This window comes from Peribacillus sp. Aquil_B1 (genome assembly GCF_022603275.1).
GTDB lineage: Bacteria > Bacillota > Bacilli > Bacillales > DSM-1321 > Peribacillus.
In genome coordinates this window covers 1-57,128 of sequence record NZ_JAKXEE010000010.1, presented here as the reverse complement: position 1 = coordinate 57,128, position 57,128 = coordinate 1, and the positions used below count along the sequence as shown (strand labels likewise).

Annotated in this window: 60 protein-coding genes, 2 tRNA genes and 1 rRNA gene; 4 read left to right on the top strand and 59 right to left on the bottom strand. The window is 41.3% G+C overall.

What is annotated here, in order from left to right:
- Positions 1 to 189 (top strand): hypothetical protein (locus MPH60_RS27120; protein ID WP_241594801.1); only part of this gene is annotated, 189 nt, incomplete at its 5' end.
- Positions 190 to 456: 267 nt separating this feature from the next.
- Here the strand turns inward: MPH60_RS27120 and lysS are convergent.
- The 16 genes from lysS to spoIIE form a co-directional block, all read right to left on the bottom strand.
- Positions 457 to 1,956: a lysine--tRNA ligase gene (gene lysS / locus MPH60_RS27115; RefSeq protein ID WP_241594802.1), complete on the bottom strand. Its 1,500-nt coding sequence runs from the start codon at positions 1,954 to 1,956 to the stop codon at positions 457 to 459.
- A gap of 187 nt (positions 1,957 to 2,143) precedes the next feature.
- Positions 2,144 to 3,142 (bottom strand): tRNA dihydrouridine synthase DusB, encoded by a 999-nt coding sequence (gene dusB, locus MPH60_RS27110; RefSeq protein ID WP_241594803.1) that lies wholly within the window; start codon positions 3,140 to 3,142, stop codon positions 2,144 to 2,146.
- Between the two features lie 22 nt (positions 3,143 to 3,164).
- Positions 3,165 to 3,377, bottom strand: coding sequence for a helix-turn-helix domain-containing protein (locus MPH60_RS27105; protein ID WP_101225931.1), 213 nt, complete (start codon positions 3,375 to 3,377; stop codon positions 3,165 to 3,167).
- Positions 3,329 to 3,856: a 2-amino-4-hydroxy-6-hydroxymethyldihydropteridine diphosphokinase gene (gene folK / locus MPH60_RS27100; RefSeq protein ID WP_241594804.1), complete on the bottom strand. Its 528-nt coding sequence runs from the start codon at positions 3,854 to 3,856 to the stop codon at positions 3,329 to 3,331. The genes MPH60_RS27105 and folK overlap by 49 nt, the downstream gene beginning before the upstream one ends.
- Positions 3,857 to 3,858: 2 nt before the next feature.
- Positions 3,859 to 4,218 (bottom strand): dihydroneopterin aldolase, encoded by a 360-nt coding sequence (gene folB / locus MPH60_RS27095; protein ID WP_241594805.1) that lies wholly within the window; start codon positions 4,216 to 4,218, stop codon positions 3,859 to 3,861.
- A gap of 1 nt (position 4,219) precedes the next feature.
- Positions 4,220 to 5,056: a dihydropteroate synthase gene (gene folP / locus MPH60_RS27090; protein ID WP_241594806.1), complete on the bottom strand. Its 837-nt coding sequence runs from the start codon at positions 5,054 to 5,056 to the stop codon at positions 4,220 to 4,222.
- 161 nt (positions 5,057 to 5,217) lie between these two features.
- Positions 5,218 to 6,144 carry a cysteine synthase A gene (cysK, locus tag MPH60_RS27085; protein ID WP_241594807.1) on the bottom strand — a complete coding sequence of 309 codons (927 nt, stop codon included), beginning with the start codon at positions 6,142 to 6,144 and terminating at the stop codon, positions 5,218 to 5,220.
- 130 nt (positions 6,145 to 6,274) lie between these two features.
- Positions 6,275 to 7,171, bottom strand: coding sequence for a peptidyl-prolyl cis-trans isomerase (locus tag MPH60_RS27080; protein ID WP_241594808.1), 897 nt, complete (start codon positions 7,169 to 7,171; stop codon positions 6,275 to 6,277).
- Between the two features lie 18 nt (positions 7,172 to 7,189).
- Positions 7,190 to 8,071 (bottom strand): Hsp33 family molecular chaperone HslO, encoded by an 882-nt coding sequence (gene hslO / locus MPH60_RS27075; RefSeq protein WP_241594809.1) that lies wholly within the window; start codon positions 8,069 to 8,071, stop codon positions 7,190 to 7,192.
- A gap of 26 nt (positions 8,072 to 8,097) precedes the next feature.
- Positions 8,098 to 8,877 carry a type III pantothenate kinase gene (locus MPH60_RS27070; RefSeq protein WP_063235928.1) on the bottom strand — a complete coding sequence of 260 codons (780 nt, stop codon included), beginning with the start codon at positions 8,875 to 8,877 and terminating at the stop codon, positions 8,098 to 8,100.
- 158 nt (positions 8,878 to 9,035) lie between these two features.
- Entirely contained in the window at positions 9,036 to 11,096 is a 2,061-nt protein-coding gene (gene ftsH, locus MPH60_RS27065; protein ID WP_241594810.1) for an ATP-dependent zinc metalloprotease FtsH, read from the bottom strand.
- Positions 11,097 to 11,213: 117 nt separating this feature from the next.
- Positions 11,214 to 11,753: a hypoxanthine phosphoribosyltransferase gene (hpt, locus tag MPH60_RS27060; RefSeq protein ID WP_241594813.1), complete on the bottom strand. Its 540-nt coding sequence runs from the start codon at positions 11,751 to 11,753 to the stop codon at positions 11,214 to 11,216.
- 32 nt (positions 11,754 to 11,785) lie between these two features.
- Positions 11,786 to 13,180, bottom strand: a complete 1,395-nt coding sequence (gene tilS / locus MPH60_RS27055) for a tRNA lysidine(34) synthetase TilS (RefSeq protein ID WP_241594811.1) — start codon at positions 13,178 to 13,180, stop codon at positions 11,786 to 11,788.
- 93 nt (positions 13,181 to 13,273) lie between these two features.
- Positions 13,274 to 14,272: a protein kinase domain-containing protein gene (locus MPH60_RS27050; RefSeq protein WP_336275446.1), complete on the bottom strand. Its 999-nt coding sequence runs from the start codon at positions 14,270 to 14,272 to the stop codon at positions 13,274 to 13,276.
- On the bottom strand, positions 14,238 to 14,975 hold the full coding sequence (locus MPH60_RS27045; RefSeq protein ID WP_137018537.1) for a VWA domain-containing protein: 738 nt from the start codon (positions 14,973 to 14,975) through the stop codon (positions 14,238 to 14,240). Before MPH60_RS27045 ends, MPH60_RS27050 begins: the two co-directional genes overlap by 35 nt.
- A gap of 183 nt (positions 14,976 to 15,158) precedes the next feature.
- Entirely contained in the window at positions 15,159 to 17,633 is a 2,475-nt protein-coding gene (spoIIE, locus tag MPH60_RS27040) for a stage II sporulation protein E (protein WP_241615885.1), read from the bottom strand.
- Between the two features lie 327 nt (positions 17,634 to 17,960).
- Here spoIIE and MPH60_RS27035 point away from each other — a divergent pair.
- Positions 17,961 to 18,034, top strand: a tRNA-Met gene (locus tag MPH60_RS27035).
- A 21-nt stretch (positions 18,035 to 18,055) separates the two neighbouring features.
- A tRNA-Glu gene (locus tag MPH60_RS27030) sits at positions 18,056 to 18,127 on the top strand.
- 165 nt (positions 18,128 to 18,292) lie between these two features.
- Here the strand turns inward: MPH60_RS27030 and MPH60_RS27025 are convergent.
- The 31 genes from MPH60_RS27025 to metG form a co-directional block, all read right to left on the bottom strand.
- Positions 18,293 to 18,748, bottom strand: a complete 456-nt coding sequence (locus MPH60_RS27025) for a S1 domain-containing RNA-binding protein (RefSeq protein WP_101225920.1) — start codon at positions 18,746 to 18,748, stop codon at positions 18,293 to 18,295.
- Positions 18,749 to 18,828: 80 nt separating this feature from the next.
- Positions 18,829 to 19,215, bottom strand: coding sequence for an FtsB family cell division protein (locus tag MPH60_RS27020; protein ID WP_241594440.1), 387 nt, complete (start codon positions 19,213 to 19,215; stop codon positions 18,829 to 18,831).
- 13 nt (positions 19,216 to 19,228) lie between these two features.
- Entirely contained in the window at positions 19,229 to 19,861 is a 633-nt protein-coding gene (gene yabQ, locus MPH60_RS27015) for a spore cortex biosynthesis protein YabQ (protein ID WP_241594439.1), read from the bottom strand.
- Entirely contained in the window at positions 19,858 to 20,166 is a 309-nt protein-coding gene (yabP, locus tag MPH60_RS27010; RefSeq protein ID WP_241594438.1) for a sporulation protein YabP, read from the bottom strand. Before yabP ends, yabQ begins: the two co-directional genes overlap by 4 nt.
- 75 nt (positions 20,167 to 20,241) lie before the next feature.
- On the bottom strand, positions 20,242 to 20,505 hold the full coding sequence (locus tag MPH60_RS27005; RefSeq protein ID WP_034316386.1) for an RNA-binding S4 domain-containing protein: 264 nt from the start codon (positions 20,503 to 20,505) through the stop codon (positions 20,242 to 20,244).
- 23 nt (positions 20,506 to 20,528) lie between these two features.
- Complete coding sequence (mazG, locus tag MPH60_RS27000) at positions 20,529 to 22,001, bottom strand: nucleoside triphosphate pyrophosphohydrolase (RefSeq protein WP_241594437.1); 1,473 nt, start codon at positions 21,999 to 22,001, stop codon at positions 20,529 to 20,531.
- Complete coding sequence (locus MPH60_RS26995) at positions 21,994 to 23,616, bottom strand: putative polysaccharide biosynthesis protein (RefSeq protein ID WP_241594436.1); 1,623 nt, start codon at positions 23,614 to 23,616, stop codon at positions 21,994 to 21,996. Before MPH60_RS26995 ends, mazG begins: the two co-directional genes overlap by 8 nt.
- A 178-nt stretch (positions 23,617 to 23,794) precedes the next feature.
- The gene (spoVT, locus tag MPH60_RS26990; protein WP_063235918.1) at positions 23,795 to 24,331 is read right to left on the bottom strand and encodes a stage V sporulation protein T; all 537 of its coding nucleotides are present in this window, start codon (positions 24,329 to 24,331) and stop codon (positions 23,795 to 23,797) included.
- A gap of 188 nt (positions 24,332 to 24,519) precedes the next feature.
- Positions 24,520 to 28,056: a transcription-repair coupling factor gene (gene mfd / locus MPH60_RS26985; RefSeq protein WP_241594435.1), complete on the bottom strand. Its 3,537-nt coding sequence runs from the start codon at positions 28,054 to 28,056 to the stop codon at positions 24,520 to 24,522.
- A gap of 160 nt (positions 28,057 to 28,216) precedes the next feature.
- Positions 28,217 to 28,447 (bottom strand): anti-sigma-F factor Fin family protein, encoded by a 231-nt coding sequence (locus tag MPH60_RS26980; RefSeq protein WP_034316319.1) that lies wholly within the window; start codon positions 28,445 to 28,447, stop codon positions 28,217 to 28,219.
- 105 nt (positions 28,448 to 28,552) lie between these two features.
- Positions 28,553 to 29,113, bottom strand: a complete 561-nt coding sequence (pth, locus tag MPH60_RS26975; RefSeq protein WP_241594434.1) for an aminoacyl-tRNA hydrolase — start codon at positions 29,111 to 29,113, stop codon at positions 28,553 to 28,555.
- A 260-nt stretch (positions 29,114 to 29,373) separates the two neighbouring features.
- Complete coding sequence (locus MPH60_RS26970) at positions 29,374 to 30,012, bottom strand: 50S ribosomal protein L25/general stress protein Ctc (RefSeq protein ID WP_241594433.1); 639 nt, start codon at positions 30,010 to 30,012, stop codon at positions 29,374 to 29,376.
- Between the two features lie 170 nt (positions 30,013 to 30,182).
- Positions 30,183 to 30,935 (bottom strand): ATP-binding cassette domain-containing protein, encoded by a 753-nt coding sequence (locus MPH60_RS26965; protein WP_241594432.1) that lies wholly within the window; start codon positions 30,933 to 30,935, stop codon positions 30,183 to 30,185.
- 13 nt (positions 30,936 to 30,948) lie between these two features.
- Positions 30,949 to 31,728, bottom strand: a complete 780-nt coding sequence (gene ssuC / locus MPH60_RS26960; RefSeq protein ID WP_241594431.1) for an aliphatic sulfonate ABC transporter permease SsuC — start codon at positions 31,726 to 31,728, stop codon at positions 30,949 to 30,951.
- Entirely contained in the window at positions 31,697 to 32,869 is a 1,173-nt protein-coding gene (ssuD, locus tag MPH60_RS26955) for an FMNH2-dependent alkanesulfonate monooxygenase (RefSeq protein ID WP_241594430.1), read from the bottom strand. The genes ssuC and ssuD overlap by 32 nt, the downstream gene beginning before the upstream one ends.
- Before the next feature lie 12 nt (positions 32,870 to 32,881).
- Entirely contained in the window at positions 32,882 to 33,859 is a 978-nt protein-coding gene (locus tag MPH60_RS26950) for a sulfonate ABC transporter substrate-binding protein (RefSeq protein WP_241594429.1), read from the bottom strand.
- Positions 33,860 to 34,170: 311 nt separating this feature from the next.
- The gene (locus MPH60_RS26945; protein WP_057276495.1) at positions 34,171 to 35,124 is read right to left on the bottom strand and encodes a ribose-phosphate diphosphokinase; all 954 of its coding nucleotides are present in this window, start codon (positions 35,122 to 35,124) and stop codon (positions 34,171 to 34,173) included.
- Positions 35,125 to 35,139: 15 nt separating this feature from the next.
- On the bottom strand, positions 35,140 to 36,513 hold the full coding sequence (gene glmU / locus MPH60_RS26940) for a bifunctional UDP-N-acetylglucosamine diphosphorylase/glucosamine-1-phosphate N-acetyltransferase GlmU (RefSeq protein WP_241594428.1): 1,374 nt from the start codon (positions 36,511 to 36,513) through the stop codon (positions 35,140 to 35,142).
- A 143-nt stretch (positions 36,514 to 36,656) separates the two neighbouring features.
- Complete coding sequence (locus MPH60_RS27870; RefSeq protein WP_272492862.1) at positions 36,657 to 36,782, bottom strand: hypothetical protein; 126 nt, start codon at positions 36,780 to 36,782, stop codon at positions 36,657 to 36,659.
- Positions 36,783 to 37,147: 365 nt separating this feature from the next.
- A complete protein-coding gene (gene spoVG / locus MPH60_RS26935; RefSeq protein WP_034316332.1) occupies positions 37,148 to 37,444 on the bottom strand; it encodes a septation regulator SpoVG in 297 nt (98 codons plus the stop codon).
- Between the two features lie 192 nt (positions 37,445 to 37,636).
- On the bottom strand, positions 37,637 to 38,011 hold the full coding sequence (locus MPH60_RS26930) for a RidA family protein (RefSeq protein ID WP_053537019.1): 375 nt from the start codon (positions 38,009 to 38,011) through the stop codon (positions 37,637 to 37,639).
- A 13-nt stretch (positions 38,012 to 38,024) separates the two neighbouring features.
- On the bottom strand, positions 38,025 to 38,849 hold the full coding sequence (gene purR / locus MPH60_RS26925; protein ID WP_241594427.1) for a pur operon repressor: 825 nt from the start codon (positions 38,847 to 38,849) through the stop codon (positions 38,025 to 38,027).
- A gap of 61 nt (positions 38,850 to 38,910) precedes the next feature.
- Positions 38,911 to 39,780: a 4-(cytidine 5'-diphospho)-2-C-methyl-D-erythritol kinase gene (ispE, locus tag MPH60_RS26920; protein WP_101225906.1), complete on the bottom strand. Its 870-nt coding sequence runs from the start codon at positions 39,778 to 39,780 to the stop codon at positions 38,911 to 38,913.
- Positions 39,781 to 40,102: 322 nt separating this feature from the next.
- On the bottom strand, positions 40,103 to 40,279 hold the full coding sequence (locus tag MPH60_RS26915) for a small, acid-soluble spore protein, alpha/beta type (RefSeq protein WP_101225905.1): 177 nt from the start codon (positions 40,277 to 40,279) through the stop codon (positions 40,103 to 40,105).
- A 152-nt stretch (positions 40,280 to 40,431) separates the two neighbouring features.
- The gene (veg, locus tag MPH60_RS26910) at positions 40,432 to 40,683 is read right to left on the bottom strand and encodes a biofilm formation stimulator Veg (RefSeq protein ID WP_061440325.1); all 252 of its coding nucleotides are present in this window, start codon (positions 40,681 to 40,683) and stop codon (positions 40,432 to 40,434) included.
- Positions 40,684 to 40,996: 313 nt separating this feature from the next.
- A complete protein-coding gene (gene yabG, locus MPH60_RS26905) occupies positions 40,997 to 41,875 on the bottom strand; it encodes a sporulation peptidase YabG (RefSeq protein ID WP_241594426.1) in 879 nt (292 codons plus the stop codon).
- Between the two features lie 201 nt (positions 41,876 to 42,076).
- Complete coding sequence (gene rsmA / locus MPH60_RS26900) at positions 42,077 to 42,955, bottom strand: 16S rRNA (adenine(1518)-N(6)/adenine(1519)-N(6))-dimethyltransferase RsmA (protein ID WP_241594425.1); 879 nt, start codon at positions 42,953 to 42,955, stop codon at positions 42,077 to 42,079.
- Positions 42,948 to 43,511 (bottom strand): ribonuclease M5, encoded by a 564-nt coding sequence (gene rnmV, locus MPH60_RS26895; protein WP_241594424.1) that lies wholly within the window; start codon positions 43,509 to 43,511, stop codon positions 42,948 to 42,950. Before rnmV ends, rsmA begins: the two co-directional genes overlap by 8 nt.
- 252 nt (positions 43,512 to 43,763) lie before the next feature.
- The gene (locus MPH60_RS26890; RefSeq protein WP_241594423.1) at positions 43,764 to 44,918 is read right to left on the bottom strand and encodes a G5 and 3D domain-containing protein; all 1,155 of its coding nucleotides are present in this window, start codon (positions 44,916 to 44,918) and stop codon (positions 43,764 to 43,766) included.
- Between the two features lie 279 nt (positions 44,919 to 45,197).
- Positions 45,198 to 45,965 (bottom strand): TatD family hydrolase, encoded by a 768-nt coding sequence (locus tag MPH60_RS26885; protein ID WP_241594422.1) that lies wholly within the window; start codon positions 45,963 to 45,965, stop codon positions 45,198 to 45,200.
- 197 nt (positions 45,966 to 46,162) lie between these two features.
- The gene (metG, locus tag MPH60_RS26880) at positions 46,163 to 48,124 is read right to left on the bottom strand and encodes a methionine--tRNA ligase (RefSeq protein WP_241594421.1); all 1,962 of its coding nucleotides are present in this window, start codon (positions 48,122 to 48,124) and stop codon (positions 46,163 to 46,165) included.
- 611 nt (positions 48,125 to 48,735) lie between these two features.
- On the opposite strand from metG, the gene MPH60_RS26875 reads away from it, so the two are divergent.
- Complete coding sequence (locus MPH60_RS26875; protein WP_048689982.1) at positions 48,736 to 49,020, top strand: AbrB/MazE/SpoVT family DNA-binding domain-containing protein; 285 nt, start codon at positions 48,736 to 48,738, stop codon at positions 49,018 to 49,020.
- Between the two features lie 46 nt (positions 49,021 to 49,066).
- Here the strand turns inward: MPH60_RS26875 and rsmI are convergent, their stop codons facing one another.
- The 12 genes from rsmI to rrf all read right to left on the bottom strand — a co-directional run.
- Positions 49,067 to 49,951: a 16S rRNA (cytidine(1402)-2'-O)-methyltransferase gene (gene rsmI / locus MPH60_RS26870; protein ID WP_241594420.1), complete on the bottom strand. Its 885-nt coding sequence runs from the start codon at positions 49,949 to 49,951 to the stop codon at positions 49,067 to 49,069.
- 1 nt (position 49,952) lies between these two features.
- On the bottom strand, positions 49,953 to 50,213 hold the full coding sequence (locus MPH60_RS26865) for a GIY-YIG nuclease family protein (protein WP_241594419.1): 261 nt from the start codon (positions 50,211 to 50,213) through the stop codon (positions 49,953 to 49,955).
- Positions 50,200 to 50,943 carry a tRNA1(Val) (adenine(37)-N6)-methyltransferase gene (locus MPH60_RS26860; protein WP_241594418.1) on the bottom strand — a complete coding sequence of 248 codons (744 nt, stop codon included), beginning with the start codon at positions 50,941 to 50,943 and terminating at the stop codon, positions 50,200 to 50,202. The genes MPH60_RS26865 and MPH60_RS26860 overlap by 14 nt, the downstream gene beginning before the upstream one ends.
- Positions 50,944 to 51,121: 178 nt before the next feature.
- Complete coding sequence (gene yabA, locus MPH60_RS26855; RefSeq protein ID WP_245406453.1) at positions 51,122 to 51,460, bottom strand: DNA replication initiation control protein YabA; 339 nt, start codon at positions 51,458 to 51,460, stop codon at positions 51,122 to 51,124.
- A 50-nt stretch (positions 51,461 to 51,510) separates the two neighbouring features.
- Positions 51,511 to 52,341 (bottom strand): PSP1 domain-containing protein, encoded by an 831-nt coding sequence (locus tag MPH60_RS26850; protein ID WP_241594416.1) that lies wholly within the window; start codon positions 52,339 to 52,341, stop codon positions 51,511 to 51,513.
- A gap of 1 nt (position 52,342) precedes the next feature.
- Positions 52,343 to 53,347, bottom strand: a complete 1,005-nt coding sequence (holB, locus tag MPH60_RS26845; protein WP_387552066.1) for a DNA polymerase III subunit delta' — start codon at positions 53,345 to 53,347, stop codon at positions 52,343 to 52,345.
- An 8-nt stretch (positions 53,348 to 53,355) separates the two neighbouring features.
- On the bottom strand, positions 53,356 to 53,796 hold the full coding sequence (locus tag MPH60_RS26840; RefSeq protein ID WP_241594414.1) for a YaaR family protein: 441 nt from the start codon (positions 53,794 to 53,796) through the stop codon (positions 53,356 to 53,358).
- Positions 53,797 to 53,820: 24 nt separating this feature from the next.
- A complete protein-coding gene (locus MPH60_RS26835; protein WP_034316369.1) occupies positions 53,821 to 54,150 on the bottom strand; it encodes a cyclic-di-AMP receptor in 330 nt (109 codons plus the stop codon).
- A gap of 101 nt (positions 54,151 to 54,251) precedes the next feature.
- Complete coding sequence (tmk, locus tag MPH60_RS26830; protein ID WP_241594413.1) at positions 54,252 to 54,893, bottom strand: dTMP kinase; 642 nt, start codon at positions 54,891 to 54,893, stop codon at positions 54,252 to 54,254.
- A 39-nt stretch (positions 54,894 to 54,932) separates the two neighbouring features.
- Positions 54,933 to 56,387, bottom strand: coding sequence for an aminotransferase class I/II-fold pyridoxal phosphate-dependent enzyme (locus tag MPH60_RS26825; protein WP_241594412.1), 1,455 nt, complete (start codon positions 56,385 to 56,387; stop codon positions 54,933 to 54,935).
- Between the two features lie 224 nt (positions 56,388 to 56,611).
- Entirely contained in the window at positions 56,612 to 56,830 is a 219-nt protein-coding gene (locus tag MPH60_RS26820) for a sigma factor G inhibitor Gin (RefSeq protein ID WP_241594411.1), read from the bottom strand.
- Between the two features lie 209 nt (positions 56,831 to 57,039).
- Positions 57,040 to 57,128 (bottom strand): 5S ribosomal RNA (rrf, locus tag MPH60_RS26815); the annotation flags it as partial.

The following is a 57,128-nucleotide window of genomic DNA, read 5'->3' as shown; positions in this document are numbered from 1 at the left end:
GTTCGTCCTGAGCCAGGATCAAACTCTCCGAAGAAATGTTTGACTTGCTCATTTGCTTTTTTGATAGTGTGTGCTCACTTAAAATTTAACGTTGGCGCTTTGTTTTGTTCAGTTTTCAAAGAGCAATGTCTTTCGGAACAGCTTATTTATAATAACACTTTCATTACTGCAAGTCAACAACTTTTTTAAAACTTTTTAAAGTTTGTAATCTGTTTGCAACTCGTTCGTAACGACAGATATAAATATAACACCATTACGTTAACTGCGCAATACCTTTTATAAAGTTTTTTTGAGATAATGTTGTTTTTCTTTCAAACCCTAAAATTCACTCTATTGAAACACATGAAATTATAATTAAAAAACAAAAACCGAATTGGACTTACCGGGATCAAAAGCTACGCCCATGATCCCAGCCATCCGAATTCGGCCCTGCAATCAAAACTCATTTTGCTTATATTAGCGATGTCTCATTAAAGGGAATAACAGGACGTCACGTATAGAAGGAGAATTGGTCAATAGCATAACCAAACGGTCAACACCAATTCCCAGTCCGCCTGTCGGCGGCATTCCGTATTCTAACGCCTCCAAGAAATCTTCATCCATTTCATGAGCTTCATCATTACCTTGCTCTCGTTCTTTCAATTGAGCTTCAAAGCGTTGACGTTGATCAATAGGATCATTAAGTTCAGTGAAGGCATTTGCGTGCTCTCTACCTACAATGAATAACTCAAAACGATCTGTGAAACGGGAATCTTCCGGATTTTTCTTTGCTAAAGGAGATATTTCCACTGGATGCCCATAGATGAATGTAGGTTGAATTAACTTATCTTCGACCTTTTGCTCAAAGAATTCATTTACGATATGGCCGAACTCCATGGATTCCTTAACTTCAATTCCATTTTCTTTAGCAAGCTGCTGAGCTTCTTCTTTACTCATTTCAGTCCAGAAGTCCACACCAGTATATTCTTTTACAGCGTCAACCATGTGAAGTCGTTTCCATTCCGGTTTTAACTCTATCTCATATTCCCCATACTGGATGGTAGTCGTCCCAAGAACTTCTTGAGCTATATGGGCAATCAGATTTTCCGTTAAGCTCATGATATCTTGGTAATCCGCATAAGCTTCGTACAATTCGATCAATGTGAATTCAGGATTGTGCCTTGTGGACACTCCTTCATTTCTGAAAACCCGGCCAATTTCATAAACCTTCTCCAATCCGCCAACAATTAGGCGTTTTAGATGCAGTTCAATGGCAATCCTTAAATTCAAAGGCATATCCAAGGCATTATGGTGAGTAAGGAAAGGGCGTGCAGCAGCTCCACCAGCAACAGAGTGCAATAGCGGCGTTTCCACTTCAAGGTATCCTTGATCGTCCAAATACCGTCTCATGGCTTGTACAATACGACTGCGCATGATTAACGTATTTTTACTTTCCTCATTTGTAATTAAATCGACATAACGTTTACGATAACGCTCTTCAACGTCCTTCAAGCCATGAAATTTATCAGGTAACGGGCGAAGCGCTTTAGCAAGGAACACATATTCTTTAGCTTTAATGGAAAGTTCCCCGACTTTCGTTTTGAAGATAACGCCAGTTACCCCTACAAGATCACCAAGATCCGTTTGGTTGAAAATTTGGTAAGAATCTTCCCCGATGTTATCCAAACGGACATAGATTTGGATTTGGCCGCTAATATCCTGGATATGGGCAAATCCCGCTTTCCCTTTTCCGCGCTTCGTCATGACACGGCCAGCGATCGTAACTTCAATTTCTTTTTCTTCAAGATCTTCCTTTTCTAATTCACCATAAGCACTGATTATCTCCTGAGTGTTATGTGTGCGCTCGAATCTGCTCCCGAAAGGGTCTATTCCATTATCCATCATGGCCTGCATTTTATCGCGCCTTACCTGCAGTTGGTCATTCAATTCTTCATGACTCACGAAAATCATCTCCATCTTTATTAATAAATGCCTTATATAATTAATCAGAAATTCTTTTGCATACATATTTATTCTTACATAAAGTAAAGGAATTCAACAGCTTTTTATCTTAAAATATTGTCTATGTACATATAAAAACTGCCAGGATTACTGGCAGTTAAGATAAGCGTATTATAGGAAAATAGGAAGGTAATGTCAAACATCAGACCATTTGGATATTTTGTTGCTTCGCTTCAATATCATCAACAAGTCCATAAAGAAGCTTTACAACATCTTCCCTTGTTTCACAATAATTAATTCCTTTGCGGGCCTGACCATTCCCTTTAACACCCTTTAAATACCAAGAAGCATGTTTACGCATTTCACGAACAGCTACATTTTCATTTTTTAACGCAATCAGACGATCCATATGAAGCACGCAAACGTCCATTTTTTCACGAACTGAAGGTTCATCCATCAGTTGACCGGTTTCTAGATATTTTACAGTCCGGTAGATCATCCACGGGTTGCCTAGGGCTGCACGGCCGATCATGACTCCGTCAACACCCGTTTCCTTCAGCATTCTTTCCGCATCCTGTGGAGTTTCCACATCACCGTTACCGATAAGGGGAATATTAATCGACTTCTTCACTTCACGGATGATGTCCCAGTTAGCTTTTCCTTCATACATTTGAACACGTGTCCTGCCATGCATGGAGACAGCTTTACCGCCTGCACGTTCAACAGCCTGGGCATTCTGAATCGCAAAAACATGCTCATCATCCCAGCCAATGCGCATTTTAACCGTTACCGGCTTTTCAACGGCATCAACCACCGCTGAAACCATCTCATAAATTTTGTTTGGATCGAGAAGCCACTTCGCACCCGCATCACATTTAGTGATTTTAGGAACGGGGCAGCCCATGTTGATATCAATGATATCAGCATTTGTATTTTTATCTACAAATTGTGCAGCTTCGACCAAAGATTTCTTTTCACCGCCAAAGATTTGCAAGCTTAACGGCTTTTCTCTTTCATCTATATAAAGCATATTCAACGTTCTAGCGTTTTGTAAAACGATTCCCTTATCACTGACCATCTCCGCACAAACAAGACCAGCACCAAATTCCTTGACGGTCAAGCGGAATGCCGAGTTACAAACTCCCGCCATCGGTGCCAGCACTACCGGATTCTTCATTTCTATATCGCCTATTTTTAACACGTTGACCTCCTATAACAATCTTTCATTTATCGTCAGGTGGCTGAAGCTCCTCAATGGAAACATGAAGAATTTCCGCCACTTCCAGTAAAAATGCCTCTGAAGGGTTGCGGTTCCCTCGTTCGACTTCCCCCAGCAAGGAAACGGAAACACCTATTTCCCTCGCGAACCCTTCCTGGGTATAACCCTTTAACTTTCGAAAAGCGCGAATACGCCTTCCCCATTTTTCACCTTCCATAATCGAACTCCTTCTTTATCCGGAATCTGTTCAAGCAGGTCGCTCAAAGGTGCATACATTTGCGGAAGTGATATATCAGAGTCCACTTCCATTAAAGGCACGATAACAAAAGCCCTCTCGTGCATACGAGGGTGCGGGACTGAAAGAATCTCTGTCTCAATATTTTCTTGATTATATAACAAAATGTCAAGGTCTATAGTACGGGGACCCCACCTTATTTCCCTTTTTCTTCCTAAATCTTGTTCGATTTTCATACAAGCGTGAAGTAATTTTTCAGGTTCTAAATCGGTTTCCACTTTAAGAACAGCATTTAAAAAACAGTCCTGGTCTTCATATCCTATCGGGTCCGTTTCATATAAAGAAGAGCAGGCCAACAGCTTGATATGCGGATTTTCAGACAATAATTGGAAAGCTCTTTGGAATGTTTCAAGACGATTCCCTAAATTCGACCCTATTGAAAGGTAAGCAATATTTATCACAATCAACGTCCCCTTACAATCTCTATAGCAACCGACTCATAGTGACCTGCTATTGGGGGATCTGGTTTATAAACCTTCACGGTGCATGTCTCAATGGAAGAATATTTATTAAGTAGTTCAGAGGCGATTTTTTCAGCCACGGCTTCCACTAACTTAAAAGGTTCTCCCTCAACAACGCTTTTACACACTTCATATAACTCGCCATAGTTGATTGAGTCTTCAAGACTGTCACTCTTCCCAGCCTTGGCTAAATCAGTCTGGACGATTAAGTCCACTTTAAACCGCTGACCAAGCTTCGTTTCTTCCGGAAAAACTCCATGATAACCGTAAAACTCCATCTTGTTCACATATATCTTATCCATTTCATTCACCTTTTCCTAATAGAGCGTCCATCATCTTTGCAGCCCGTGACATTTCCTTCACATCATGTACTCGAACCATCTGACAGCCTTGTTGAATTCCATGGCAAATTGTAGCCGCAGTGCCTTCCACCCTCTCATTAGGCGGCAGGTCCAGAACATGGCCAATCATGGACTTTCTCGACGTCGCCAGCAGCACGGGATACCCTAATGATACCAGCTTATCAAGATTCCTCATCATTTCCAAATTAAACTTTAAATCTTTCGCAAATCCAATACCTGGATCGAGAATGATGTTTTCATCCTTGACGCCGGCATCCTTTACCAATATGATGCTTTCGAATAAATCTTGAAGCACATCCCTGACAAAATGACCATACTCCATATTATCCCGGTTATGCATCAAGATAATCGGCACCTTATATTCCGCAGCAACCTTTGACATCAAGGAATCGGCCTTACCTCCCCAAATATCATTTAATATATGGGCTCCTGCCTTTACCGCCTCTTCTGCAACTCTTGATTTATACGTATCGACCGATATCGGAATCTCGATATTACGCGATATGGCTTCAATAATTGGGGCGACTCTCTCTATTTCCTCTTCATCCGATATCCTCTCGTAGTTAGGACGGGTTGACTCACCACCTACATCCAATATATCCGCCCCATCGTTGACCATTCGTTCGGCATGCTTCAACGCAGCATCTATCCGATTATATTTTCCGCCATCCGAAAAGGAGTCCGGCGTAACATTCAAAATTCCCATGATTAAGGTTTTCTTGCTGTAATCCAACTCAAATGAACCGCATTTTATTTTTGATGCTCCTGCTAATGACATCCAACGTTCTCCTTCGCCTAAAGAAATCTATATATACGAGTTTACCCATTTACATAGGTATAGTGCAAGCTCCATGAAAATCAGGGATACTTCTGCATACTTTGCTACAAAAAGAAAAGCAAAGCCCCATAGGAACTTCGCTTCTCATTTAGTGTCTGGTCTTACTCAAAGTTATATAATGGTGTACTTAAGTAGCGTTCACCATTACTCGGTATGATGGCAAGGACCTTTTTGCCTTTTCCCAGTTTGTCAGCCACTTTAATGGCAGCTGCAATTGCGCCTCCAGAAGAGATTCCGCCAAGGATTCCTTCCTCTTTTGCTGCGCGGCGGGCATAATCAAACGATTCCTCTGTATTGACTTGAATGATTTCGTCATAGAGATCTGTATTCAAAATACTAGGTACGAAGCCTGCTCCGATTCCTTGGATTTTATGAGGTCCTGGAGTACCACCCGATAATACTGGAGAGTCCGCAGGTTCAACAGCGTAAATTTTAATGTCAGGGAATTTTTCACGCAGGACTTCACCGGCACCTGTTATGGTTCCCCCAGTACCGATTCCGGCAACGAATGCATCCAAGCCTTCATCTCCAAATGCTTCAACGATTTCAGGGCCTGTAGTGTTCCGATGTACTTCAGGGTTGGCTTCGTTTTCGAATTGCTGTGGAATGAAGTAACCTTTTTCTTTAGACAGCTCAGTCGCCTTTGCGATTGCACCCTTCATTCCTTCAGGCCCAGGAGTAAGAACTAATTCTGCCCCATATGCGCGAAGCAAGTTACGGCGTTCCAAGCTCATCGTCTCCGGCATAACCAAAATTGATTTATAGCCCTTTGCCGCGGCTACCATTGCCAAACCTATTCCCGTATTTCCGCTTGTAGGTTCAATGATCGTATCACCTGGCTTAAGAGTACCATTTTGTTCTGCCGCTTCGATCATTGCTAGGGCGATACGGTCTTTTACACTGCTGCCCGGGTTAAAATACTCAAGTTTCAAATAAATATCTGCACTGTTTTCATTTTGAAGCTTGTTTAACTTAACAATAGGTGTTTGTCCAATTAAATCGATTACAGAATTAGCTATACGTGCCATTTTCTCCACTCCCTTATCATTTCAATACCGAGTATGTTTATTGGTTTTATAATTTTAAAGTTACCAGTTTTAATAGTTCATTGTCAATGATTATATACTATATTCTAAATTTTCTCACACAACCATTGACCTACTTTTCATCCTTCAACCCATAAAACCATTCTACATCAAATTCGTCCCAGAAAACTTTCCCTGAGACCGGTGCCTGAATCTGTTCAAGAGCTATTTGGCGGTGAATCTTGTCTTTAACTTCTTCATATTCATACTGCTTGCCCTTTATTCTTTCATGCAGGTAGAGAACGGCCCAGCCATCCTCCGTTTGGATTGCATCACTCCACTTCTTCACCTTCAATTTCTCGGCAGCGGTTATGTATTCCTTGGAGACTTGCTCGTTATCCTGGGATATATAACCCATGTCGCCTCCTTGATTGGCAGTGAATTCATCAAGGGACTTCTCCATGGCCAAGACATCAAAGGAGACACCTTTCTCCAGTTCACGTATGACTTGGTCTGCCTGCTTTTTTGTAGAAGTGGTGATATGGGAAATGTGGAATGCTGTAGGAATTCTGTAGATATCCTTATTATTATCATAATGACTCCGCATTGCCGTTTCGGAAACCGAAACGTCCTTGGTGAGGAGCTTCTCGAGAAGGAGACTCGACTGAATTTCCTGCCTCAGTTGATCGTTACTTTTATTAAGGTTCTGACCGGCAGTCCCATACATCGTTTTCATCATTTTAAGTTCCCGATCAAGCTCTTCATCCGAAGTCTTCACTTTGTATTTTTCAGCTGCCTGTTTCACTACCTCTTTATCGACCATATCCTCAAGTACATCTTCCCCATATCTTTTTTCGAGCTCATTAATCCATGCTTCCCGGGAAATATCCTTGGATCCAACCTTAGCGGCGGTTTCTTCCCCGATGACGGATTTTGAAATGATTAGTGGTTTTATGACAAAGATAATGATAGTCAATAGGTTCAACAAGGCAAGGCCAGCAATAATCGCCCGAAGCTTTTGTTTTGGCAAACCCTTATCCCCCGTAAATTATTTTTTTGATTCTGCCTCTAATTCCTCGAGTTCTTCCTTCGAGAATTGGTAGGTCTGATTACAAAAATGACAATGCGCCTCCGCTTGTCCGTCTGTCTCAATGATATCCCGGATCTCAGCTTGCCCTAGGCTAATCAATGCGGTGGCAATTCTCTCCCTGGAACATTGACAGGAGAATTGGACATCCATTTTTTCTAGTATATTCACATTGCCCTCACCTAAAATTTCGGTTAGGATTTCTTCAGGGGTCATGCCACTTTGAATCATCTTGGAAACCGGAGTTATCGTGCTTAGACGATTTTCGATTTTGGAAATTGTATCTTCGGATGTACCCGGCATCAACTGAATGATAAATCCACCCGCTGCAAGGATTGAATTATCCGGATTCACGAGAACCCCAACCCCCACAGATGATGGCACCTGTTCGGAAGTAACAAAGTAATAAGTGAAATCTTCACCTAACTCTCCCGATACAAGCGGTACTTGCCCCGAAAAGTAATCACGAAGACCAATGTCTTTGACAACAGTCAGCAATCCATCGGTACCCACCGCTCTCCTTACATCCAGCTTTCCCTGCTCATTCAAATCAAAGTGGGTTTGCGGGTGAGTGACATATCCGCGGACTTCACCCTTTGCATTGCTGTCGACCAGGATGGAACCAATCGGTCCACCGCCCTCGATTTTAATCGTCAGCTTTTCTTCACCTTTTAACATTCCGCCCATCATAACGCCTGCCGTCATAGCACGTCCAAGGGCAGCAGAAGCAGTAGGCCATGTATAATGGCGTCGCTGCGCTTCTCCTACGGTGTCTGTTGTTGAAACAGCATATGCCCGTACCTGTCCTTCATAACCTAACGCCTTTATTAAATAATCCTTCATGTATTTTTCTCCTTTCAAGCTTTGTATTACTTCTTCACTTGCTCACGGTTACGTTTATAAATCAGCTGCAGCCCCTTCAAGGTCAAAAATGGCTCCACAACGTCAATTACAGTGGACTCATTAGCAATTAAGGTAGCCAGCCCGCCTGTCGCTATTACCGTTGGTTCTAGATTACTTTGCGCCTTAATTCGATTAACGATTCCTTCTACCTGTCCAACATATCCATACAAAATGCCAGCCTGCATGGCGGACACCGTATTTTTCCCAATAATCCCTTCCGGCCGGCTGATTTCTATTCTTGGAAGTTTGGCTGCTTTTGAATAAAGTGCTTCAGTAGAAATATTTATACCCGGAGCAATGGCTCCGCCCATGTATTGTTTATCCTCATTTATGTAGCAATATGTCGTTGCCGTACCAAAATCCACGATAATGAGAGGGCTTCCATATTCCTGAATGCCTGCTACAGCATTAACGATTCGGTCGGCTCCCACCTCACGGGGATTTTCGTATTTAATATTCAATCCGGTTTTTATTCCAGGTCCAACTATTAGCGGTTTAATTCCAAAGTATTTTTTGCACATGCGTTCAAGCGCAAACATAATCGGCGGAACTACCGAAGAAATAATGATTCCATCAAATTGATCAAACGAAAGACCTTCATGTTGCAACAAAGACTTTATGACCATTCCATACTCATCTTCTGTCTTGTGACGGTTAGTCTCTATTCGCCAATGATATTTTAAAATATCTTCATCGTATACGCCTAATACTGTATTCGTATTCCCAACATCCAATACAAAAATCATCGTTTCATCACTCCGGTAAATTATTCTCCAACATCATAACACACTGTTATTTCCCACGCTATTAGTCGCACTTTTCGAAAGGTACCCCAAAAACTTTATCATAAGAGTTAAGAAAAGGGTATTTCCGAGGCGGAAATACCCTTTTGAATTTAGTCAACTTAAGACTTTTTATTGTCATCTTCGTTCGGGAAGGAAAGCGGCTTATCTTGAGGTGCACCTTCTTTGATTGGAGGGGTATTCAATCCTTCCTCCGTTATTTCAAGGTCCTCAGGTCCTCTTTTATCCAATGGATCTAATAGGGCCTCTTTTTCTTCCTTCTTCTTATTGATGTTCACCTTGACATTCTCATCAGTGGTTAAATTCCCATTCAGTGCCGTATAATCACGTTCTGGCAATTTACCATTATGGAATAAACTTTTGATTTGTTCAGCATCAAGTGTTTCCACTTCAAGCAAGGTTTTTGCAACCAAATCAAGTTTTTCACGATTTTCAGTAAGTATCTTCTTACATCTTTCGTAAGCTTCCTTGATGATACGTTGAATTTCAAGATCGATTTCATATGCTATTGCATCCGAATAGTTTTGATCATTGTTGAAATCGCGTCCCAGGAAGACCTGACCTTGAGAATTACCGAATTGAAGCGGCCCAAGCTTACTCATGCCATATTCCATAACCATGCTCCGAGCTATGCCCGTTGCACGCTGGAAGTCGTTATGCGCACCGGTACTCACTTCGCCGAATGTAACTTCTTCAGCTACACGGCCACCCAATAGTCCTACGATTTTATCTTTAAGCTCAGGTTCCGTCATGAAGAAACGATCTTCTTTCGGCAGCATAACTGCATAACCGCCGGCTTGACCACGAGGGACAATCGTAACTTTATGAACGACTTCAGCATCATCCAGAACCAATCCAATAATGGTATGGCCTGCTTCATGCCAGGCAACGATATTTCTTTCCTTTTTGGAAATGACACGGTTTTTCTTGGCAGGTCCAGCGATAACACGATCCGAAGCTTCATCCAAATCGGACATGTCGATCTTCTTCTTATCTTGACGGGCAGCTACAAGAGCCGCTTCATTCAGTAAGTTTTCAAGATCGGCACCAGAAAATCCTGGAGTACGCTGAGCGATCGCTTTCAAATCGACTGTTTCTGCTAAAGGTTTATTGCGTGCATGCACTTTCAGCACTTCTTCACGGCCCTTGACATCAGGTCGGCCTACCGTTATTTGACGGTCAAAACGTCCTGGACGCAATAATGCCGGATCCAATACATCAGCACGGTTAGTCGCAGCAATGATTATGATTCCTTCATTACCACCGAAACCATCCATCTCCACCAAGAGTTGGTTCAATGTCTGTTCACGTTCATCGTGACCGCCACCTAGACCTGCGCCACGTTGACGTCCGACTGCATCAATCTCATCGATAAAGATGATACATGGTGCATTCTTCTTAGCATTTTCAAACAAATCACGAACACGGGATGCACCGACACCCACAAACATTTCAACAAAATCAGAACCACTGATTGAGAAGAAAGGAGTTCCGGCTTCACCAGCTACAGCTCGTGCAAGTAAAGTTTTACCTGTACCAGGAGGCCCAACTAAAAGTACCCCTTTAGGAATACGGGCACCAAGCTCGGCATATTTGCGAGGGTCTTTCAAGAATTCAACGACCTCGACAAGTTCCTGCTTTTCTTCGTCCGCTCCGGCAACATCATTGAAGCGTACTTTTTTCTTATCATCATTATACAATTTCGCCTTACTTTTCCCGAAGTTCATGACGCGGCCACCGCCGCCGCCTTGAGCTTGGTTAAGTAAAAAGAAGAAGAGGATAAAAATGATTACAAATGGAATGATGGAAGTGAAAAATGTCACCCAGCCACTTGTCTTTTCTGGAGGTTCGACATTGATGATGTCTTTATCCAGCTTGGTTACAGCGTCATTGATCCGGCTTTGCGAATACTCACTGAAAGGCACATACGTCACAAAGAATTTGTTTTCCTCATAACCTTTGAGCTTTCCCGTGATTTCAAATACACTGCTTTCGGGCTGCATCGTAAGTGATGTAACGTCCCCACTCTCCAAATGCTTATAGAATTCATCTTGGGTCAATTTTACGTTTGGTTCATTGTTATTATTAAAAATGCTTACAATCCCAATGATGACCAAAAAGATCAGTAAATAAAATATGGTATTACGGAAGATCCGATTCATCCCTTACCTCCTCCCACGGGTAAACAAACTATAGTAAATACTATCATACAAAATTAATGAATTACAATAATTTAACACCGCTGTTTTTATCTGGTCTTCTCTTTCAAACAGGTACAATTAATTCTGGTAAATTTCAGGCTTCAATATGCCAATATACGGGAGATTACGATACTTTTCCGCAAAATCAAGACCATATCCGACAACAAATGCATCCGGTACGATGAACCCGGCATAGTCCGGAGTGATATCCGCTTTCCTGCCTGTTGGTTTATCCAGTAAGGTAACGATTTTAATTGATTTTGCTTTTCGGTAACGGAAAAGTTCCGCAAGATAGCTAAGAGTCAAACCGCTGTCGATAATATCTTCGATGATTAAAATATCCCGGCCCTCAACTGATGTATCAAGATCCTTGATGATTTTCACTTCACCGGAAGATACAGTGGAGTTACCATAGCTTGAAACATCCATAAAGTCCATTTCAAGATGTGTATCAACGCGTTTCAGTAAATCTGACATAAATGGCATGGCGCCTTTCAGCACTCCGATGGCCAACGGGAACTTACCTTGGTAATCAGCTTCAAGCTGCGCACCCAATTCCCTGATTTTCTTTTGAAGTTCTTCCTCTGTTATTAAAACCTTTTCAATGTCGTTTTGCATGGTCATTGTAATTAATTGCCCCCCATGAAGAATTAAGCTTTTTTATATTCTAAGTAGATTAAAGATTTTTCATCAGAAATTATATCCGGCTCAACATTCGATTTTTTTAAACCAGGTAGCCAAATGACCGTTCCCGTTTGATCGATGATGACCGGCCACACATTTCTTTCTAGCATCGGGATCTTTTCATTAATAAAAATATCCTTTAACTTTTTAGTTCCACCTAATCCCTTGACGGCCATCCGCTCGCCTTCATTCCTGGTTCGGACTGTAAGAGGAAGCTGAACAGCTGATTCGGGAAGTATAAAAGAATGATTTCCTCTAAGTACCGGAATTTCTTCTTTTATATAGTGCGCTTTAATCTTATATCCATTCGGAAGAATAGTCTCACCGGGAATTTGTAATTTAAAGGAATATTTATGGCTTTTTTGCCGGAAAAACCTAAACGTGCAAGTTTGATATGATTTTTCCGCAATAAGGCCCTCCGGAAGATGCAATTCTGCAGATGGTTGAGGATTTAAAAACAAAACTAAAAGTTGGTCAATATGTAATGCCGAAAGCGATGAAGGTCTCTCCAAATAAAGATAGTTTAATATTAGTTGAATCGCCCTTCTTTGTAAAGGTTTAGGCATCGCTAGAACCTTATCAATCTGAATAACCGCTTGATCTTTATCCTGTGTGATCCAAACATCGGACATTTTGCTTGAAACCAGGTTCAAAAAAAACTCTTCATCTTCATAAAGCTCTTCACTGAATCGTTGAAAATGCTCATGAACCTTGACATTTTCTTTCTTTAAAAACGGAAGGACTTCATGTCTAAAACGATTTCTTGCATAGACACCTGTTTCATTGCTCGGATCAAACCTTGGTTCGATATCATGAAGGCCCGCATATTCGATTATTTGGCTTTTCGTGATTTCAAGAAAAGGCCTGATCAGATTTCCAGTATGGAAACGTCTCTTTATAGGAATACCTGCCCTTGCCTTACCTGTCGCCCCTCTCGTTAAACGCATGAGCATCGTTTCGATTTGATCATCTCCATGATGCCCCAGGACAAGAGTGGAGGCTTGATGCTTATCCATCATTTCTTCATAAAAAGCAAAACGCAGCTTTCTTGAGGTTATTTGTGAACTTTCCCCCGTCTGTTTCATCCGGGCAGGAACATCGATCCTTTTTCCCTCAAATGTAATGCCCCACCGTTCACATATGTGCTCGACATATTTAAAATCCTCATAGGATTCTTCACCACGAAACATATGGTCAACACTTGCAACGATCATCTCGTAATGAAAAAGAGATTGAATTTCCTTAAGGATATGGAGAAGCACCAATGAATCCGGTCCTCCGGAAACGCCTATTAGCAACTTCGAGTTTTCCTTAATCAATTCGTTTCTATAAATGGTGCTCAGAACTTTTTCCTTTAACATACAATCTTCCTTCTTTATGAACAGGCATTAGTTTTATACGATTCAATCATGAAATGGTTTCAATTATTCCATGGCATTCACCTAATAACTATATCATAACAACTGTTCATATATGTAAAGAACATAGAGCATCGATATGATGGCAACCAGCAAAAAAGTTTCAAAAAAACCGCCACTTTTCTTTTTTGAATGGTTTTGGGACCTTCTTGCTTGTCTCGTTGCAGGTTGAACTCTTTGTGACTGGCCGGTAGCTGCCTGAGTCGGATCCTTTTTCCTCGAGTGATTTTGCTTACTTAGCACCGTAACCAAATCCTCCCGCATTTGGAGAGCAGAATCATATTGCCCGTGAAGTGCTTTATCCAACATCTTTCTATATGGGTGCAATTCCTTTTTCTGCTTAATCAAGTCGTTAAGCTGTCTATACCCCTCCCCTTTCTTGTGGAAACGTCCAGGATAGGCCGAATTGATTATAATCATCGCCACAGCGAACAAGTCATATTGCGGATCGGCCTTTCTTGATCCAAGTCCCCAGTAACCCCTGTCAAAGAACTCGGTGAATTCTTTAACAGATCTCCCGATTAAGGTGGTTCCGCCAACATCCACGCACCGTACCTTATAGGCTGGTGAAGTCACGATCAAATTCTCAGGTTTTAAATCCCCGAACACCCAGCCATTGGTATGCAGGGCAGACAAGCTTGTTAAAAGCTGAAGCATTAAGACTCCAATCCACGATGACCCTTTTTTATCGATGAAACGCAAAAAATCGTGTCCGTGGATATATTCCATGACATAAAAAGGGAGCTGCTTTCCTGTTTTCATGAAATCATCCGCTTCCAAAAAGGAAGGTCCAAGGGTAGACCCCTGGACCTTTGAAAAGGATTTTAGGATATTCATCTCCGAAATAATGGACGTCCCATTATCACTGAGCTTTAAAGCATAATGACGATTTTTGCTTTCAACCAAATAGACGATCCCGTTCGCTCCACACCCCAATTCCTTAATTATTTTGTACTGGTTTTTATTCCATTTTCCAGTGACCAAACTGCCAGGCAGGAGTTTACATTGATTCCTCAAAGTATTGTTCATCATCATGTGATAACAATCCCCTCAATGAACGTTTTTTATTGAAATATGTTAAAGCTTCACGAATGGCTGGACCTGTCGGAGTGAGTCCCCCTGTACTAAGCTTAGGAAAAGTTGCCGTCAGGGCTTCAAGGTTCGGGGTCCAATCCAGCAACTTTTCAACATCATTTCTTTTCCCAGGAAATACGAATACGGAAAAACGGCTGTCACCCATTCTTGCATTCATGCTAAGGGAAAGATCTAATAAGGAATCTTTTACTGTAGGCAGTTTGTGCTTCATGCTTGCACTGGTATCAACAAGAATCAGTACTTCGAGCTTGCTCGTTTCCCCAAGCTCATCGACCACCTCCATCACTTCTCCCCGTTTATCCGGCGGAAGATCCTCCATCGTTTTTGAATCTCCAAGTATTTGTTGAAGTTCGCGATTGATAACTCCCTGTATAGTTTGAGTCATTGCCTTTTGGGTCACCATTTGGACAGTTTGGGACAACTGCTGGGCATAGACTATTTGACTTACGCCACCTCCTGAACCAGCAATCTTCTCGATTTCCTTAAGACCCTTTTCATCTATCACATCATTTTCCATGACACCTATGACATTGATGGTTATGCCTTGCTTCCTTGCTAATTCAGCCATGGCAGACGGCTCCTCACCATGATTTGAACATCCGTCGGTTATAAGCAAAATCTGTTTTAATGTTCCTGCTTTCATGTTTTGCTCTCCCTTCCTATCAATTTGTTACCATAATTGACTAAAAGGGGGGAATTTATACGCTAAGACATCGCATCAAGTCACATCATGGAGCGGAGTGATTGAAAAGTCTCTTTACCATTTATCCTTCTTCCTTTTCACCACCTCATTTTTGGTTTTATTTATTTTATATATATAAACGGCCTACTGGGCCTTTTTGCGTTTTGGAGAAACGGGAATGGATGCCCATTTCGGTGTGTTATGCTTGATTTTCGATGTTACCACTGTCATGTCATCATCTATGATCCCTTTTGTTCGGATGACCTCTTCCAATATTAAATCAGAGATTTCCTGCGGATCGTCTGTTTCCATTTCCTTGATTTTTCGTTTAAGCCAGAACTCGATATTTTCGACATGTGAGGGACCATCGAACACTCCATCGCTCATCATGATCAGTATGTCCCCTGCCTTCAGCTCTTCTGATACAACATCAACATCGAAATCCTGGATGATTCCCATAGGGAGGTTACTTGATTCAATTTTTATTATCCTATCCCCCCTTTTAATGAAACTCGGTATCGAACAGATTTTTAAAAACTTAGCCTTTGCGTCCTGAAGATCAATCATTGCCAAATCAAGAGTCGAAAATATTTCATCGGTAGTGCGTAGAGATAATACGGAGTTTACGGATTTAATGGCTATTTTTTCTTCAATTCCCGATTGTAAAAATTTTTGAAGCAGCTTCAATGTCTCTGTACTTTCAAAATGGGCCCTTTCCCCATTTCCCATTCCATCACTAATGGCTATTGCGAATTTGCCGCAGCCAATTTCCATGGTCGTATGACTGTCTCCTGATACAAGCCCTCCCCCCTTGGCAGCATGAGCCACACCCGTTTCGACCGTGAATTTTTTTGCTGACCTAAATATCACCTCACATTGCCCGTTTGGATACGTTGCACATTCTTCCGAATGAACGACTATCGTTTCCCCTAAAATGTCAGAAAGCATAGGTGCAATCAATTTTTCACATTCCCCTCTGCCCTGGCAGTATGGGACACTCATCTCTATATCGACATTCCCTTGTTCTAGACTATATATTTCTACATACCCTATGTGCAGGCCAAAATCCTGGATGGCTTCCAAAATGGATTCTTCATGTACATGATGATTCTTCCTTTCCCTTTGTATTTCTTTCGCAAAATCATCCATTACCGCCGAAACTCCCCGCAGTTGATCCGCAACTAGTTTCCGGCTTTCCTTCACCTGCCTTTTTAATTTTTGGTTGGCTTCAAAATAAGTAAGCTCCTGTGATATTGCCCCAATGACCTGAGGCCCGCGGCTACAATATTTCGCCCATTCCTTCGAAGTCTTTTGGGGGAGCTGACCATTATTTTCACTTAATTGAAGCATGATCTCCTGCATGCCGTCATAGGTTGTATTAAAGTTCTTGGACCAGCACTGTTCCTTTTTAAAACAAAGCTGGCACGTCTTTTCCGTTACATTACTTAAGAAGTAGTCGAATTCTTTCTCATCTTCCTCCAATCTCCCCCTTTCATCCACTTGGGAAAAGCTATTGGAGAGCGCCTCAAATACATGTGAGAATTGCTCCACCCTTTGAGCGGTGACATCTCTCACTTTTCGGGCATACTGCTGCTGTTCATCAGAATTCTCGACTGTTCCCGGTATATGTTTCGCTATTTTGTTGATTATGGAGGACGGTGTCAATATAAATAGGGCCACAGCTATAATTGATTCATAGAGGGTCACCATAATATTGCTGGTGCCCTCACCATATAAACCTATCAGTAACGTAGCAATCAAGAGGCCGCTAGCAACCCCTATCTTCCTTCCCTCCTTCAGCAAACCGCCCAGAAGCCCGGAAAAAGCGAGAAGGCTCATTTGATAGAGACTAGCAATACTTGCCAGGCTGAATATCAATCCAGTAACTACACCTACAGTGGAGCCTATGGCGGCCCCTCCCGCCAGCCCGAAGAGGAGGACCAAGTATCGCGAGAATATATGGTCGAGTGATAGATCGTATATCATCCAGCCTATGGTTCCGGTCATCACCGAAGCCAGCAAGATGATGATGCTGACGATTTCCTCCGTCTTTAATGATTGGGACTTTGTCCGAATGGTCAGCAGCGGGATGGACTGTATGAAGATTAAGGTTAAGATCATTGCGAGTCCCGCCTCTACTCCTATCATCATTAAGTCGTACAGCTGAATCGTTCGGAATACCAGATATTGCTCGGCCAGGTTGACCAGGAATAGTGAAGCAAAGACGTACATCGACATCGTCTTGAATTGTCCTTCCACGGCGGGCTTCTTGATCTTATGAAATAACAGGAGCAGGAACGCCGATGCAAAGATGACTAAACTATTAGAATAGTGAACGGTCAGCCCACCTGCAATCAATCCGAATAAAGCAAGTGGTGCCCTGTCACGTCTCATGAGAAACACGGCTGCGAAAAACGGAAGTCCAAATGGTGCCAGCTGCGAAAGAATTAATGCCCGTCCTAATAAAAAACCTATAATTGCTAAAGAGATACCTTTTTTTACGAATATATCTTCCGTCTTCATTTGCAGTTGTTGGATCCAATTGATGGCCCCTGCCTTCGCTTCTTTTAACTGAACATCACCAAGAGGTTCCATCATAGGTCTTTCTACTTTTTCCATTTCAACACCCCATTCGTATTAGTGATTTTTATTATATAGAGGGCTTGTTTATTTTTTTGTCAGAATTTTATAAGCGGATAAGAAAAACGTTCGACGAAATTCTTCTTGAACAATCATTTGTATACAGGTTTTTGTGCCTTTTTTTCCAATACAGAAACGGGTGTTCCTTTTTTTTTGAAGAAAAGCAAAGTTTTTAGGTTATTTTTGCGGAAAATAACACGAATAAATAATCAGGAAATGGAAACCGACAAACTTTATTTTTTTTGTTGACATTTATTCATCACGAATGTAAGATATAACTTGTGCTTCAGTAGCACTTACCATTATGGCGGCGTAGCTCAGCTGGCTAGAGCGTACGGTTCATACCCGTGAGGTCGGGGGTTCGATCCCCTCTGCCGCTATCTTTTTTTCTTGAAAATAATGGCCCGTTGGTCAAGCGGTTAAGACACCGCCCTTTCACGGCGGTAACACGGGTTCGAATCCCGTACGGGTCATCAAATACAAAAGCGCCTCTGTACACTTATCTTAAGTAAGTGTACAGAGGCGCTTTTTTTATGTTATTGATAATTAAAAGAAGACAAGCCGGCAAGCTTGCCTTTATCTACACTATGAATAATTTCACAGGAAAAGTTGCTAAACTATTATTTTCAGCAGCAGTTTTATCCGCGTCTTCCACCTCGACCTCCCCGTTTCGTTTCGGTGCTACGTTTAAGGGTCGTTAAGCGGTCTTCGCTATCTTTTAAGAATTTAGCCATTTTTTGCTCAAAGTTTTCCTTCGGTTGGAAACCGTTACCTTTCGAGCGGAAGTCTTTGGAACGGCTGTCATTCCCTCTTCCTTGGCGCGGACGTGGTGTGTATGCAGGTTTTTGCTCAGCTTCAGGACGGTCTATCGCTTTTTTTATGGACAAGCCAATCTTGCCATCTTTAACATTGATGACTTTCACTTCTACTGTATCGCCCACTTTTAAATGATCATTGATATCCTTGACATAGTTATCAGCCACTTCACTGATATGGACAAGACCGGTTGAACCTTGAGGTAGCTCTACAAATGCACCAAAATTAGTTATGCCTGTTACTTTACCTTGTAACTTGCTGCCTACTTCGATTGACATAAAAAAAATGTTCCTCCTTAGAAATGTTAAAAAATCTCTTCTCTCTATATTATAACGAAAGTAAAAAAACAGTGTCAATATTAGTCACTATCTTCCTTCCCTTTTGGAAGGGTAAATATGATTTCGCCTTTTTCAGATAAGAAATAATCCCGTCTGGCTATTTTCGCTATATAGTCGTCGTCATTAAGCTTTACGATTTCTTCTTTAAGAAGGGTCTCGTCTTTTTTCAATTCAGCTAACTTTCCCTTCAATTCTTCCTTCTGTTGTACCTTCTCATCCAGTGCAACATTTTGCGTTATGAGGGTGGAAACGGCAAAAATCAAAAAGACAGCGGCGAAAACTGAGTAAAGAGTTAATCTACGCATTAGACCACGCTTCTTTTTTTCTACGGTTTGTACTTTTTTCTCTTGTTGAGCGACGTAGGGATTTTCTATTTTTGCCACTTTCTTTTTACGCAGGCTACTCATTTTTTATCGCTCCTCATTTCTTTTTATTTCTCCATCTATTTAGCATTCTAAATATAGAATTCTTTATTTTCAATAAAATACCTTTTCCTTTATTATAAAACTTCCCGACGTTTTTCGTAACAAAAACCGGCAATAAATTCCATAAATAAGTCAGAATCCATTTTAATGGCCTCCAGAAAATATTCAAAATAAAGAGAAGTATTTTCCCCACCCATTTTAATATTGCTAAAACGAACTTACCTATCCCGAAGATGATGGCTATTACAGATACTATTACCCATTTTATCGGAACAAATATCAGCATGTGAACCGAATTCGTTATAAATCTCGCCAACTTTATCACAAGTATGATCAAAAACTCTAAAAAACGTTGATAGAAACCTTTGAAAAGTGCTTGATAAGCTGAAAAACCGCATAATAAGGCCAAAAATAAATAAAGGCGAAACTCTCCCTCATTCACTAAAAACAAAACATAAAAAATAAGGAGACCCTGAATGATCCAGAAAAGGAAGTCATGGATGAATACAATCCACCTTTTCCTTTCCGAACGTTTCAGGAACCGGCTATACGTATCCAGGGCAGCTCCAAAGCCACTGCCCATGCCTATCATCGCAAGCAACGTATAAAATTGAATCGTTAAGGTCATTTGAACAATTTGCCAAAGAAGCCTTTAGCTTTCTCCCCTGATTGCTCATCTAAATAAACAAGGTCGAAAATCTTTCCCTTTATGGAGACGATGCCTTTATCCACGTCTAAATTTTTCATTTGCAAGTTCTGGCCCCGGATAGATAAGAATCCCATTACAGTTTCGAGCAGAAACTCCTCATTATCAAAGCTTTCAACTTGTTTGACACCGGTAATATCAAGTAAACGGCGGCCTTTCATAGTTACATCATGCTCTTGGGTCGTTCCCTTTGTGTAACCAGCATTCGGATCAATATATTGGCTCATTTTATCATCCCTCACAGTACCACTGATTTGTACAAGTGTATGTCCGTAAGAGCGGAATTAGAACCAAGCCTGTCCTTACTCCTCCGCTAGCTTTTCTTCCTTTACGATAGTATACATATCTGCAGCCGCTTCTTTTTTCGTCGTTTCTTGAATCTTATCGACACGTACCGTAACGAGCTTTTGACCGAATCGTACAGTCAATTCATCGCCATCTTTCACATTCGAACTTGCTTTTGCCTGTTGTCCGTTAATCGTGATTCTCCCTTTATCCGCCACCTCTTTCGCAAGTGTACGGCGCTTGATCAATCTTGAAACTTTTAGGAATTTATCCAATCTCATCGACATTAAAATCTCTCCCTTAATTAAAGTCCTTTAGCTTTTGCTTCATCCCAATATGAATCCAGTTCTTCCAATGTATAATCCTCAAACTTCTTGCCTGCCTTTTGAATGCATTCTTCTATATATGTAAAACGCCGGTGGAATTTCTGGTTTGTTTTATAGACGGCTTCTTCCGCTTGTATGTCATAATAACGTGAAATGTTGACAAGCGCAAAAAAGAGGTCGCCCAGCTCTGATTTTATTCTTTCGACATCCCTGTTCGGGCTTAATATTTCCGCTTCCAATTCCTGCACTTCTTCCCTGACCTTTTTCCAGGCTTCGGAAACCTCATCCCAATCAAACCCGACCTTCGCCGCCCTTTTTTGGTACTCTTCGGCCCGAAGTAAGTTTGGCAGCGATTTCTCAATCCCATCCAGTATGGATTGCGGAGCTTTTGTTTCGCTCCCTTTTTCATTCTCTTTGATTTTCTGCCAGTTCTCTAATACATCTTCCTCGCCGTTCACTTCAACATCTCCGAATACATGGGGGTGGCGTCGAATCATTTTCGCCGTAATGCCTTCAATCACATCGTCTATCGTGAACATGCCCTCATCTTCACCGATTTGTGAATGAAGCATCACCTGAAGCAGGACATCCCCAAGTTCACCAACCATGCCCTCATCGTCCTCTTCATCGATGGAATCAATCAGCTCATAAGCCTCTTCTATTAGATATTTCTTCAAGCTTTCATGAGTTTGTTTCTTATCCCAAGGACATCCGTCAGGACCTCTAAGTTCTGCGATGACTTGACGCAGCTTAGAAAACTCCCTGTATTGTAAAGCTTCTTCTCTAACAGGCGGGACATAAACACTCGTCAAGTTACTTAACTCCATCTGACGGTCGAGTTCGAACAGAGCGCATTTTGTCACTTTTTCCTGACTGCTTCCTGCTGCTGTAACGATATATACCTCATAGTCATCCGGTAGCTTTTCCATTAAAGTCAGCTTCACATTGGACGCACTGAATGCGTCATACACCTGTCCGATTATCATATGCTGGGTAATGTGCAAATCATCTGGTGAAAGATCTGTCCCATCCAACAGCTGGAACCCTTCGATCGGATCGATTTGAACAGCCTGAAACAAGGGATCAAGGAAACTTTGCCCGCCTTCCAACTTGATGGCTATTCCAAGAGCCGGACCCTTTTCGAGCAAAAGCTGAACCGTTTTTTCCGCTACCATGGGATGTCCCGGAACTGCGTAAAGAATCGAACGGTTTGAAGCCTCTTGTACTAATGTTCCGGCAATTTCTTCATATACCGCTTCAAATTGGTCGTGCTTTTCATATATCCCGTCAAACGCCGTGAAATTGATTCCTTCCCTTTTCAAATCCCCAATCACAGGATGATCAATCGTTCTGACGAAGCATTGTTCTGTTTGTAGCAATTTTTTATAAATTCCTAGTGGAAGCTGATCTAAATCCCCTGCACCAAGGCCTATTATCGTAATCTCATTCATGATTTCGCATACTCCTATTCGTTATTATAAATCGTTTAAGCTTTGAACCTGCAGGTATAAGTGCCAGTTCTTCTTCACCAAATAAGCCTGCACGAATGGCGGTCATCACAAAAACGGCTGCACCGATCGCTACCCCGGTCAAAGCTTGGATCGTAGCTAACAACCTGCTTTCGCCTGAGGACATCATTTCGAATAAGCCATTGAATAAAACAACCGCCGTACCCATGTAAACCGTACTCTTCAAGATTATTAACACGTGCTTCTTTTCAATTAATGTCTTTTTAATATGTACTCTCAATACCACATAAAATAATACAGTCATGATCATATACGCAAGCACTGTTGCCGAGGCTGCTCCCGCGATTTTGTAATGGGGCACCAGGACAAGGTTCAAAGCCCACTTGCTGACCACACCCACAAGCGTAATGATCACCGGTATGAACGAATAGCCTAAGCTTTGAATCACTGCCGCTTCTGCCATTATGACGGATGTGAATAAGATCGATAAAGAGAAAATTGCTAAAGTAATGGTCCCTTTAACATCCATGAACAGCATATGATTGACAGGCTTCATCGTCACCACCAGCCCGATCGCAGCTGCAAGTCCTATCGTTGCACTTACACGAAGCACCAGTTTGATTTTATTCAATAATTCTTGTTCATTTTTCCTCTGAACGAATCCGGATATTACAGGTACAAGCGCCAATGCAAAAGAATTAGCCACGACTGTACCTAACTGAAGCAAAGGCTGTCCCCGGTCATATACCCCTTTCCATCCTTTGGCTTCGTTTTCCCCCATCCCCGTTTCCCTTAATAGGGAATATAGGTGCAGTGAATCGACAAACTGAAACAAGATAAGGATCAAGCCAGTTATGCAAAAGGCCAACCCTTGGAGAACCAGGACCTTGGAGATTTTGATGAAATGTACCGGTTTGATTCTCATCCGTAAAAAAAGCTTCCATTCTTCTCTTAAAATAACGAAAGCAACAAGCAGTACCAGGCCAGTTATGCCGCCGGTTATCGAACCGAGGACAGCACCCTTGCCGACCATATAAGGAGAGTAGCCTAGATTCACGAATATTGTGGAAAGAACCAGTATCGTCAACACACGGATGCATTGTTCAGCGACCTGCGAACTTGCCGTCGGTAACATGTCGTTTCTTCCTTGAAAATAGCCTCTTAAAACAGATGAAATCGGCATTAATAGATAAGAATAGGCAACGATTCTCAGCAGACCGGCTAAATTCGGGTCCTTCATCCACCCTGCAATCCACTCAGCGCCAAGGAACAGTGCAGCAAACATCATGACTCCTATCGAACTTAAGACGATGAATGATGTCATTAAAATGTCCTTGACCGCAAAGTTATTTTTGGAAGACTCCCGTTCAGCAATAAGTTTGGATATGACTACCGGAAAGCCGAGTGTTGATAATGTAAAGGCAACACCGTAGAAGGGATAGACCTGTTGATAGATATAAAACCCGATGTCACCCGCAATGTTCTGATAAGGTATGCGATAGGCCGCACTCAACACTTTTACGATAATCGCAGCTGCGCTCAAAATCAGCGCACCTCGAAAAAGTTCATTTGATGTTTTATAAGGCTTTTCAGCCATCCTTTTTCCCCTTTTCACTCATATGTGGTAGTTATTATAGCATAATTCTAATGGTTATTTTTCAACCCCAGCCACACTGTTAATTATTTTCCATATCCACTTCTTTTTTTAGAATTGCAAAAAGGACAGCGCGATTGCTGCCCTTTCCACCTTTAAAAATATAATGGCATGTCCAAGGTTACTGTTCCATTTGCCTAGCTAGGAAGCTTGCTGCTGTTTCAACCGATTTCTGTTCCACTTCACCAATGGTACTATCTTTAGAGAAAATCAAGACGGCACCAATCGGGTCGCCACTCGCAATGATCGGAGCTGCAGTATAAGATTGGACTTCCTCATCATTGGAATCAACGAATGAAATTTGTCCATTTGGAGACTCCAGGACAGGATTTCTTTCTTCCATGATTTTTTCCACTAGTTCACTAACACTTTTATTTAAGTATTCTTTTTTGGAGCCGCCTGCCACTGCAATGTAAGTATCCCTGTCACAAATCATAACTGGGTTTCCAAGGCTATCATAAAGTGCTTCTGCATATTCCCTAGCAAAATCGCCTAATTCACTAATAGGAGAGTATTTTTTAAGGATGACTTCTCCATCTCTATCCACAAATATTTCCAGTGGATCTCCTTCACGGATACGGAGGGTCCTGCGAATTTCTTTCGGGATGACGACTCTTCCTAAATCATCAATTCGGCGAACGATACCAGTTGCTTTCATCTAATGTTGCCTCACTTTCATCTAATTGATTTGATAAATCCTCATTTTGTAGCAAAATCATCACCAGCTATTGTACTTAGTATTTTTCTAATGGTAAGTTCTATGCACTTTGAAAAAATTTTTCTTTTTGATGCATTTTTTTACCATGGTACCTAAAAAAATTTCTTCAAGAGGACTATCATTCAATTTTAGTTTTTTGTGGCTTGCGTCTCTTTTTTTACATACTGTAAACCCTTGGTCATCTCAAATAAGATATTAAGCCATTTGCTTTGTTCTACGCCTTTTATGTGCAGGACCAGCTTCATCCGATTGCCGTCCATGCCGAAGCCGACCATACGGCCATACTTCGATCCCAGCTCGAACACCTTTTGTCCATCCACATCGCTGCTGACCTTTTCCCTAAGGAGAATGCTGATTTCCTGCTTTAATTGTTTAATGCTTTCAATTCCGGCCTTTTCAGCATATACCTTCATTTCGGCTATCATGAATAAATAGGAAACTTCTTCTGGATACTCTCCGAAACGATCGATCATTTCATCCTGTAATTCTTCCACTTCTTCAAGCGAAGCAATACCTCTGAACCTTTTATACATTTCTATTTTCTGATGTCCATCCATTATGTAGGCATCAGGGATATAAGCATCCACTTCAATGTCGATTTCAAGGGTGTTCTTTTCTTCGGCTGGCTGGTCATTACGTTTCGCATCTACCGCTTCTTTCAGCATTTGTGAATACAGATCAAAACCGACTGAATCGATGAAGCCATGTTGTTGAGCCCCTAGGATGTTTCCGGCTCCCCTGATGGATAAATCACGCATCGCGATTTTGAACCCTGAACCCAATTCTGTAAATTCCTTAATGGATTGAAGACGTTTTTCTGCCACTTCCGTCAACACTTTATCTTTCCTATAAGTGAAGAATGCATATGCGACCCGATTGGAACGTCCTACACGCCCACGCAGCTGATAGAGCTGTGAAAGTCCCATTCTATCCGCTTCATTCACGATAAGCGTATTGACATTCGGGATATCGACACCCGTCTCTATAATGGTTGTACTTACCAAAACATCATATTCACCTTCTAAAAAGCCGAACATGACGGCTTCCAGTTCTTGCTCTGTCATTTGCCCATGAGCATAGGTGACTCGGGCATCGGGCACCAGCATGGAAATTTCTTCTGCTTTTCTTGCTATATCCTCTACCCGATTGTAAAGGAAGTAAACCTGACCACCCCTGGCCAATTCCCGTTCTATGGCTTCCGTTACCAACGAGCCATTATACTCCATGACATAAGTTTGGATCGGGAACCGGTTCTCGGGCGGCGTTTCGATGACGGACAGATCCCTCACGCCCAACATGGACATATGAAGGGTCCTCGGAATCGGCGTCGCAGTCAAAGTCAGTACATCCACATTGGTTTTTAACCGTTTGATCTTTTCCTTATGTGTAACGCCAAAGCGCTGTTCTTCATCAATGATAAGCAATCCCAAATCGCGGTACACGATATCTTTGGATAAAATCCTATGCGTGCCAACGACAATATCCACCGTGCCAGCCTTCAATCCTTTAATCGTCTCCGTTTGCTGTTTTTTAGTCCGGAAACGGCTCATATGACCGATCGAAATGGGATAATCCTGAAAACGCTCCCTTAATGTTTCATAATGCTGCTGGGCGAGGATTGTGGTCGGAACAAGAAAAGCAACTTGCTTGCCATCCATTATGGCTTTAAAAGCGGCCCGGATCGCCACCTCTGTCTTCCCATATCCAACATCGCCGCATAATAAACGATCCATCGGCCGTTCCCGTTCCATATCCTTTTTGATTTCGACTATGGAGCGTATTTGATCGTCCGTTTCGTTATAGGCGAATGATGTTTCAAATTCTCTCTGCATATCACCATCAGGTGAAAAGGCATAGCCCTTTGCCGCTTCCCTTTCTGCGTATAACTTGATTAAATCATCGGCAATGTTCTCAACAGATGATTGAACCTTACTTTTGACACGTTTCCATTCCGTTCCGCCTAGCTTATAAAGCTTCGGTTCTTTTCCTTCAGAACCGACATATTTTTGGACAAGATCAATTTGGTCGACAGGAACATACAATTTGTCATCCGCTTGATAACGAATATTCAGGTAATCTTTATGGACCCCATTAATCGTAAGGGTTTCAATGCCCAAGTATTTACCGATACCGTGGTTAACATGAACGACATAGTCACCAATCTTCAGTTCGGAATAACTCTTGATTCGCTCCGCATTCGATAGTTTCTGTCTCCGTATTGATTTCTTTGACTTCTTATTAAACAATTCCGTTTCCGTAATGATACTGAATTTTTGCATAGGTAATTCAAAGCCGCTATTCAGACTGCCGCGTAAAATCTGTACTTTACCTGGAAGAATGCTGTCGGCATTAAACAGTTCTGCGGCCTCTATATCATAATCGGCTAAAACCGAATGCAGCTTTTTTACCCGTTCTTCATCCTGTCCAAGTATGACGACTGTGTATTTACCTTTTTTCCAACGTTCCAGTTCAGCTTTGAACACATTCATCTGTCCATGGAAATTTTGCATTTGTTTGCTGGCAAAATTCAGGATATTCTGAGGATTCGTATGCGGTACATGCCGTAAAAACAATGAAAGGTATACAAACGGCCTGCTGGATTTCACGATTAATTCCTGCATGGGATGAGCCAATTTTATGTCATGGATAATTTGTCCCTGACTTAAAAGGTCCGTGTACCACCCTGCCTCTTCCTTTTCCAAAGAATCATTGATTTCCTGGATTCTACTGATTTCATCTAAGAATACCAAACCATTTACCGGTAAATAATCTATTAAACTAGCTGGATTTTCATACGCTAAACTTAAGTATTTAAAGATTTTGTCGGGTATATTCCCCATTTTGAGCTGTTCAAGTTCATAACTGATCGTTTGAACCAGCTGTTCCTTGGTTTTCTCGTCTTTAAGTTTCTTCAAGCTTTTACTTAATCCGCTCTCGAGCCTTGTTATGATTCTTTCGATATGCTCCGTCTCTAGCAAAGCCTCACTGACGGGCCCAATCGTCACCTTCTTGAGTTTCTCGATGGATCGCTGATCTTCGCTTGAAAAGGTCCTTATTGAATCTATTTCGGTATCGAATAATTCAATTCGTATCGGATTAGGTTCGGTGATCGGATAAATATCGATTATGCCGCCCCTGATACTGAATTCACCTGGAGAAGCAACCATTTCAGACCGGTTATAACCCATGGCAATGAATTTATTAAGCGTTGGTTCAAGTTCGATGTCTTCCCCTAAATTAAAGATAAGCTGATGCCTTTTCCAAATATCCTTTGGAGGAAGCACACGACGCACCCCAGGAATGGGCGCAATGACAATCCCTTTCTTTCCTTCCGCCCAAAAGTTCAATGCCTCTACACGCTGAGCCCTTAATTCTGGGCTGGCTACACTCAAATCAGCCGCGATCAATTCATTGGCTGGATATATATATAATTCTTCCTCGGGAATGAAACTGGATAAGTCCTCATGGAATTTTTGTGCTTGCAATAAATTATGGGTAACCAATAAAATAGGCCTATTCGTCTTTTCATATACGGAAGCCAGCAAAAGTGATCTCGAGGAACCTGTCAGACCAGAGACGATTTGCTCCTTAAGTCCTTCATCGATGCCGGCTATTAACGAATGAACATCATCTTGTTTGGAGAACAAGTTCTGTAATCCATTCATTTTATTTCCCCCCTCTCTTAACGTGCGAAAAACATTTGAATTCTTTGTATTAGAACTTGGCCATTTAACCAAGCGTCCTTTTTATTAACGGCATTTTTTTTGCCCTGGTATTCCAGACAAACGGAAAAATGCTTTGGATTTTGTCCAAAGCCCTCTCCCGCTAATGAATAATATAATCGTTTTCATATAAATCAGGGTTTCTTTGCAACGATTCATGACAGTCTTCACATATCGCCCTTACATGCATATCCCCTTCAGAATCATAAACGATCATCTCTTGTCGCTCTTCATCGGTAAGTTGATTAAAACCTAACTGCTCCGTACTCAGTGAGTGTGCCTCGATTGAGCCCAGCTTAGTTCCGCAATGTCGGCATCGATAATGGAGAGCCATTTGGTAACCCCCTATTTTTGTAATAGTGTTAGTATGTACAAAAGTAGAGGGTTTTTATTCAGCGAAACAGGAAGATATTATTCTTTACTTATATCTACTCTCTGCTTATTGGTTATATTCGTTCATGACCTGTAGAAATGGTTTTTCCAACCAGGCTTCACATGAAGCTGCGCTTTTTTCGATCGTTGCCCCGACATGATCCCATTCTTCAGGCGAAAACCGCCCTAAAACATAGTCAGATACCGGCACACGGCCAATCGGGCGGCCAATGCCTATTCTGATTCGATTGAATTCTTGCGTACCCAAATGGGCGATTGAAGATTTTATCCCATTATGACCGCCTGCACTTCCTTTTTGACGAAGGCGAAGCTTCCCTGGAGGCAAATCAAGGTCATCATATATAATGACAACATCCGCGATATCCACCTTAAAGAAATGCATGACAGCCGAAATGGATTCTCCTGACAAATTCATGTAGGTTAAAGGTTTAAGCAATAAAACTTTTTCTCCCTTTACCATTCCCACACCATAGATCCCCTTATGCTTTGCTTGATCAAGTGGGATCGACCATCTTTTGGATAACTCATCTATTACTTCAAATCCGACGTTATGCCGAGTTTTTTCATATTGTTTACCTGGGTTCCCTAACCCTACAATAATTTTCATGATTCACACTCCGTCATTACGGTTATTTAGGGAGTTACGCTGGGACGAAGTTTTTCCAAGATCATGGACCTTAGAAAAATAGTACCCTAATTTCAAGCTTGCCTGCAAGCGACCGGAGAACTAATTAGGAAAAACCCCCATTAAAGAAGTCAATCACGAAAAAATGGTCCGGCTTAAATGGATGCATCCATAGATTGAAAAGACGTAACTCGTTAAGAGCTACGCCTATTATATCACGATTCACTTGTTTAATCCCGGCATCATGACTCTGGTGATGCCTTGGTTTCCCTGCCCTCTTCATTTTCAGGAATACCGCCATCTTGCTGTTCACCTGTACTTATCTCCTCTTCCTGGCGAGGAGCCAAAACAGATGCAACGACTTCTTCACCATCGTTGCCGATTGTAACTTGTTTATTCGTTTGGATATCGGATATGTAGATTGTCTCTCCTACCTGAAGTTCGGTAACGTCAACATCGATGGAGTCAGGAATGTCATTAGGTTTAGCCGTAACCGTCACTTCATGAAGAGACTGCTGAAGAACCCCGCCGTCTTTCACACCTTTACAAACACCGACAAGGTTAATGCGAACTTGTGCCTGTAATTGGGCCGACATATCTACAATTAAAAAGTCTGCATGATAAATCGAGTTCTTTATTGGATCCTTTTGATAGTCAGAGAGCATGACTTTATAATTCTTTCCTTCCAAGTCCAAAGAAATGATTCCATTACGGCCTATTTCCTTGATTGTCTTTTGAAGCTCAATATTATTGACTGAAATGGCCGTACTGTCATTTTTATTGCCGTATACTATCGCAGGGATTTCGCCTTTTTCTCTCAAATTCCTTAAATTAGAGTGTTTTGAATTCGTACGTTCTTTCGCAGCTAATATATTACTCATACATCCTCCGCCTTCCTGAATATGAATTGCAAGTTTCTCTATATTTAACATTTCCCTAAATCGCGAATCATTAAACATGAAAGGTACACTCCGAAGGGGGCAAGAAGGTGATGAACATATGGTAAACATAGGAATTCGCTGCAAAATCTTTTTTCATTTTTTTCTCTTATTCAGGCGTGAATCGCCTTTTTTTCCATTTCCCCCTCAACTTGCATCACCCGGTTAAGGATTTGGGCTGCTAGTGATGAATATTGAATGCTATCCTTTTTCCGCGGTCTCGGCAGATTGATTTCCTTATTCATGACGACTTTGCCTTCTTCGATTAATATGACACGGTCGGCAAGCATTACGGCTTCTTCAACATCATGTGTAACAAGCAAGGCAGTAAAATCCCTTTTCCTCCATAGTTCTTCAATCAGCCTTTGCATGCCAATTCTCGTCAAAGCATCCAATGCCCCTAACGGCTCATCCAAGAGGAGTATGTCAGGTTGGTTCACCAATGCCCTCGCTAACGCCACCCTTTGTTTCTGCCCCCCAGATAAAACGGACGGCCACTCATTTGCTCGATCTGCAAGGCCCACTTGCTCCAGTAATTCCATAGCACTTTGCTTCCAATCCCCTTTCAAGCCGACACCAATATTTTCAATGATTTTTTTCCAAGGAAACAGCCTTCCATCCTGAAACATCGTACGTGACGATTTATTTAATCCATTCAATGGCTTTCCATTCACCATTATCTGCCCGCCCGTCGGCTTTTCCAGTCCTGCCACAAGACGAAGCAAGGTGCTCTTTCCACATCCACTCTTACCGACAATGGCCACGAATTCCCCTTTTTTAAATGTGAGGTCCATTCCCTTTAGTACTTCAAAATCCCCAAAATCCTTTCTTACACCCTGCAACTCCAACGAATTTCCATTTATCATATGAATGACCTCCTCATTGGTATGATGGATGCCACTTTAAGCATCTTTTTTCAATTAATTTGGCCGCAACGTCCGATATTTTTCCCAATAAGGCATATAAGAGAATACTGAGAACAACAATATCCATCCTCATGAATTCCCGGGCATTCATAGCCATATATCCTATTCCGGAATTAGCGGATATTGTTTCTGCGACAATTAATGTGACCCACATGATTCCAAGGGAGAAGCGGATACCCACCAAAATGGATGGAAAGGCCGCAGGGAGGATCACATTCCAGAATAAAGAAAAACCACTTAACCCATAAACCCTTGCCGCTTCAATTAAACCCTTATCCACCGATTTCACTCCATGGAATGTATTTAAGTAGATAGGAAATAGAACCCCTAAAGCGACAAGGAAAATTTTCGCTTCTTCTTCTATGCCAAACCATAGAATCACCAGTGGTATTAAAGCTAAATGCGGAATGTTACGCAACATCTGAAGCGATGTATCGAATAAGTTTTCAGCAATGGATGATAATCCATTTAACAACCCTAGTACAAAACCAATAATCCCTCCGATTAAAAAACCGATGAATGCCCGCTGAGCACTGATGCCGATATAATCTATAAGTTCCCCTGTTTTCAATAAAGCGACGCCAGCTTGAAAGACTTCAGTCGGGGCAGGCAATATCCGTTCCGACAGAATCCCCCACAAAGAAAGCAGCTGCCACGTTACCAAAAGCAGAATGGGTACAATCCAAGATATGAGGGAAAACCTATTGAACTTTTTGTTTAACTTTGCCTTCATCTTCAATTTCACTTCCTTTTGTAGGGTAGTGGTCATTTGCCAGTATTTCCCCGAATGGACTCGTCGCTTTCGAAACGGGCACTTGCTGCTGGTCGACAGGGAGTAACGGGAATAATAATTCCGCGACACGGTACGCTTCTTCCAGGTGGGGGTACCCGGATAAAACAAAGGATTCTATTCCGATTTCTTCATATTCCTTCATTCTGGCGGCAACATTTTCAGCACTTCCGACTAGTGCTGTACCGGCACCACCGCGCACCAGACCTACACCCGCCCATAAGTTTGGACTGATTTCGAGTGAATCCCTGCTTCCATTATGAAGTTGCGACATCCTCTTCTGTCCCACTGAATCAAATCGTTCAAAAATCTTTTGTGAATTTTGAATCATTTCATCATCCACATATTTAATGAGTTCGTCCGCTGCCTGCCAAGCTTCTTCTTCCGTTTCTCTTACAATGACATGCATGCGAATGCCGAATCTGACTTCACGTCCGTACTCTGCTGCTTTTTTACGTACCTTTTCAATTTTTTCGGCCACTTGCACCGGCGGCTCACCCCAAGTCAAGTAGACATCAATATGCTTTCCCGATATATCGATGGCTGGATCGGATGAACCTCCGAAATAGAGCGGTGGGTACGGTTCTTGTACAGGTGACAACAGAATATTACCGCCTTCAACCTTTAGGTGCTCCCCTTCATAGTCCACACTCTCACCGGACATTTCCTTTCTCCATATATCGAGAAATTCATTTGTTTGCTCATAGCGTTCCTTATGATTTAGAAACACGCCATCACCTGCCAATTCGACTGGGTCCCCCCCAGTTACGACATTGATCAAAAGACGGCCATTCGACAACCTGTCGAAGCTTGAAGCCATTCGCGCAGCTAAGGTTGGCGACATTAAACCTGGACGAATCGCAACTAAAAATTTCATTCTTTCCGTTGCAGAAATCAATGAAGAACCAACTACCCAAGCATCCTCACAAGACCGACCTGTTGGAAGCAAAGCCCCTTCAAAACCTAAATGATCGACAGCCTGTGCAATTTGTTTTAAGTAAGGAAGTGTAATCGCTCTCCCTCCCTTTGTCGATCCTAAATAGCGACTTTCCCCATGTGATGGTAAAAACCAAAATACTTTCATTTTATTTCCCCCTTAATTTTTTTTATCTGCAGATGCATCTAGAACATTAATCTTGCTTGGAATTAATTTAAGATTAAAAAATGTATCGGCAATCTTTTGTTGATCATCCAAAACCGTACTGGAAATCTTCTCAAGTCCGTATTCTTTTCTATTTAATGTTTTTTCCAATGCCTCCACACTCATTCCAATTTCCGGAGATAAAAACTCAGCGACATCCCTTGGGTTTTCTTCAATCCATTTATCAACTTTTATCAGTTCTTCTTTGATGATCTTCAAAGCCTCTTCGTTTCCGGCAAATGAATCAGTTGCCAAAAAGAATTCACGATTCGCCACTAGTCCTTCTCCATCCCGGATCGTTTTCGTTTCAAGCTCCAATTCCGCCGCTGATAAAAATGGATCCCATATTACCCAGGCATCGATTTGGTTTCCTTCAAAAGCAGCTCTGGCATCAGCCGGCGGCAAGTAGACGGGCTGAATGTCATCAAGAGTAAGACCTGCTTCCTCTAACGCTTTGACCAATAGATAATGAACATTTGAACCTTTATTCAAGCCAACCTTCTTACCTTTTAAATCTTTCACATCTTTAATGGGTGAATCCTTTTGCACGACTATGGCCTCTCCCGAAGGATTTGCCGGCTGATTGGCAATGTAGACAAGTGGTGCATTGGCTGCTTGTGCAAATATCGGCGGCGCCTCCCCTGTGTGCCCAAAATCAATGCTGCCGACATTCAAGGCTTCAAGCAGCTGAGGTCCTGCCGGGAATTCAGTCCAATCGACCGTATACCCCACTTCTTTTAAACGTGTTTCCAGATTGCCTTTTGATTTTAAAATATTTAATGTCCCGAATTTTTGATAACCGATTTGGATGGTTTTATCTGATTCTTTTGCGTCAGCACTTGTGGAATTGTTCTTTTCCTGCCCACATGCACTTACTATCAGCATGAAGATGCTGAAGATGGACAGGAGCCATATCTTTCGTTTTTTCTTCATATTCTGCACACCCTTCTTAAACTATTTATATAAAAATAAAAGGCTCCTTTCCTTCACCAATAGGACAATAGGGCAAAAAGATGCCTAATGTTCTATTGGTAAGTGAAAAGGAGCCTTCGGTAGTCCGATCGGCGTTAACCATTATGCCATTACATTCGTACAGGTTTCATTCCATGAATATGAATTGAATTTGTATAGCCATTTTATTATTACTATTCATATCTGTCAACTAAGAATTTAATGTTTTTTGAAAATTCCAAACCAAAATACGGCGAGCCCGAAGGCCCGCCGTGTATTGGTTAATTTTTTTATCAATCGAATAATGTGCTGACTGATTGTTCCTCATGCACGCGAATAATTGCCTCTGCAATCAAAGGTGCTACAGAAAGTCCAGTGATTTTATCGATTTTCTTATCTTCAGATAGGGCAATCGAGTTAGTCACGACCAATTCCTTGATCGTTGAATTTTGAATCCTTTCGATGGCAGGACCAGAAAGGACTGGGTGTGTACAACAAGCATACACCGCTTTAGCGCCATTCTCCACAAGGGCATTGGCCGCTAGTGTAATAGTCCCTGCAGTATCGATGATGTCATCAATCAGTATTGCTGTCTTTCCTTCAATATTACCAATGATGTTCATGACTTCAGCCACGTTCGGTCTTGGACGGCGCTTATCGATAATGGCGATCGGCGCTTTTAGGCGATCGGCCATTTTACGGGCACGTGTTACACCGCCATGATCTGGGGAAACGATGACGATATCACTTAAATCTTTTTCCTTGAAGAAATCAGCTAAAATCGGAACAGCAACAAGGTGATCGATCAAAATATCGAAGAAACCTTGAATTTGCGGTGCGTGAAGATCTAATGTGATGACACGGTGGGCACCAGCCGTTTCTAAAAGATTTGCGACAAGTTTAGCTGTAATTGGTTCACGCGCACGCGCTTTACGATCTTGTCGGGCATAACCGTAATATGGCATTACAATATTGATCGTTTTAGCTGAAGCACGTTTAAGAGCATCGATCATAATTAAAAGTTCCATTAAATTTTCATTGACTGGTTGGCTTGTTGATTGGATTACGTATACGTCACAGCCACGAATACTTTCTTCAATATTAATCTGAACTTCACCGTCACTGAAACTTGTTACGCTACATTTTCCAAGTTCAACACCGATTGCAGCAGCAATTTCCTGAGCTAAATCGAAGTTTGAATTTAAAGAGAATACTTTTAAATTAGGATCTAAATACTGATTTGACATGATGACCTCCGTCGGTTATTTATTAAATTTCAAATTCTTTACATAATCTTCTTTGTTAACTTGACGAGCCCGAGCAACGGATAGGGCATCCTGCGGTACATCTTGCGTGATGGTTGATCCAGCAGCTACATATGCTCCTTCTCCTACCGTTACAGGTGCAACTAGATTAGAATTGCAGCCTATGAAAACATTGTCTTCAATCTTCGTCAAATATTTATTTTTCCCGTCGTAATTCACGGTAATAGATCCGCAGCCTATATTAACATTCTCCCCAACCTCTGCATCACCAATATAACTCAAATGCGATACCTTGCTTCCTTTGCCAAAAACGGTCTTTTTAATTTCGACAAAATTACCGATCTTAACGGAATCTTTAATATCTGATTGAGGTCTAACATGTGCGAATGGACCGATTTTTACAAAACTTCCAATACTGCTTTCATGTACAACCGATTGGAGGACTTCCGTTCCATCACCAATTTCACAATTACTGATTTCCGTATTCGGGCCAATTAAGCAATCCTGCCCGATAATACTTTTTCCTTTAATGAATGACCCAGGGTTAATGACTGTATCCTGCCCGATTTGTACATCCGCTTCAATGAACGTAGTAAGCGGATCGATGATGGTTACACCATTCCTCATATGCGTTTCATTGATGCGTTTCCGTAAAACTTGCTCAGCCTGCGATAAAGCCACACGGTCATTCACACCCAATGTTTCCTCGAAATCACTGGATTGGAAGGCCGTCACCACTTCGCCTTCCTGTTTTAAGATTTCAATGACATCCGGTAAGTAATATTCTCCCTGGACATTTTCATTTGAAACTTTTTTCAGTGCGTTAAACAATGCTTGATTGTCGAAGCAATATGTACCGGTATTTATTTCCTTAACATATCTTTCTTCATCAGAGGCATCCTTATGCTCGACGATTTTTTCTACAAGTCCGCCTTCACCGCGAAGGACCCTTCCATAGCCTGCAGGGTTATCTGCATATGCTGTTAAGATTGTTGCTTTCGCCTGACTTTGCTCATGCAATGCTATAAGCTCTTTCATCGTTTCCGCTTTAATCAGAGGCGTATCACCGCAAATAACAAGGGTCGTACCACTTTTTACGGATAAAACGCTTTCCGCTTGCATTACAGCATGTGCCGTACCTAATTGCTGTTCTTGTAAGGCATACTTGCATGAATCACCAAGTTGTTCTTGAACTTTTTCAGCTCCATGGCCAATGACTGTTACAATATCTTCTATTTGAAGTTGATTGACTTGATCGATAACATGTTGTACCATTGGTTTCCCGCAAACAGGGTGCAAAACCTTATAAAGCTTAGATTTCATCCTAGTACCTTGCCCAGCGGCCAATATTATTGCATAACGATTACTCATAACAGGCCTCCATTTTCACCTTTTTATCCACTAAAAATATTATCTCAAATAGTGATTCTTTTCAAGGTAACAATTAAAAGTACATATAATTGTCAACCGATCAGGTGAAAAAAGCTCGGTTTCCGACAAGGTTAAAAATGTTATTATTGGACCTTGGAGAATGATTTTACATCATGTTCGATGTCATTTTCATCAACAGCATAATACAGAAACCATGTCTCCTGCTCTTTATAACACGAGCCAACCCCATTATCCCAAAACATTGCCATGGTGCGCCACGCCCTATGTACAAGGCATTTGGGCATACTCCACCCTTTGTTAACTCCCATTCCGAAATCAGTTTACCATTTCAATTTCATCTTCAGCTGGATGGTTAGAATAAGCGGTAGCCCTTATATCCCACTTACAGGAATTTCAATATCTGGGTGAACAAAAAGGTTTAAAAATTAAAAGGGATGGGTACTAAACTTTTGAAGATAACTACGTGGGTTTAACCATTCATTAAATAAATGTCTGCATGATGAGCGGACAGTTCTAAAGTTATCCGTTTTTGAATAAATAAAAAAGAGCACTACTTATGAAGTAGGCTCTAGATGCACGAATTATAAATTTAAAGTTTAAAAGTAAAGTTATTTTAAGAAGCACCTGCTCCAGCTTCCTCTAATTCAGTTTCAAGTTCTCCCAATCGATGATATTCTGTCAAGACAGCTTCTTGAATTTTCCCGCGTGTCGAGGAATTGATTGGATGAGCGATATCCCGGAATTCTCCATCTGGAGTTCGTTTACTTGGCATTGCTACAAATAAACCATTGTTTCCGTCGATCACACGAATATCATGAACCACAAATTCATTATCCAGTGTAATTGATGCGATAGCTCTCATACGACCGTCCGTATTCACACGGCGTAATCTTACGTCAGTTACTTCCATTTAAGCTCACCATCCCTTTTTGTTGTTGTTAAAACTTAAAGTACATATTCAACAAAAAAACGTGAACTCCTTCTATTATCTGTAATTTTTTTAGAAAATTCAGCCTAGTTTTTTAAAATACTAAAAATCCCCCTTCCATTACAGGAAAATTACCCATTACGAATTGCCTTTAAAAAATAAAAAAACGCCCGTTTATTTAACGAGCGCTACCACTTCTATTTCCACTAGTGCATCTTTCGGAAGCCGAGCAACCTCTACACAAGAGCGAGCAGGTTTGTGAGCAGAAAAATATTCTCCGTATATTTCATTAATCGAACCGAAATCGTCCATACTTTTAATGAATACTGTAGCCTTAATAACCGTTTCCAATGAAGCCCCAGCTTCTTTCAATACAGCTTGGAGATTCTTAAAGACCTGGTGTGTTTGTTCCTTGACATCCCCTGTAACCATCTCACCGGAAGCAGTAAGTGGGATCTGTCCTGAACTGAAAAACAACTTATCCACGATCACGCCTTGTGAATATGGTCCGATCGCTGCCGGTGCTTCATCCGTATGTATCGTTTTCATGAAATGATTCCCCCTATTCCTTTTTCGTAAAATAATTCCCTCGGCTGACATTGATTTTCTTGTCTCTTTCGACCACCTGCGTCAACTTGATTAATGAAACATAGTCCTCGACAAGACACTCCTCTGTATGTTCGGATTCGACCAGCACCGCAATTCCGGCAACTGTTGCCTTGAATTCATCCAATAGACTGACCATACCGTTGATGGTACCCCCAGCCTTCATGAAATCGTCTACAATTAATACATTCGAACCCTCAACCAAGCTTCTCTTAGAGAGTACCATAGTCTGAATCCTCTTTGAAGAGCCAGAAACATAATTGATGCTCACTGTAGAACCTTCCGTTACTTTATTATTCCTTCTTACAATGACAACTGGAACATTCAAATAATTTGCCACGGCGTATGCTAATGATATCCCTTTGGTAGCCATTGTCATGATGACCGAGACATTTTTCTTGGCATACATTGAAGCGATTATCCTTCCAACCTTATTCACGGTTTGCGGATGTCCTAATATGTCTGTCATATATAGATAACCGCCAGGAAGCAACCTTTCGGGACTAGCAATCGTATCGCATAATCCGTCAATGAAGGAATTGGCTTCTTCATCCTTGATGGAAACAATATATTTCACTCCACCGGCCGCACCTGGAACGGTTGTTAAAGATCCTATCCCGCGTTGTTCAAAGGTATCTTTGATAATCGTCAAATCTTCACTGATCGAGGATTTTGCCGAACTATACCTTTCAGCAAAATATGTCAGCGAAACAAGTTCCCCCGGATGTTCTAATAAATAATTGGTCATATCGACTAGCCTCTCGCTGCGACGAAATTTCATTGAGACACCCCCTTTGTTAATTCCGAATATTATATAGCAACTATACCACTAATGTACGTTTCTATTCAAGATTGTTTCGATCACCCAGTAAACGGACTGCATAGACTTGGTCACAAAATCCGCGAAGTCCATTATAAATTCTTTGCATGCGCGAATCATGTTCCACCAAACCAAAAACGGTCGGACCACTTCCGCTCATCAAGACCGAATCTGCTCCAAATGTCTTCATTTGATCTTTAATGTTCGCAACCTCTGGGTATAACTGCAATGTCACCTGTTCCAGAACATTGCCCAGCCCCTCGCATACATCGTGATAATTGTTTTCCATAATAGCCGTAATCATTCCAGGTACATCCGGATGCTCCATTTTTGAAGTTTGGAGCCTTTTGTATATATCAGCTGTCGAAACGCCGATCGTCGGTTTGGCCAAGATGACCCAGCATTTTGGCGGTGCAGGAAGATGCGTGATTTTTTCCCCGCGCCCTCTGGCCAATGCCGTACCTCCGTATACACAAAATGAAACATCAGAGCCAATTTCAGCTCCTATTTCCGCAAGTTCATCCATGGAAAGACCGAGCTTCCACAGTCTATTTAAGCCTCTCAATGTAGCTGCGGCATCACTGCTTCCACCAGCAAGCCCAGCGGCTACAGGGATATTTTTCTCTATAGTTATAGAAACACCTTTATTGATTCCAAAACGTTCCTTTAGAATAAATGCGGCTTGATAAGCTAAATTCCGATGATCATCCGGAACAAATCGATTGTGGGATAGAATTTGGATATGATTTCCCTTTATTTCCTTTAGTTCAATTCTATCGGCAAGGTCGACTGTCGTCATGATCATTTCCACCTCATGATACCCATCAGGCCGTTTGAAAAGCACATCCAAAGCCAAATTAATTTTAGCCGGGGCTTTTTCCATAAGCTTCAATATGTCCACCTACTTTAACGTTCTTAAAAGTTCTTGTCCTATTCTATCATATTTGTTTATATTCTAAAGGTTTTTTCATCGTAATTTCAATGTAATGAAGCTAAGATTGGCCTTTAGAGGGGAATAGACACATGTAGGCACATGGGAGAGCAGCCACTTCCTGAATCCCAAAAGACTTGCTACATATCCAAATAGCAAATACCGATACATAAAAAAACCAGACTCCTTAACTACAATGTAAGCAAAAATGAATAGAGCTATACATTGTATAAAGAGTCCGGCTACTTTCGACATGACGGCATGATACAATTAAGTGTTTATCTTACTCCTTGTTCACCAATTGACGTTGTGCTTTTTCGATAGCAAGTTTTACCATGTTCCCTGCGTCCCTGGCCCGGATTCCTCCCCAGCCTTCTTTCTGGACAACATCGTAAAATCCAAGTTCTTTAGCCAATTCTTCTTTAAGACCATTTGACATAATCCCTTTTTTCCTGCTCAAGCTAAGCAACCCCTTTCACATGCCGTCACATGCCTAGTGTTTGCATCATACGCTATTTCATTACATCCTTTTTAAGCCTTTATTGGGGGATCACAGGATATTTTATACAAAACAAAAAGCAGCAAACATAGTTGTTCGCTGCCTCGTCTAAGTTAAATCTCTTGTTGTTTGTTTAAAAATGTTAGTTCTACGGTTTCCGTTAAAACATCCGCATAGCTGTAAGATACTCTTTCAAACGCATTTTCATCTTGGTCGAGCTCAATTACAAAAACAGCCGGATAAGTTTCCGCCAAAGTTCCAAATCGTTCTACAGTCTTTCTTCTTCCACCGTTTGCTTTTAAGAGCAATCTTTTACCTAGGTTTGAATCAAGTGCAGTTTTAATATCAGCTAGAGTTTTTGGCATTTTCGGTCCACCTCACTAAGTTAAGTATATCACAATTTACAAATATACGCAAACAAAATAATAAATTATATCAGCACTTAAAAATGTAGTCAATATATTTTTATCTGAAATCCGGCAAAATCGCGAACAATTTTATTATATCCTGGGAAATGAAAAATTATGTAAACGAACTATTTCATTAATTATTAAACCGAATTTTCGTAGTTAAATCATTACTTAGTGACATTACCAAACAAAAAAACCGTTTTTTTGTGAGGATAACCGAATTCTTTCCCACCAAAAGCAAGCTGCATTCTTTCAAAATGCAGCTCGTTCATTCTTCCTGAAATGGCTTGAAAGGCAACCCGGTCCGTAACACACCTTTAGTCTCAATTCCCCCCAACCCCTTCTCTCCCGTTAATGTATTCCGAAGGACATCCCATACATGAATATGCTCGGAAAAAGGTGTAAAGCTTATCTTTCCGACGATATATACTGGATCAAGGGCATGTATATTAACACGGGAGGGAGAACTTGCAAAATTTGCACCCGCTTGGATTAATGATTCAAAATGCGATTGACAAGCCCCGGCAAATATAATCAGTTGGTCTAAATGGGAAACCCTCCTTCGGGCTTCTCTTACTGTCTGTACAAAATCCTTTGAGTGACGGTAGGCATTAATATCGGACATCGGTCCTTTTGATTTTGAATAGGCGTCATGACCGGTGACAACAAGAATGTCCGGCCGATAATGGTCCAACAACCCCCCGATTCTTTGGGGCATTTCCTTTTCATTGCAATAGATGCCATTGACCGGAATGCCGAATTTCTGATATAAATCCATGCATTTCCTTAAGTAAGATGCATCCCCATCAACATGGAGGACCCTCCCTGGTATCTGAAAATATTCACCGCTATACCGATAGCCATTACTCGATTGATAGCCATTTTTTTGTTGTTGCAGCTCTAGATCTTGTGTTAATAAGCGGTAAGATTGTTCTTGAAGTACCTCATTCGATCTTTGTCGATCATTTCTTTCATTATCATTAATCAGCATTAAATCTTGAAATGGTGCATCTGCAATCAGTCGGAAATCTTCCCCATAAAGAATAGCTTCACGCCTTCCGTCAATATCACGGATATCGATTACCCGGAACAACACGTCGCATTTATAAGAAACCCGACCGACAATATCATTTATTTGAATATTCATGGCCTCACCCCATGAGAAGACTAATTTTTCAGCCCGCCCTAGTTTATTTTCATTCTTAAGTTATGCGAACCATTCTTGAATGGTGAAAGGTTGGGGCTGATTACATTTTTGGGTACGTCCATCATGGTATGCCAATATCAAAATAAAAAAAGCCGGAAGCTGGGAGTGACCCCATTCCGACTTTAATCTTTCACATTATCATTATTTGAAATTCGGCAATAACGCATCACTTAAGCGGCCAAATTCTTTGATGCTCAGTGTTTCTCCTCGTCTTGAAGGATCAACTTCTGCGGCTTCGAGAGCGGCAAGTATGAGTTCTTTTTTCGACTTACCATCCGGCAGCTGGCTGGTTAAGTTATTTAATATCGTTTTCCGGCGCTGTGCAAAGCTCGTCCGGGTCACAGTGAAGAAGAAATCCTCATCCAGGACCTCAACGATTGGCTTATCGCGCAAGGTAAGGCGGATTACAGCTGAATCAACATTAGGCTGAGGCATGAATACCGTTTTGGGTACGATCATCACTGTTTCGGCTTCGGTATAATATTGAATCGCAATGGATAAAGAACCATATTCCTTTGTCCCAGGTTTTGCGGCAATTCGATCAGCCACTTCCTTTTGCAGCATGCACACGATGCCTCTGATGGGCAGATCCTCGGATAATAGCTTTAAAATGATCGGCGTCGTGACATAGTATGGCAGATTTGCAACAACCATCAGGTCCGAGAAGCCGGCGAATTCCTCCTCGATTACCTTCTTGACATCAGCCTTGAGAACATCCCCGTGAATGATGTTTACATTGTTATAGGGAGACAGTGTATCCGATAAGATGGGCAGTAGACGCTGATCAATCTCAAAGGCCGTAACCTTTTTGCTGCTTTTCGCTAGTTGTTCCGTCAATGCCCCGATTCCCGGCCCAATTTCGATTGCGCCGCTTTCCTCTGTCAAATTGGCATGTTCGACAATACGTTTCAAGATATTCGTATCGATTAAAAAGTTTTGTCCTAAGCTCTTTTTAAAGGAGAATCCGTATTTCTTTAATATTTCTTTCGTTCTGACAGGGGTTGCAATATCCTTATTCATTATTTTCCTCCTGAATTATCTGTACCATCGCTTTCTCAAAAGCATCAGTTGTTATTTGGAACATTTTTAGTCTCTTATATAACTGTTTACCATTGGTAAACCCGATTTTTAAAATAGATCCAAGTTTTTCCCTTCGTTCCTTGGCACCGGCCCCCCCGATTAAACCTGCATCGATTAAATCCTGCTGTGAAATCTCTTCTGAAGCCTCTTCATCCATTAACTGGGCATCCTTTAACGCATTACGAATCGCCTCAGGAGAAGCATGTTCCACACCAATTCCTCTACCAGACTTAGGAAGGGCTTCCTCCTTCGTTAAAAATGCGTGTTTACAGCCTTTTACTTGTTCTGAAATGATGTTCCTGATTTTTTGACCAGGAAAATCAGGGTCTGTGAAAATGATGGCTCCACGCGTCTTTTGTGCAAGCCTTACCTGCTCGATACAGGACTCATTCACCGCGGAACCGTTAGTTTCTATTGTATCAGCATTAACAGCCCTTTTTATCGCTACCGTATCGTCTTTTCCTTCTACAACAATAATCTCTTTAATCTTCTTCATGGTTTCCTCCATACAGAAAAGCGCAAACGCTTTGATTAGCTCTTGGATAAACGTATCCGGTCCCCCGTAAAATTTTTCTGGATAGAGAATCCAGTCAAGATCATTTATGAAAGTTTACACACATAAATTGAAATCTTATGGAATAGTGAGACGTCTATCTTATTAAAACAGTTTTACATAGGGTTTATCAACAGGTCGAAAATAAAACGCAAAAAACAGGAGACGAATTCATCTCCTGCGAGAGAAACCTTATTAATCCAATACGCGAACCTTTACTCTCTTTACACCCCAACGATAGGCATCATTTTTTGAGGAAAAGAAGACATCGATCCTATTTCCCTTTATTGCTCCGCCTTTGTCAGCAGCTACAGCATAGCCGTATCCCTCTACATATACTTTCGAACCCAAAGGAATTACACTTGGATCGACAGCAATGATCTTCGCACCCGGATTACTCTTAAGATCTACGCCTGTAGACGTGACACCAGAACAGCCCTTACAACTGGCAGTATAAGCTGTTGATGATACGTATATTTCTTTTCCGCTTGAAGAACTAACGTTAGTTACTCCGCGTGATGCCTGGGCAACTGTCGCTCGAGTTCCGACCGTTACAACTTTATCCTGCTTTTTATTAACTACTTTTTCTGAAAGTAATTCTCTTTTGACCTCTTTGCCATTTTCCTTAACAACTTCATATTTCTTGGAAATGAGTCCGTCTTTTCCTTCTTTGACAATTTTCTCTTTCCCTTTTGATAAAGAGTCATCTTTTTTTGTTATGACAGCAAAGTCAACTGGTTCTTCCACTACATCGGTGACTTTTTCAATTCGAACTACGTTTACCGTATTCTCAGCTTCAACTTTTTCGGTTAATTCTGGCTCAACTCGATCCAAATCATTGAGCTTTACTCCTTGTTGCTTTAAAAAGTCAGCGACAGTAGTCGAAGTTGACCATACCTGCTTTTCGTCTCCACCTACCACTAATTTCAGTGAAAAGGCTTTGTCTATGGCAACTTCCATATTCGCTTTCAGCTTCGTATTTTTTGAAGGGGTGATCTTATCCTGTTCCTTCAAACTAAGATCCTGATCTTTTAAAAGTTCATCTACCGTTTCGGCAGTGGACCAGACTTCCTCCGTCTTACCATCCTGTACCATGACGATTTTTTGTGCAGGCTTCCAAACCACCTCTAAATCATCATCAACCTTCGTGGCTCTTGATGGATGGACATAGTCTGCGGCTTGAACGGTAATCTCTAAATCTTCCAACATATCATTTACAGTAGCCGCGTGTGTACGCACTACCTCTTTTTTTCCGTCTAGCATGATTGTTACTGTATCCTTTGTACCTTGATATATTAGTATTCCCAATGCTGTAGAAACAAGAATAGCACTGCAAATGGCAATTGCCATTCTCTTCTTCCCAAAAGGTTTGGGAATAAGGTTTTTCATAGTTTTTAATAGAATGAAAAACTCCTCCTTCCTCCCGGTGATTATATAGACTTAGTTATCAAGCTGTCAACCCATTCACTTCTCATTAAGGAAATTACTACCTATTATGCATATTCCATATTGAAAAGGAAAGGGTGACTTCTCGACATAATAAGCCTATATTTGAAGCGAGATTTGTAGAAACTTTAAAAAAATGGGATTTTAGCTAGCGAACCCCGGGAGATATTGTAAAATAAAATGTCAGTTAATGCCGAATAATTTCTTGGCATTTTCTGTTGTCGCCTGGGAAACTTCCTCTATTGTAAGTTGTTTAATTTCTGCAATTTGTTCAGCAACAAGCTTCACATACGAAGGTTCATTACGCTTCCCTCTATAAGGATGGGGAGCCAAATATGGACAATCGGTCTCTATCAGTAAACGGTCTAAAGGTACGGCCGCTGCCACTTCCTTTGGTTTTTTTGCATTCTTGAAGGTCACAGGGCCACCCAATGAAATATAAAAATTCATATTAATGCATTCCAAAGCCGTTTCCGCACTTCCGCTAAAGCAATGCATGATGCCTCCAACCATTGATGCCTCTTCTTCCTTGAGTATGTTCACGATATCAGCGGTCGCTTCCCGATTATGGATGATAATGGGCAGCCCCACCTTTTTTGCCAATCGGATTTGCTTCCTGAACACCTCCATCTGAACATCTTTCGGTGATTTATCCCAATGATAATCCAGGCCCATCTCACCAATGGCCACAACCTTTGGATGGTTGGATAATTCCTCGATCCATTGTAAGTCCTCTTCTGTCATATCTATAGCATCGACAGGATGCCAACCGACTGCGGCATACATGAAATCATAAGCTTCTATCAATTCCATTGCCCTTATAATAGTAGGCCGGTCAAAACCAACGACAACCATATTATTGACTCCTGCTTCCTTAGCTCTTTCTATTACGTCTTCGAGATCCTCGTTGAATTGTTCCGCATTAAGATGTACATGTGTATCAAATAACATTATTTTTCTTCCTTTCTAGCACTATTTTATAAAAAAATGAAAGTTTTATGTTTCACATTTAGGTAACAAACAGATTACAAAGGACCTTATATGCCAAACACACAGTAACAAAACCTGTATAAAAGTACTTTTTCCAAAAGCATAAAGAAAAAAACATAAAAATGTTTCATATGAAACACCTTTATGTTTTCCTCGGTTTATTTCACCTTTGAACCATTTGGAATCGATGAATCTATTGTAGCGACTGAGAGTGCACCATCTTGGCTTCCCGCCAAAATCATTCCTTGCGAGAGCTCGCCACGAAGTTTAACAGGTTTCAAATTCGTTACGCATATTACTTTTTTGCCCACTAAATCTTCGGGTTTATAATGCTGTGCAATGCCTGAAACGACTTGCCGTTTCTCATAGCCCAAATCAAGCTGAAGCTTAAGAAGCTTATCCGCCTTCTTTACTGGTTCAACTTCCATGACCTGAGCAACACGAAGCTCCACTTTTGTAAAGTCATCAATAGTGATCTCATCAACCTCGGGAATCTCCACTTCCACTTTTTCCTCGGCCTTAGGTGCATCACCCTGCATTTGTTCTTTAATATATAAAACTTCCTCTTCCATATCCAAACGAGGGAAGATCGGGTCTCCCTTCAAAACTTTTGTTTCAGCAGGAATTTGACCGAACTCCGCTAAACTGTCCCATGATTTCAACACATCATCTTTGATGTTAAGCTGAGCAAAGATTTTTTCTGGTGTTTGCGTCAGGAACGGTTTCAAAAGGATTGCCGTCCTTCGTAATGATTCCGCCAAATGAACCATGACACTAGCAAGGTCTGCTTTCCTTGATTCATCTTTAGCAAGAGTCCATGGCTGGGTTTCATCGATGAATTTGTTAGTTCTGCTCACGAGTTGCCAAATGGATGTTAGTGCAACTGAAAATTCCATGTTTTCCATTGCTTCCTCATATTTGCCTACCGTTTCTTGGTTCATTTCAAGCAAAGCCTTTTCGAATTCACCATTGGATCCATCGTATTTTGGAATTACACCATCAAAATACTTATTGACCATTGCTACTGTTCGATTTAATAAATTCCCTAAATCGTTTGCCAGGTCAAAATTAATCCGTTCAACAAACCCTTCCGGTGTAAATACACCATCGGAACCAAATGGAACTTCACGCAATAAATAGTAGCGTAAAGAATCCAAACCGTAACGATCAATCAATGTAACGGGATCCACTACATTCCCTTTTGATTTGGACATTTTACCATCTTTCATGAGAAGCCATCCGTGGGCAAATACTTTCTTTGGAAGCGGCACATCAAGAGCCATTAACATGATTGGCCAATAGATCGTATGGAAACGAACGATTTCCTTCCCGACCAGATGTACATCGGCCGGCCAATAATTCAAGTATTTAGCATCATTATCCGTTCCGTACCCTAATGCCGTTATATAATTGGTCAAAGCATCTATCCAGACATAAATAACATGCTTTGGATCTCCCGGCACCTTGATGCCCCAATCGAAAGTAGTACGTGAAACGGCCAGGTCTTCCAATCCAGGCTTGATGAAGTTATTGATCATTTCATTTTTGCGGGATTCCGGTTGAATGAAATCCGGGTTTTCCTCATAAAACTTCAGTAAGCGATCCGCATATTTACTCATCTTAAAGAAATAAGATTCCTCTTTCACCTTCTCAACAGGCCTGCCACAATCAGGACAGTTTCCATTGCTTTCTTCCACCTGACGTTCCGTGAAGAAAGATTCGCAAGGTGTACAATATAGCCCTTCATATTGGTCCAAGTATATATCACCTTGGTCCAATAGCCTTTTGAATATTTTGGCTACAACCTCTTTATGGCGATCTTCCGTCGTCCTGATGAAATCATCATATGAAATATCAAGCTTTTCCCAGAGCTCTTTAATCCCTGATACGATATTATCTACATATTGCTGTGGAGTGATTCCTTCCTCAGCCGCTTTACGCTGGATTTTTTGACCATGTTCATCAGTGCCTGTTAAATACATGACATCGAAGCCACGCATCCTTTTATAACGAGCCATGGCATCCCCTGCAACCGTCGTATACGCGTGCCCTATATGTAAATTACCACTCGGATAATATATGGGTGTCGTGATATAGAATGTTTTTAATTTATCTTGCACTTCGTTCCCTCCTCATCTTTTGAAAAACCGGCTAAAGGATTGACCCAAGCCATAAGAATATATTTAAGTTATTATCTCTATTTTAACGCTATATGCGACAATAATCACTAATCTAATCATCGTGTTAATAGAATTAAAATATTATATTTAAAAATAAGTGATCTGGACGTGAACTTCCCTTATGACAGCATTACCTCTTACCTCAACAAAATATACCTAAATTTCTTTTTTTGTGCAACAACTCACATATTCGTAAACTTTTTCAGAAAATTATCCTTAATTCAGAACTTTTGTTTTGAAACTAAATTATATTTAATCATATAATAATGAAGTATGTTTTATACGCACACTTTGTCGAAATCTGGTGAAGTGAGGGATTCTTTGTAGCCTGGCTATTTCTTTACTTTTAAAGGCATAACCGAATTTTTCTCTTTAAAAGCCTTTTTGTTACACGAAATAAGCCATGCTATTTCTTACAAAAAAATGAAAATAAATCATTGACGAATTTGGGAATGGCTGGTATTATAAATTTATAAAAAAATTTGTCGAATAATGGCGAAAAAAATAGAAAATAGGGTACTAGATTGTAACTGAGAGGAGAAATTATAAAAATGAAATCTACAGGTATTGTTCGTAAAGTTGATGAGTTAGGCCGGGTGGTTATTCCAATCGAACTTCGTCGTACATTGGGTATCGCTGAGAAAGACGCTCTTGAAATCTATGTTGATGATGAGCGCATCATCTTGAAAAAATACAAACCAAACATGACTTGCCAAGTTACAGGTGAAGTTTCCGATAACAACCTTACACTTGCTAATGGTAAATTGATCCTTAGTCGTGAAGGTGCAGAATTACTTATTCAAGAAATTCAACAAAACTTCACTGCTTCTAAATAAATGATATAAAAAAACTTCCGGGCCATCGGAAGTTTTTTTATATTTATTATTCTTGTATATCAATATGATACGCTTGATATACATCCCGTTTTTGCATATTGCGATCTTTTGCGACCTGCTTGATTGCGTCCTTTGAAGCGACCTGCTTGGTCTCGATATAATGATTAACATGACCTACGATGTCAAGGGCCATCCACCAAGCTTCTTCAGGTTCCTCCTCCGACCATAGCCCTCCTTCTATTATTAAACAGAACTCTCCGCGAATTTCGGATTCCATCGCCCACGTCAATGCTTCACTCACAGTCCCTCGAATGAACTCTTCAAACTTCTTAGTCAATTCGCGGCATAATACTATCCGACGGTCACCTAAAATTTCATGCATATGTTTCAATGTTTCTTTCAATCGATGTGGCGACTCATAAACGATCCAAGTCGACTCCATTTTTTTTAATTTTTCCAGCTCCTTCTTTTTTTCTTTTGCTCCCCGTTGTAGAAAGCCATAAAAGTAAAAGGGCTGCGGAGTCAGTCCAGATGCAATCAATGCAGTTAATGCAGCATTTGCCCCAGGTAACGGGATGACTTTAAACTGTTCGGCAATGGCTTCTTTGACCAGTTCATATCCCGGATCGGATATCGTCGGTAAGCCCGCATCACTCACCAATGCTATGACCTCTCCAGATCGAAGCCTCTCAAGCATCTGCTTCCCGCTATATTCCTTATTATGTTCATGGTAACTGACGATAGGTGTCGAAATTTCAAAGTAGTTGCATAATTTCTTCGTATTTCGCGTGTCCTCAGCAGCAATGACATCCGCTTCCTTTAAAATTCTTAAAGCCCGGAAACTCATATCCTCAAGGTTTCCTATCGGTGTAGGAACCAGATACAGAGCTGGCTCCAATCCTTCTTTTTCAAAACTCTTTTGCTGCCACATATCATGTATCCTCCTTTGCCATCCACTTTTGCTTTTGTTTTCTTGATAATTGCTTGAATTTATATTCAGCCTGCATGGCCAATGTCTGTGTTTCGAATATTTCATGATAAATCAGTTCAACCGGGGTCCGGCCTCGTGTATACTTTGCACCCCTGCCTTGATTATGGGCATCAATCCTGCGGTCCAAATTATTTGTATACCCTGCATAATAGCTTCCGTCCCTGCATTTTAAAACATAAAAATAATGCTTATTCCTCTCCATATAAAATCCTTCTGATTTCCGGATTATACTCATTCTGATCATTATAGACAACAAGCGGAGGAAGAATCTTTAAATCAGGGTTGCCGTCCTTTATCCCTTCAATAAGAATCGTATTCGCTTCTTTTGAACTCTTTGGATAAACGAATTGCAGTCGCTTCGGTTCAATTCTGTACATCTTCATGAAATGCAGGATATCCATCAGGCGGCCCGGTCTATGAACGAATGCCGCCTTCCCACCTTGACGCAGCAACTGACTTGAAACACGCATGACGTCCTCTAGATTACACATTAATTCATGTCGGGCAATTGCAAAATGCTCATTTTTGTTAATTTCCTCGATAGACGGCGTCGGGAAATAAGGTGGATTGCAAGTAACGACATCATATTTGCCATACCCTATCTGTTTAGGAATTTCCTTTATATCCCCATGAATCATCTCGATTTGGGAGGATACGCCATTATAATCCATGCTCCTCTGGGCCATATCATATAACCGCTCTTGAATTTCGACACCGGTGATTTTCCCTTTCGTTCTTGTACTCAGCAACAAAGGAATGACCCCATTCCCTGAGCAAAGGTCTACGATTTTCCCTTTTTGTATCGGGACATTTACGAATCTTGATAATAAAACGGCATCTAATGAAAAAGAGAACACCGACGGGCTTTGGATGATCCTTAAATTCTCAGCCAATAGATAATCCAGGCGCTCATCTCCTTTAAGTTCTACCATTGCTGTTACCCTCCTAATCATGTATGGAAAAAGCATGTTTAGGGTCCATGCTTCGACATTACTATCGTACAAAAAGGGGCCTGACTCATAGTATGCGTCAGACCCCGAATCACTATATATTGTAAACGGTCTATCTATCACGTAAAAGAGATGGAACATCTTTTATATTATTCCATTATCACTTCTTGTTTAAAAAAGATAAACAGAACAGGCAATCTCCTTCTTTTCTTAAACTGCCAAAATGCAGATTGCAAATGTGAAAGCCTTCTTGATAGATACGGGCTAAATTATCATAGCCTTCCCCGATATCCATAACCTTGTCCGCACTTGCAGTACGGTTTTTCACTTTTTGTTTGACCTTTACTGCAGCAGGAACAGTTTCGACTTCCACAAGGCCCAACCGATGGCGCAAATGCTCGTTCTCCAGCTTGAGCGATTGATTTTCCTCAAGGATTTCAGCTAAGTTCTGCTTCAATTCTCCAAGCTGCTTATATAATTGGCCTATCTGGGTTTCCATATTGGTCACCGACTCAAAAATATCTTTCTTATCCACGCTCTCCCACCACCTTAATAATCTGTGGCTTGAATAGAAACGGCTCCCTCTTTTAGAATCTCATCTAGAGTATACTCTAATACTCTTTCTTGCTCGATTAGTTCAATCTGAAGTACGCGTTCTAGAATATTAAGCCCCACTACCTTGCCTTTGCCACCAGGCGTATTAATCATTTCACCTAAATCAGGAAGCATTTCCTTCGCACTTTCATACTCATCATTTTCATATTTCAGACAGCACATCAATCGACCGCATAAACCCGAGATTTTTGTAGGGTTTAATGATAAATTCTGATCCTTCGCCATTTTGATGGAAACCGGTTCAAAATCCCCAAGAAATGTGGAGCAACAAAGCATTCTGCCACAAGGTCCGATGCCACCAAGCATCTTTGCCTCATCCCTAACCCCAATTTGGCGCAGTTCTATGCGAGTTCTGAATATGGCAGCTAAATCTTTGACTAAATCACGGAAATCCACTCGACCATCCGCTGTAAAATAAAACACGACTTTATTTCTGTCGAAAGTATATGACACATCAACCAGCTTCATATCCAGCTTATGCTCCACAACTTTTTGACAGCATATGGAGTAAGCTTCCTCTGCAGCCGCCTTGTTCTCGTCTACAATGAGCTTATCTTTTGCATCAGCGACCCGAAGTACTTTTTTCAATGGCAGGACAACATCGTTTTCATCTACTTGTTTACGGGCTGTAACGACTTTACCGAATTCAACACCGCGGACAGTCTCCACAATTACAAAATCGTCCTTAGGAATAGTGAATTCACCCGGATCGAAGTAGTATATTTTGCCCGCCTTTTTAAAACGGACACCTACAACATCATACAAATCATGATCCCTCCTGCAAATTCAGCACAAGCTGTTCCATCAACAGCTGTGGATTCGTGTTGGACATCAGCTTCCTTTTTGCTTCCAAAATGCAACCCATATGTTCAGCAAGGCGTCTTGGGGAAAGATGAAGAGCGTGAGTTTCAAATTCCTTCAGTTTATTTTGGAATACAACGAAGTCCTTTTTGTCCAACTGAATGTATAATAAATCCTTATATATAAGAAGTAACAAATCAAGACCTCTGTCAACCTGTTCTCTTTCTTTAAAGTGTGTGGACCAATCCGTCTGAAGGTACAGCAATGCCTTCAAGGAATTGAGTTTTAACACTTCATATAATTTTACCACTATTTTTTGAGCTTGTACAAACCATTCATCACGGCTAAGCTCGATTCCAGCTTCCACATTCTGTGTTATGTGTGCGATGACCGAGGCCAGCTGTGGTTCTAACTCCTGTTCTATCAGCTTCCGTCTCACATTCTCCGGAGATAATGGTTTGAATGAAATCACTTGGCACCTAGATAATATAGTCGGCAGAATCCTATGAAGCTGTTCGGTCATCAATATGGCTACAGTATCAGCCGAAGGTTCTTCTAAAAATTTCAAGAGACTGTTGGCTGCCCCCACCGACATTTTGTCCGCATCGGCAATCATATAAACCTTTCGATCTGCCTCTACGCTTTTTTTCGAAAATTCTTCCTGAAGCCCCTTGATTTGTTCTTTCTTTATTGAGAGACCGTCTCTTTCTATCAAATGGACATCAGGATGATTCCCACTTGAAATCCGTTTACAATTCCGACAAAGTTCGCATGGCTCATAACCTGCTGCCGGGGCTTCACATAGTAAGCTTTTGGCGAAGGCACTGCTTATCTCTTGCTTACCTGTCCCTTTTTCGCCTTCAAATAAATACGCATGAGCCACCCTGTTCTTCGTTATGCTATTTTGCAGCATCGTCATTACCTGCGGCTGAATTTCACTCATGTCCTGCCATGTTTTATCCAAAACCATCAACTCACTTAAGTATATAAATTAATCAGCAGACCTTTAATCTCGCCAATCATTTCCAATATTTCAAGCGAGCTTTTCTCTTTATTAAGAATTTCCTCGCTTAACTCAACTAATCTTGCATCTATCGTTTCCACGGTTTTCAACGGCCGGCTTTGTCCATATTCGTTCCAGCTCGTAGATTGTTTCAGTTCCAGTCCATATTCAACCGCTTCTTTAACAAACCGTTTCACCAATGCTTTATATTTTGCCAATTCCCTAAAAGTACGTGACCTTACTAAACGCTGGCCCGCCCCTTCAATATCGCCTATCAAACGGTTTAATGTTTGGATTTGCATCTTTTGATCCTGTGTCTGGACCATTTGTTGAAATCTTCCATTTGCAGTTTGAAACTGTTTGGCATCCTGACGCGATTTATCCAGCTTAATAGGGATATCATGGTTGATTTTCATAATGAACCTCCCTGAAACTAACCGTTAAAATTGTAAAAAGTTTTCAACCGGCAGAACAAAAATGGTCGCACCGCCTACTTGAATCTCCACAGGGTAAGGAACATAGGACTCAGCATTCCCGCCCATCGGTGAAACCGGTGATACTAATTGGGATCGTGACTGACAATTCTGTTTGATGATCTGAATGGCTTGGTCAACACGTTCATCCTCTGTGCCAATCATAAAAGTCGTATTACCTGATTTTAAAAACCCGCCAGTGCTGGCTAGTTTGGTCGTTCCGAAATTATTTTCCACTAATTGATTCAGCAGGCGATGACTATCCTTGTCTTGTACGACAGCAATGATCATTTTCATTTTCATCATCCTCCGGTTACTCTGAATTTTTACTAACTCCATTATATCAACTAGTCCTTGCCTGGAATAGTATTGGTTGAATAATATGGAAACCTATATATTCAGTTTCCCGTTTTCGCTAAGAAATCCAACAAGCTGGCTTTCGTTTCTTCAAGTACTTCATCTATTGTCCGGCCTGCATCCACGATGATAAAGCGGTCTTTCCATCTATTTATAATGAACTGATACCCTTCACAAACTTTTTTATGGAAGTCGAGGGCTTCAAGATCCAGCCGGTTCACTTCCCTTTCCCCATTGGACTGGATACGTCTTAATCCCTCTTCTGGGTCGATATCAAAAAAGAGCGTGGCATCTGGCATCATATCTCCAATTGCGAATTTATTGATATTGTAAACTTCTTCTATATCCAAACCCCTTGCATGGCCCTGATAGGCTAACGAGCTGTCTATAAACCGGTCACAGAGGACAATTCCCCCTCGTTCCAACTCCGGCATGACCACTTCCACTAAATGCTGACGCCTTGCTGCTGCGTATAATAAAGCCTCTGTCCTCGGGTCCATGGCTGTATTATCTTTATTAAGGATCACTTCCCTAATTTGCTCCGAAATGGGAACTCCACCTGGCTCACGCGTTAATAGTACTTGATAGCCTTCTTGTTGCAGAGCCTTGCCAAGCATTTGGGTAATTGTTGTTTTCCCGGCACCCTCAGGCCCTTCCATTGTTATAAAAATACCACGTTTCATCGATGTACCTCCAAGGTTCTTTGTTTGTAGTATAACATTTTAACCAGTCTGCCCGCTTTCATAAACGATCAATTCTCCGTTTGAAAGGGAAGAACCGCCATGAAACCTTGATCCCAGTTCTTGCAGGCTTCTCAAAATGGATATATGTTCAGGGGTAATCATTTCCCCGGACATAATCAAAGGGATGCCTGGTGGATAAGGAATGACCATCTCTGCAGATATCTCACCGACTGCTTTGTGTAATGCGACAGGTTTTGATTTACTATGCTTCATGACGGAGTATGGCATTTCAAGTCCTGCCATTGACCTTCGTTCAGGTAAGCTTTCTCCAAGATTCGCTTCCTTGAATCCCATTCTGCCTTCAGTGGCACTTTTTATAGTTTGAACAATTTCATGAAAAGGAAATTCTGCACCCATTTTTAATAAGGGTAAAATCAGTAATACATTATCACGATCAGCCAATTCCGTAAAAATGCCTTCGGCTTCACATAGCTGCTGTAACTCAAACCCGCTTAAACCATTTGTTGATTGAATGACTACTTTCAACGGGTCTGCCGCGATGCCTAGTGGCGCCTCCAGCACCCTTACTGTTTCCAGGGTACCTATTTCGCCTCTGAAATCTACTATCTTATCAATAAGGGAACTTTTATCTTCTGATGTAAAAGCGGCTAAGTAGGCTCTGGCCAAGTCGAGCGATCCCATAATCGGGTAAGACGGACTGCTCGACTGAAGCATTTGTAAATAAAATGCAACTTGATTGACATCTACTAAGGATGAATTCACATGAAGAAATGACCCCATCGTCATGGCCGGCAGTGTTTTATGCGCAGAATGGACAACGGCATCTGCCCCTGCCAAAATGGCCGGCTTTGGAAACGGACTTCCTAACTGAAAATGAGCGCCATGTGCCTCGTCCACCAGCACCGGGATCCCCTTTTGATGTGCGAGTCTTACCATTTCCGTCAAATCTTCACCTAGACCATAATAATTAGGATAGGTAACAATGATGGCTTTTACATCTGGATGTACACTCAAGGCTTCTTCAATTAATTTTGAACTTACACCCCCAGCAATGCCCCATTTCTCATAGTAAACCGGTTGTAAAAAGATCGGTTGTACATTCGCTAACATCAATCCATGTAAAATTGATTTATGGCAGTTTCTTTGGACAAGGACCTTATCACCTTCCCGGCAGGCAGCAAGAATCATGGCAAGGTTGCCTACGGTTGACCCATTAACGAGAAAATAACTCCGCTTTACCCCATATAGGTCAGCGAGTAGTTGCTCGGACTTTAAAATGGCGCCCTCTGGAGCATGCAGATCATCTAAACCGCTTAACTCCGTGGCATCAATACCAAGCAGGGGGTTATATAAAGCTTGGCCCTTTTTACTAAACACCCATCCATTTTTATGTCCTGGGACATGCAGGGATATTGGGCTTTTTTTATAAAATGCACTCATTGCATCGAACAATGGTGTCTGAGATTGATTCATTTTTCTCTTCCCTCACTCATAGTATTTTTTCATTTTATCAAATAAGTTGAATTTTATCTCATATTGCGACAATAGGAAGGCGATTATGTATCCCCAAACAGTCTGGCTGCAGCTTGAAGCGTGTTGGCAAGCATTCTTCTAAAGTACTAAAAAAAGAATCAGAGATTAAAGAAACACACCATTTCTTTTTTCTCTGACTCTTTAACTTTCCACAAACTATTTTTTCATGATAATATTTCAGGATTAGTGATTTTCCTTAATTTCTTTAAGTAATATTGGTACTTGGGGTCGTTCGTATCCGTCCCGATCATATCCCTTTCACATTCCTCACAAATAAAAGTCGTATATAGATGTATACCCATCCCTTTTATTTGTTCACAAACCGCGCATGTTTCCCCTGCCGTTGTTTTGGTTGTTGTTGTCCCCAACATCTCCACCTCCATACCTGCATTCTCCCCAAAAACCATTGTTCGCATACATTAATTTAAATAGTTTAAGAGAACCGGGGATGCTTTTAACAATGTATGATGAAGAATTTCATTACGTGTATGTCTTTATAAAAGTTTCCCTAATTGATAATCCCTTTATATCCAATGATTTTTCTTAGCATTATGCAAAAAAAGACCAGCCGGATGGCTGATCTTTTGAAATGGCTTGGCGGCGTCCTACTCTCACAGGGGGAAACCCCCAACTACCATCGGCGCTGAAGAGCTTAACTGCCGTGTTCGGAATGGGAACGGG

Bases quoted from the DNA above. Each gene is read 5' to 3' on its own strand.
- lysS (WP_241594802.1), bottom strand. From the start codon at position 1,956: ATGGAGATGATTTTCGTGAGTCATGAAGAATTGAATGACCAACTGCAG.
- MPH60_RS27105 (WP_101225931.1), bottom strand. From the start codon at position 3,377: ATGGAAGGTGAAAAATGGGGAAGGCGTATTCGCGCTTTTCGAAAGTTA.
- folB (WP_241594805.1), bottom strand. From the start codon at position 4,218: ATGGATAAGATATATGTGAACAAGATGGAGTTTTACGGTTATCATGGA.
- folP (WP_241594806.1), bottom strand. From the start codon at position 5,056: ATGTCATTAGCAGGAGCATCAAAAATAAAATGCGGTTCATTTGAGTTG.
- cysK (WP_241594807.1), bottom strand. From the start codon at position 6,144: ATGGCACGTATAGCTAATTCTGTAATCGATTTAATTGGACAAACACCT.
- hslO (WP_241594809.1), bottom strand. From the start codon at position 8,071: ATGAAGGATTATTTAATAAAGGCGTTAGGTTATGAAGGACAGGTACGG.
- MPH60_RS27070 (WP_063235928.1), bottom strand. From the start codon at position 8,877: ATGATTTTTGTATTGGATGTTGGGAATACGAATACAGTATTAGGCGTA.
- ftsH (WP_241594810.1), bottom strand. From the start codon at position 11,096: ATGAATCGGATCTTCCGTAATACCATATTTTATTTACTGATCTTTTTG.
- hpt (WP_241594813.1), bottom strand. From the start codon at position 11,753: ATGCAAAACGACATTGAAAAGGTTTTAATAACAGAGGAAGAACTTCAA.
- tilS (WP_241594811.1), bottom strand. From the start codon at position 13,180: ATGTTAAAGGAAAAAGTTCTGAGCACCATTTATAGAAACGAATTGATT.
- MPH60_RS27050 (WP_336275446.1), bottom strand. From the start codon at position 14,272: ATGATGATGAACAATACTTTGAGGAATCAATGTAAACTCCTGCCTGGC.
- MPH60_RS27045 (WP_137018537.1), bottom strand. From the start codon at position 14,975: ATGAAAGCAGGAACATTAAAACAGATTTTGCTTATAACCGACGGATGT.
- spoIIE (WP_241615885.1), bottom strand. From the start codon at position 17,633: ATGGAAAAAGTAGAAAGACCTATGATGGAACCTCTTGGTGATGTTCAG.
- MPH60_RS27025 (WP_101225920.1), bottom strand. From the start codon at position 18,748: ATGTCAATCGAAGTAGGCAGCAAGTTACAAGGTAAAGTAACAGGCATA.
- MPH60_RS27020 (WP_241594440.1), bottom strand. From the start codon at position 19,215: ATGAGTAGCCTGCGTAAAAAGAAAGTGGCAAAAATAGAAAATCCCTAC.
- yabQ (WP_241594439.1), bottom strand. From the start codon at position 19,861: ATGACCTTAACGATTCAATTTTATACGTTGCTTGCGATGATAGGCATG.
- yabP (WP_241594438.1), bottom strand. From the start codon at position 20,166: ATGAGCCAATATATTGATCCGAATGCTGGTTACACAAAGGGAACGACC.
- MPH60_RS27005 (WP_034316386.1), bottom strand. From the start codon at position 20,505: ATGAGATTGGATAAATTCCTAAAAGTTTCAAGATTGATCAAGCGCCGT.
- mazG (WP_241594437.1), bottom strand. From the start codon at position 22,001: ATGAATGAGATTACGATAATAGGCCTTGGTGCAGGGGATTTAGATCAG.
- MPH60_RS26995 (WP_241594436.1), bottom strand. From the start codon at position 23,616: ATGGCTGAAAAGCCTTATAAAACATCAAATGAACTTTTTCGAGGTGCG.
- spoVT (WP_063235918.1), bottom strand. From the start codon at position 24,331: ATGAAAGCAACTGGTATCGTTCGCCGAATTGATGATTTAGGAAGAGTC.
- mfd (WP_241594435.1), bottom strand. From the start codon at position 28,056: ATGAATGGATTACAGAACTTGTTCTCCAAACAAGATGATGTTCATTCG.
- MPH60_RS26980 (WP_034316319.1), bottom strand. From the start codon at position 28,447: ATGGCTCTCCATTATCGATGCCGACATTGCGGAACTAAGCTGGGCTCA.
- pth (WP_241594434.1), bottom strand. From the start codon at position 29,113: ATGAAAATTATTGTAGGGTTAGGGAACCCAGGTAAACAATATGAAAAA.
- MPH60_RS26970 (WP_241594433.1), bottom strand. From the start codon at position 30,012: ATGAGTAATATATTAGCTGCGAAAGAACGTACGAATTCAAAACACTCT.
- MPH60_RS26965 (WP_241594432.1), bottom strand. From the start codon at position 30,935: ATGATAAATGGAAATTCGTTGGAGTTGCAGGGTGTAAGAAAGGATTTT.
- ssuC (WP_241594431.1), bottom strand. From the start codon at position 31,728: ATGAAGGCAAAGTTAAACAAAAAGTTCAATAGGTTTTCCCTCATATCT.
- ssuD (WP_241594430.1), bottom strand. From the start codon at position 32,869: ATGAAAGTATTTTGGTTTTTACCATCACATGGGGAAAGTCGCTATTTA.
- MPH60_RS26950 (WP_241594429.1), bottom strand. From the start codon at position 33,859: ATGAAGAAAAAACGAAAGATATGGCTCCTGTCCATCTTCAGCATCTTC.
- MPH60_RS26945 (WP_057276495.1), bottom strand. From the start codon at position 35,124: ATGTCAAATCAGTATTTAGATCCTAATTTAAAAGTATTCTCTTTAAAT.
- glmU (WP_241594428.1), bottom strand. From the start codon at position 36,513: ATGAGTAATCGTTATGCAATAATATTGGCCGCTGGGCAAGGTACTAGG.
- MPH60_RS27870 (WP_272492862.1), bottom strand. From the start codon at position 36,782: ATGGCAATGTTTTGGGATAATGGGGTTGGCTCGTGTTATAAAGAGCAG.
- spoVG (WP_034316332.1), bottom strand. From the start codon at position 37,444: ATGGAAGTAACTGACGTAAGATTACGCCGTGTGAATACGGACGGTCGT.
- MPH60_RS26930 (WP_053537019.1), bottom strand. From the start codon at position 38,011: ATGAAAACGATACATACGGATGAAGCACCGGCAGCGATCGGACCATAT.
- purR (WP_241594427.1), bottom strand. From the start codon at position 38,849: ATGAAATTTCGTCGCAGCGAGAGGCTAGTCGATATGACCAATTATTTA.
- veg (WP_061440325.1), bottom strand. From the start codon at position 40,683: ATGCCAAAAACTCTAGCTGATATTAAAACTGCACTTGATTCAAACCTA.
- yabG (WP_241594426.1), bottom strand. From the start codon at position 41,875: ATGAATATTCAAATAAATGATATTGTCGGTCGGGTTTCTTATAAATGC.
- rsmA (WP_241594425.1), bottom strand. From the start codon at position 42,955: ATGAATAAGGATATTGCAACCCCTGTCAGAACGAAAGAAATATTAAAG.
- rnmV (WP_241594424.1), bottom strand. From the start codon at position 43,511: ATGAAGAAGATTAAAGAGATTATTGTTGTAGAAGGAAAAGACGATACG.
- MPH60_RS26890 (WP_241594423.1), bottom strand. From the start codon at position 44,918: ATGGCAATTGCCATTTGCAGTGCTATTCTTGTTTCTACAGCATTGGGA.
- MPH60_RS26885 (WP_241594422.1), bottom strand. From the start codon at position 45,965: ATGTTATTTGATACACATGTACATCTTAATGCGGAACAATTCAACGAG.
- MPH60_RS26875 (WP_048689982.1), top strand. From the start codon at position 48,736: ATGAAATCTACAGGTATTGTTCGTAAAGTTGATGAGTTAGGCCGGGTG.
- rsmI (WP_241594420.1), bottom strand. From the start codon at position 49,951: ATGTGGCAGCAAAAGAGTTTTGAAAAAGAAGGATTGGAGCCAGCTCTG.
- MPH60_RS26865 (WP_241594419.1), bottom strand. From the start codon at position 50,213: ATGGAGAGGAATAAGCATTATTTTTATGTTTTAAAATGCAGGGACGGA.
- MPH60_RS26860 (WP_241594418.1), bottom strand. From the start codon at position 50,943: ATGGTAGAACTTAAAGGAGATGAGCGCCTGGATTATCTATTGGCTGAG.
- yabA (WP_245406453.1), bottom strand. From the start codon at position 51,460: ATGGAAACCCAGATAGGCCAATTATATAAGCAGCTTGGAGAATTGAAG.
- holB (WP_387552066.1), bottom strand. From the start codon at position 53,347: ATGGTTTTGGATAAAACATGGCAGGACATGAGTGAAATTCAGCCGCAG.
- MPH60_RS26840 (WP_241594414.1), bottom strand. From the start codon at position 53,796: ATGAAAATCAACCATGATATCCCTATTAAGCTGGATAAATCGCGTCAG.
- MPH60_RS26835 (WP_034316369.1), bottom strand. From the start codon at position 54,150: ATGAAAATGATCATTGCTGTCGTACAAGACAAGGATAGTCATCGCCTG.
- tmk (WP_241594413.1), bottom strand. From the start codon at position 54,893: ATGAAACGTGGTATTTTTATAACAATGGAAGGGCCTGAGGGTGCCGGG.
- MPH60_RS26825 (WP_241594412.1), bottom strand. From the start codon at position 56,387: ATGAATCAATCTCAGACACCATTGTTCGATGCAATGAGTGCATTTTAT.
- MPH60_RS26820 (WP_241594411.1), bottom strand. From the start codon at position 56,830: ATGGAGGTGGAGATGTTGGGGACAACAACAACCAAAACAACGGCAGGG.